Raw genomic sequence first — 45,162 nt, forward strand, 5'->3', positions numbered from 1 at the left:
CCGGTTCCGGGCGCCGTTTCCGTTTCCCGTTCCGGCGCGGTTTCCGGTGCCCGTTCCGGCGTCGTTTCCGGTTCCGGCTCCGGCGCCGTCTCCGGTTCCGGCTCCGGGTCGGACTCGGCGCGCTCGGGTTCGGGCTCGGGCCCCGCCGGCTGCTCCGTCCCCGTGGGCTCGGGCCCCTTCTCGTCCGGGTCGCCGGAACCCGAGGACACGCTCATCATCGGCGGCCGCGCCGGAGGGGGCGGCGGTACGTACACGTCCTCCTCCGCCCCGGGCGCCGGGGGCGCGTCGGCCGCCGGGGACGCGTCGGTCGCCGGGTGGCGGTCGGGGACCGTGGGTTCCCCGGGGACCGGCGGCGTACCGGGCGCCGCAAGGGTGCCCGGGTCGGTGTCCGCGCCGGACCCCGCGCCCCTGTCGGGCGACGGGGCGGGACCGGACGCCGACGAGTTGTCAGGCGCCGGGAACGAACCGGCCGCGGCCCAGAAGTCGCGCCCGAACCGCGGGCCCGACCCCGGGTTCCGGCCGTCGGCCGGTGACGCGCCGGGGACCGACGGTACGCCGCCATGGGGCGGAGCCGCGCTGGGCGCGGAGGCCGGAGCGGGCCCCTCTTCCGGACCGAGGCGCGGTGCCCGGGGCGCGCCCGGCTCCGAGACCCCGTCAGCCGACGGAAGCGAGCCGCCGGACACCGGAGAGGGACCGCTCACGCCCGACGGCCCAGGCCCTGGCCGCGGACCCGGACTCGGGTCCGCGCCGGGCGGCGACGGCCTGCCCGGCACCGGGCGGTCGCCGGGCGCCGCCGGTCCGCCGGGGGACGGCGGCATGTCTCCGGACAGGCGCGGGCCGGTCGGCGGAGCCGTACCGCCTGCCGGGCGCGGGGCGGGAAGTCGGCCTGCACCGGGTCGCGGGCCGGTGCCGGGGGCCGCTGGGGTTCCGGGCGTCGGGCGGGGGGCGGGGCCGTGGCCCGGCGTCGGTGCTGGGCCCCTGCCCGAGGTCGGGTGGCCGCCGGGGGCCGGGCGGCCTCCGGGTGCCGGGCGGCTGCCGAGGTCCGGGCGGCTACCGGGTGCCGGGCGGCCGCCGGGCTGCGGGGGTGTGCCACGGCTCGGGCGCGTGCCGGGCGCTGAGCCCGCGGCGGCGGCCGAGCCCGTTGCCCCGGTCGGGGCGGTCGGACGGGGTGCGGGGGCAGCGGCGGCCGAGCCCGACACGGCGGCCGGGCGGGCGCCGGGGAGCGGGGGCGCGCCCGCGGCCGGGCGGGCGCCGGGGGGCGAGGGCGCGCCGGCGGCCGGGCGGGGGCCGGGGAGCGGGGGCGCGCCGGCGGGGGTCGGGTGGGCGCCTGTGGTGGGGTGGGTGGCCGGGCGTGGGGCAGTGCTCGGTGTCGGGCCGGGGGCCGCTGTCGGGCGGGGGGCGGAGGCCGGGCGGGGGGTGAAGCGGAGGGTTCGGACGCCGTGCCGCGCCGCGATCGCGCGCAGTTCGCGGCCGCCGTCCGTGTTCGTGCCGTGCACGTACAGCCGCGCCCGGCCGCGTACATCGGCCCCCAGGCTCTCGAGGAGCCGGTTGAGTTCGGGCCACAGCGACGGGTCCAGCGCCTCGCCGGGGCGGCCGACCTCGATGGCCGGGCCCTCGGCGTCCACCTCACGGGTCGAGGTGGCGGGCGCCTGGCCGTCGCGTTCGGTGATCCACAGGCCCGCCCGGGTCACCGTGATCTGCCAGCGGTCGGAGAGCCGGACGATGCCGTGCTCGACGTTGCCGGGGCCCGGCAGCGGCGGGGTCCAGCGCAGCAGGCGCGGGCTCGGGGCGGGTTCGCCCTTCGTCGAGGGCGCGCACACCACGGCGTCCACGAAGGGCCGCCACCGCGGGGTGCCGTCGGCGCCGACGAGTACGGCGCGGGCCGCGCCGCGCTGCGCGGGGCCGCCGGGGGCGAGCAGCGGCAGGCCCGTGTAGACCACGATCTCGGTGTCGAGCAGGTCGGCGGCCGACTGCCCCGTGCGCAGGATGTCGCGGGGGCTGCCGGGCGCGAGCCGGATCCTGGACCACAGCGCCTGGGGCAGGGCCGACAGCACCTCGCCGACGTCGGAGGCCGAGACGTCGCTGCCCTCCGGGACACCGACCAGCACGGTGGGGCCCCGGGGGTCGACGGGCACCGAGTAGCACAGGTCGCCGCGCTGGGGGGCGGTCGCATGCGGGGAGCGGGCCAGCAGCCCCGCCGGGATCTGTTCGATGACACAGCCGCTGTCGGTGCGGGCGGGCACCTGCTCGACCCCGGGCTGCCAGGCGGGGGCGGGCTGACGGGTGCCCAGGGCGACCGGTTGGACACCCGGGGAGAAGCTCCACCAGCCCTTGCGGGGTGGCGGGTCGGGCTGGACGAAGAGCCATCCGCCGGGGACGATCTGGACGTCGCCGTCCGGGGCGATCACCTCCAGCTCCCACGCGTCGGCGACCCGCCGGGCCACGGACGGGTGGTCCGGCCGCTCCTCCCCCGCGCCGGACATGACGAGCCGTACGGTGCCGGTGCCCGCCTCGCGCAGTGAGTCGAACACCTCCCCCAGGCGCTGCCAGAACTCCTCCACCTGGGGGCCGGACGCGGGCGTGGCGCCGGTCACGACGGTGGCGATGCCCGTCTCGGGGCCCAGCAGCTCGACCAGTTCGTCCACTTGCGTCTGGCTGATCGTGGTGTCCTGGGCGGAGCGCAGGAGTATCAGAGCGCCGTACTCCTCGGCGAGCATCACCTCGTCCGGCTCCGCCCCGAGGGCGTCGGCCCCCGGGGCATCCAGCGAGGCGGGGGCGGCCGCGGTGGGCCGCCGGTCACCGCGTCCCGCCTTGCCCCGGCCGCCGAACCAGCGCGGCCGGCCACCGCCGGAACGGGTCACGTCGTCTCTCCTTCGCGCTCCGGCTCGGCCGGGGCGGCACACCGGCGGGGGGTCTCGCTCATGCCGTTGTCACCTGGTCGTCGTCCCATGGGGTTGAAGTGCCCGGTGCTGCCGGGGGCTTGGAGTATACGAAGTGGATATGGCAAACATGTGTCCCAGTCCAGCTATGGGCGGCAGAACTAGATGTTCCACTCGTGATCGCCACCGGCACGACACGGTTGGGTCTCGAGTGTGGCGATGACGACGTTCTTCATGGTGGAGAAGAGGGTGTCGGCCGTCACCGGGTTGCCATCCGATGGCGTGTTCTCCAAGGACGCTCCCGGCGCCGGGCGGAGGCGGACGCCTCGGTCACCGGCTTTCGCCCGTCCGGGCGTCCGGTGCGGTGTCCACGCGGGTCACCATCGTCGGCCACTCGACCCCGGCCTCCCCCGACTCCCCGGCCTCCCCGGACTCCCCCGCCGCGGGCTCCTCCGCGGGAGCCTCGGCCGCGGCGTTCATGATGTCCGCCAGGCCGTCCGTGGTCATCACCATGCTGACCGGGGCGGAGCTGTTGATGCACAGGCTGTGCCCCTCCGGAAGCCGCTCCAGAAGCGCGGGCACCCGCACCCGCTCGAACCCCAGCCGCCCGGCCGCGTGCAGATAGCGGGGCGAGGTGTAGATGGGGACCACCGCCCCGCCGTCCGGCGCCGACGCGCTCACCGGTTCGCCGTTCGCCGTCACCAGCACCGCCACCTCCGCCTTGGCCAGCGCGGCGGTGACGGCCTCCGCCGGACCGTAGCCGGTGGTGGCGAGCTGGATGGCGGCGTCCACGTCGTCCTCGGGCTCCGGCCAGCCGAGCGCTTCCGGGGAGGGCTGGTAGCTCTCGTTGTCCTGCCACTCCACGATCTCGCCGTCGTCGTCGGAGCGCCACTGGCCCACCACCGCCCAGTCCGGCGGCGGGCCTTCGCCCTGCCACGCGGGGTCGGTCAGGTACAGCCAGTGGTTCGGCGCCAGTTTGGCGGCCTTGACGAACTCCTCCGGCGGCTCCGGAACTTCCGTGTCGTCGGCCTCCCCTGACACCGTGCCGTCGGGGGACGTCCCGGGTTCCGGGGAATCGGCGGCCGGCTCGAACTCCGCGGAACCGGCCGGCCGCTCGGCCGGTTCGGATGGGGTGACCGCGGCGGAAGCGCCGTTGTCGCTCATGCTGTCCTCGCTTACTGGGCCGATGGTGCTCAACTACTGGGAATGCTCGGCATGGTCGGTGATGTGGGCGCGCCCGACCGGGCGTCCCCGCGGGGGGCGCCCGGTGTGCCCGCCCCGTCTCCCGAGGCGCGTGGCGCCCCATGGAGATTACGCCCGCCCTCAGCCATGCCACGTGCCGGGGCGGGTGCCCACGGGCGCGCCACCGGGCAAGGGCGCGCCACCGGGCAAGGGCGCGCCGCTGAGCACGGGTGGCACCGGGAGCGGGGCGTTCGTGGGGGTGGCGGGTTCGACCGGTTCCCTGAGGACCCAGCTCGCCGCCGTCGGCTTCGGCTCCAGCGGTGAGGGGGACAGGGACAGGACCGGGTACTGCGCCCCGCTGGGGCGGGCGATCCCCGTGGTGCCGCTGGTGACCGTGGTGGGGCGGCCCAGCCGCTCGGTCAGCATGTCCGCGAGGCGGGTGTCGTAGAGGCCGGGGATGTCCAGCACCAGGACGCCGTTGAGGCGCCGGTCCACGAGTTTGGGATGGTAGGCCATCAGCTCCACGAATTCCTCGAACGGCACCCGGAAGACCGGTTTCTTGCCGCGGAAGCGCAGGCGCAGGGCGTCCGGGTCCGACGGGTCGTAGGACGCCCGCACCACGAAGGGCACGGCCCGCTCGTAGCCGGCGTCGTCCTGGCCGGTCCACGGGGCGTCCTCGAGGCCGTCGGGCGTCTGGATCCTGGAGGTGTCCAGTCGGGCGATCCTCGTCCCGGTGGACCAGTCGTTCCCGGCGTTCTCCCCGTTCAGCAGCGGGTCCTTCAGCCGGCAGGCCCAGGAGAAGGGCTCGGCCCCCTCCAGGTGGAACGCGGCCAGCACATGGAAATCGGCGGCGTCGCGGCCACGCGCGTACGCCTTGGCGACCAGCCGCCACAGCTCCTCCCGGCGCGCGGCGTCCACCGGGTCGGTCGCCTCCAGGTGGAGGGCCTTCCGGGCGAGCCCGTCGACGTCGAGACCGGGGCGATAGAGCAGTTCATGGGCCTTGACCTGGGCCCAGAACGCCCGGGAGCGATGGCCGTCCTCCACGTCGGCGGCGCCGACCCCCAGCATCGGCCCGACGACGCCGTCCCAGGCCGCTGCCGACAGGGCGCCCTTCCAGGAACTGGCCGCGTCCACGGCCGGCGACAGCGTCACGAAGTCGCTCAGGCGCGTGCCGTCGGCCGCGTTCGCCGCTTCCAGGAGCACCGCGCGGTAGTCCGCCCGGCGCGGCTCCGTCTGACCGGCGGGGAGCTTCGCCGCGACGATCCGGTGGAACAGCTCCATCGTGAACGGGCCCGAGGCGTCGAACCGCCCGTCGGCGTGCCACATCCGGTCCAGCGCGGCGGCCCCGCGCAGCAGCCTGGCGTACTCGGGATCCTTCTTGACGCGCACGGCGTCGTCCACCTCGTTGCCCAGCGCCAGCTTCAGCGCTCGCACCAGCCGCAGCGTCCGGTGCCGCTGCGGTCCGGACACCCTTCCGTCCGGGCCGCCGAAACCGATCGCCCGCGCCCGGCGCTTCAGCTCGGCGGCCCGCGGCTCGGGGAAGAACTTCGCACGCTCGGACCGCCGCCCCTGGGGATCGGTGAGCATCGCGCGCAAGTAGACGCGGCGGTTCCGCGGCCCGTCCTGCGTGAGCCCCGCTATCCGGACGGTGCAGCGCACCTTGCGCCGCAGCCCGTTGGCGTAGTGCTGACCGACGGGCACGTTCTCCAGCGGGTCGGCGACGAACGGCCCGGGGAAACCCGTACCGGCGTTGTCGCCGAGGGGTATCCGGGTGTTCCTGGGCGAACCCGCCCAGCAGATCTCCAGGTCCGCCCAGTAATCCGCGGGGATGACGGACAGGCTGTTCCGCCGTGCGCGGGCCCATCGCTGCGTCCCGGGACCGTCCAGCATCCGCGTGCTGCCGTCCCACATCGGGACCGCGATGCCCCCCGCATATCCGTGGCCGCCCTGGTAGACCGCCGGGGCGGCCTCGTCCGGGTCCGCCGGCGTGAAGCTTGTGGAGCATTCGCCCGTGGCGGGGTTGAAGTGGACGAACGACGTCACCTCGTCGAGGCGGCGGAAGATCGCCTCACGGAAGCCGGCCAGTTCGGCGGGGGTGAACATGACGCGTCCGAACTGCTTCCTGGTCCGGTTGCTGACCATGGGCCAGGTCTGCACGTCATGGTGCCAGGCGGGCACGTCGTCGGGGGAACCGGGGTCCAGGTCGGGAGGATTGGGCACCCAGTCGCCCTCGGGATCCCCCTTGTGATGGACCACCTGGAGCTTCGCCGGCTTCCCCTGCTCGACAACGAGCCCCACATCGCCGCTGTGCGCGTACACCAGGCGGCCGGTGCGGAACGCGAGCCGGCGCGCCAGGAACAGCAGGCCGCGACCCGCATACGGGACGGCCAGCACGATCGGCACGTCCTTCGGCAGCTTCGACAGCCGCGGGTCGTGCGCCATCAGTTCGGCGAACTCGTCGATCCCCAGGTCCCGGGTGGTGCGGTCCGGCCACGGCACCACGATCTTGCGCGGGTCCCCCGCCGCGGCCACGACATAGGCGGGTTCGTCCCAGTCCCACGGCTGGTCGTCCAGCCACTCGGCGGTGGCCGTGCCCTGTTTGTCCTTCTCGACCAGATCGACGGCGGAGGTGTCCAGCTCCGCGGCGCCCGAGCCCGTCCAGTTCACGCCCGCGGGTTCCCCCGTGTCAGCGTCGGTGAACCGGTGGCGGTCGTCCAGTACGCCGCGCCGCTGGGCGTGGAACGCGCCCAGCGCCGCCAGGCCGGTCGCCCGGCCCGCCTTGTCCGCCTCCAGCACCAGGTCGAACAGCTCGTCCCGGACGCCCTGGTCGACGACCGTGCCCGGGGGCAGGTGGAGGATTTGCCTGGCGAGTGCGGACACGTCCATCGTTCCGTGGCGCATGCCCTTTTCCCGGCGGCGCAGCCGGTCCAGGGTCTCCGCCGCGTCCGCGCGGGGTTCGGTGGTGATCCGGATCAGCGTGGGCCGGGGGAACTGGGCGACCCTCTTGTTGGGGGGGACTTCGGGGAGGCCGTACTTCCGCAGCTCGAAGCCGTCCGGGCCCAGGCGCGACTGATCCGCCGACAGGTCCCGCTGGAGGGTGGCCAGCGCGACGGCCAGCTCCTGCGTCAGGTGCGCGTACACGGCCTGGGCGCGCCGCGCACCGCGCTCCCGGGCCATCTCCTGCCGGGCCGGCAGCTCGGCGTTGGACCGTACGTCGTTGCCGAAGCCGACGATGAGGACTTCCGGCAGGGGCGCCCCGGCCCGGTGGTTCCGCAACCCGGCCAGGGCGAGGCGACGGGCCAGCTTGCGCACGTTCGCCCTGTCCGCGTCGGACAGCGCGGTCGATCCCCGCACGAACCGCACCCCGGCCGTCGGCGGCAGCGCGGTACGGGAAACAGGCTTCGAGACCGGTGCTGAGCGGTCGGAATCCGAATCGGAGTCGGAGTCGGAGTCGGAATCGGAGTCGCTGTCCTCGGTTTCGGACGAGCGGCCGTCGTCCGAGAACAGGCTGTCCTCCGAGTCGGAGGACTCGGACGCCGAGTCGTCCGGGGCGTCCGGCATGTCGTCGTCGGAGTCCGACTCCGCCGATGTCTCGAAGTCCAGCAGGTCGGCGTCCCACGCCTGCCCGTCCAACGACGCCGAGGCCGCCGACACCACCGGCCGGGGAGGCGGAGCGGGCGCGGCGGCCTCGGTCCACCGGGGCCGCAGACCCAGCTCCCGCCGCAGCGTGTCGGCCAGTTCCCCGGCCGACCGGGCGTTCGGCCCGTGGGCGAGCAGGTGCTCGGCGACGTTCCGTACCGCCTCGCGGAACGCGTCCCTGGCGTAGCGGACGTCCGCCTGGGCCGCGTGCGGCGGAAGGGGCAGCACCAGGAAGGCGGCGAGCTCCCAGGCCCGAGCGGCATCCAGGCCCGACCCCTCCGGGACCCCGGGGCTGCCCTGCGCCCCGGTGCCGTCCTGTGGTCGCGCGCCGTCCTGCGGGGCCGTGTTGTCCGCCGAGGTGGGGTTGTCCGCCGGGGTGGGGTTGTCCGCCGGGGCCGCGTTCTCGCGCGCCGCGGTGGCCTTCGCGAACTCCGCGTACGCCGATCGCCACAGCCGCCGCGACACCTCGGCCGCGAGCGTGTCGAGCCCGTCCGGCCCCGGGCCGGGCCGGTGCAGCAGCAGCCGCACCTGGTCCGGCGGGGTCAGACGCCCTGCCTGGAGCCGGTCGCCGCCCATGACGGCTTCCAGCTCCAGAGCGGGCGTCAGCCCGCCACCGGCGGCCCGCAGTTCGGCGACGGTGACGTACTCGTCCGGGTCCAGGCGCGGCGCGCCCTGGCTCAGGTCCTCGGCCGTCACCTGGCCGGCGAGCCACCCCCGCAGGTCCTCGCCCAGGGCCGGAGCCGGGACCGTGGCGGTCTCCCGGGGCGTGGTGGCGGCGGTCAGCTCGGCCGGCGGGACGCCGAGGCCGTACAGCCGGGCCACGGCGTCCTCCAGCCGCGCCAGGGCATCCTCCAGCCGCCCGGCGGTGCCCGTGGTGGTGTCCGTGCCGGCGTCCGTGGCGGCCTCCGCCACCTCGGCGAGAGATGCCAGCGCCCGGGTGTGCTCGTCCCAGGCGAGCGCGACGGTGTCGGCGTCCCTGCGGCCGTCGTCCGGGAGCGGCGTGGCGGTGGCGTCGTCGGCGTCCCCGGGCGGCGCGGCCGGAGTGTCGGCGGGCTCCACGGCGTGCGACGCCGCGCGACCGATCCCGTAGGTGGCCACGGGGCCGCCCGCGGGCGGCAACGCCCAGGTGGGCCACAAGGTCGGCGGCGTGAGATCGCCCGGCCTGATGAGGTCCCAGTCGGACGGCTGGGGCCGGCGCCCCGACGCGTCCGGCGCCAGGTAAAGGGTGTACGTCCTGGACCCGGGCCGGCGGTGGATCCCGGTCCGGCCGGAGGTGGCCCAGACTCCGCGGCCCGAGTTCCGGGCGGCCTCCCCGGCGAGCGTCCCGGCGAGGGGCGCCCCGGCCGGGGGCCGGGCGCCGTCCGCCACCAGGAGGATGTCGGCCTTCCAGGGCGCGCCGTGCAGCATGGCGTCGCGGAAAACCAGTTCGCCGAACTCCTGCCGCGGCACCGGCGCGCCCAGGAAGCCGCCGTCGAAGACGTACTGGAACGGGGCCGGGCTTCCCGGTGCGTACCAGGGGGCCGGGGCCGTGCCGACCTCGACGAGCGAGCCGTCGGGCGCGTAGTCCATGAGGGTGATGACACTGGCGTCGAAGTCGCCGTCCAGTCCGGCTGAGCCGTGGCTCAGGTCCCGGCCGTTGATCGCGCCCGCGGTGTTCCTCCCGAGCGTACGGTCCGACAGGGCGCCCGCGCTCTCCAGGTGGTAGGCGGCCAGCTCGGGCATCGAGAAACGGCCCACGGCCAGCGCCTTGCGCGCCAGCGCGACCGCCTCGTCGAACCGCGCCGGGTCGGGGCGGTCGAGGTGCAGCAGGCCGGCGGCGAACTCCGCGCCGTCGAAGACGGTGTCCAGCAGCTCCAGCAGCCTGACCTCGGTCCACAGCAGCCAGGACAGCTCCGCCTCGCCCACCGGCTGCCCGGCCCGGAGGCCCAGGACCTCCCGGGCCATGGCCTCGGCGGCCGGGGTGCCCGCCGCGGGCAGCCGATTCAGCGCGGTGGTCAGGTGCGGCACCGCGGCGAAGCTGCCGAGCGGGCGCCCGGGCCCGGCCTGCCACGCGGCGTCGGCCCAGGCCAGCACCTCCTGGATGTGCTCGGCGCCACCGGGCCGCGTGCCGGGCCGGCCCGGCGGGAACCGGCGCACCACCCGGTACAGCAGGTCCAGGGTGAACTCACGGATGCCGTCGCGGTCGAGGTCCGGATCGCGCTCGCGCATGCGGTCCAGCGCGCCGAGGCCCCTGAGCAGGTCCGGATAGTCCGGCCGGAGGTCCACGTCCGGGTCGTCGAACGCCTCGCGCAGCGCGCGCACCAGCCGCAGCGCCCGGTAGCGCGTCGCCTCGGACGCGGGGCCGGGGCCGTGGTGCAGCCCGGCCGTCCGGGCCCGCTCGTCGAGCGCGGTGTCCTCCGGCTCCGGCGGGAACTTCACCAGACGGTCGCCCTCCCCGCGGGCGTTGGTGAACAGGGCTACGGCCAGGGTGCCGTCCGCGAGCGTCGGCGTGGCAACGCGGTAGAGGGGGCCGTACGCCGTCTCCCCGGTCTCGTTGGCCACGTCCTGTCCGACGGCCACCACCGCGAGCGGGTCGGGGACGAACGGCAGCGGGCCGTCGTGCACTCCCTGTCCGACGACGCCGCCGACGCCCGGCCGCGCGGCGGAGAAGCAGATCAGCAGCGCCTGCGGGCGGTGCGAGGACACTTGGGCCAGGGAGAACCAGCGGACCACGGCGCGGGCGTGGTCACGGCCGCTCATCTCACGGAGCCCGTCCCGCGTGACCCAGAAGACGGTGCCCGGGACGCCGTGCAGGCCCTGGAAGGTCGTGCCGGGCGGCCAGGGCACGTCCCGCTTCTCGCCGTACGCACGGAGCTGGGCGTTGTAGGTCACCAACGAGGTCGCCGTCGGCACCCGCGCGGCGCCCAGCAGCCGAGTCCGGCCCCCGTCGTCGTCGGCGCCGAGGTCGGCCGAGACGAAGCCCGTCACCCAGCCGTCGACGTCGGGGAGGGGGAAGGTGTCCGCGTCCCGCACCCAGTCGTCCGTCCCCAGGTCCGGGGCCACCGGCCCGGGATAGGCCATGAAGAAGTCGCCCCGGGGCCGCCCCTCCTCGTCCACCAGGCCCAGCACCCGGTGACCCGCGCGGCCCGGAAGGTCCATGACGGCCGGGAAGCCGCTGGTGGCCACCACATTGCGGTTGTGCCGGGTGGCGAACGTCCGGGGCCGGGCGGCGATCCGGCCGAGGCCGGGAATCACCAGGGCCACCATGACGTCCCACGGGAGGGCGGTCAGGACCGGGTCGAGCGCCATCAGCTCGTTGAACACCTCGAACGGCACATGGCGCACGAATCCCGCGCGGCCCCGCACCAGAATCCGGTCCTCACCCGAAGCGGCGAGGAAATAGGGGTCGGGGCGGCCCGGCCCGGAGGCCCACAGCGCCGGCCGGACGTCGCCGACGGTGCTCCCCCCGTCCCGGCGGACCATCACCGCGGTGGTGCTCGGATCGAGGCCGGCGGGGATCGGGCTCCCGGTCCAGTTGATCCCGAGCGGACGGCCCCGGGTGTCGGTGACGCGGAAGCGGTCGTCGAACACGCCCCGGTCCACGAGGTACAGCGCGCTCAGGCCCGTCAGGCTCGTCACGTTCCGGGCCTCGGGCGAGGACGCCAGCCGGATCAGCTCGGCGCGCCGGTCGCCGGTCACCCGCTCCTCGGGGCTGAGCAGCAGTACGCGGCGGGCGAGCCGGTCCATGTCCAGCGGGCCGCGGCGCAGCTCGGGGTCGGCCGACCGGAGTTGGTTGAGCCGGGTCCGGGCGGCCGGTTCACCGGGCGTGAGCCAGACCGTGCGGCCGGGCGAGGAGGGGCTGCCGACGGCGCGGTTGGGCTGCTGCCACCGGCCTCGGGGCCGTCCCCGGGAGCCCGCCCACGGTCCGGTCCGGTGGGTTCCGGGCCGGTACCGGTTCACCCTGCCCGGTCCGGGCCGGTGCGCCTGTCGGGGCGCGGTCCCGCCGGCCCCGGGGCGCCCGCTGTAGGTGGGGCCGGGGCCGGTGGCCGGATCGCCGGTGGAGGAGCCGGGGCCGGTGGACGGTCCGGCGGTGGTGCGGCCGGCGGGGGCCGTGGTGGAGGCGAACCGGGGGGCCGCGGTGCTGCCCTCGTAGTGGTCCCCTCCCATGGGGCGCCCGCCCGCGTCGACCACTCTGCTGTGGAAGAGCTCGATCTCCCATGCGGCGCTCGCGGGACCGATGCCGCGCCGCATGCCGCGCAGGCCCGGCCGCCCGTCGGCCCGGCTGTGGGACGAGGCGATGTCGATCCGTACGTCGAAGGCGTGGGCCAGCAAGTGGGGGAAGATGTCGCCGATGTCGGAGTTCCAGCTGTTGTCCCAGTCCAGGACGGCCGCGCGCAGGCCGGACAGCTCCTTGTCGTCCAGCGGGGTGTGCCGGAGGACCAGGTCGCCCATCTCCCCGCGCAGTTGCCCCCTGCTCGGGAACCGGCTCTGGTCCGGTACGGGGACGCCCAGCTCGGTCAGCCGGGTCACCAGCGCGACCTCGTCCATCCGCTCCACGGCCGCGGCCAGTCCGCCGGGCACCGAGTTGCGGTACTGGTGGACGATCTCGACCGGCAGCCGTCCCCGGCTCGCGGTCAGGCGGTCCGCGACGAACCGTCGCATGGTGTCGAGGACATGGCGGTCCGAGGCGCCGGGCGCGGCGGCGCGCGCCAGGTCGGCCCGGACCCGGGCGGGGTCCGACAGCCAGGCGTACGCATCCCGGTCGGCGGTGGACCGGCCGTCCGCGGCCAGGCCGGGCAGGGCGTCGCGGACGAGCAGCGGGCCGCTCGCCAGGAACGCGTGCAGCAGGCAGAAGCCGTCCCCGGGCACCGGCAGCGGCCGCCCCCGGGCCCAGCCCGGGGTGCCGCCCACCGGCGACGTCATGATGGGCTTCCGGGGCGGCGCCTTTGGCTCCTCCCGCTCCGGTGGCGTCGTCCCCTCCGGCGGTGTCTCCTCGGGCGGCGTCGGGCCCTTGGGCGTCGTCCCGTCCGGCGGTGTCTCCTTCAGCAGCGTCCCGTCCGGCGGTGCCCCCTCCGGTGCCAACCCCTTCAGCAACCGCGGCGGGGCCTCGGGCATCGTGGCCGGCGGCACCCTGCGCGGCCGCTTGGCGGAGGGCGGCGCCGCTCCGAGCGGACGAGCGTGCCGCTTGGCCCCGGCCCGCGGACGGGGCCGCTTGCGGCCGGTCGCCGGGCGGGGGGTGATCCCGGTGGTGGTCGTGACGCCGGCGCTCGGGCCGGCGGAGACGAAGTCGGCGGCGGTGCGCTGCCGCCCGTGCCGGTCGGGGCCCAGGGCGATGGTGGTCCGGCCGTCCTCGTCGGTGTAGAAGTCCGCCATGCCGTAGGCGGTGTGCACCTTCACGCCCGTGCTCCGCGTGACCGCGTCCAGCAGCTTTTCGACGGCGGGTCCCGCCGTGGCGGGGTCGGTGCGCGGGAGCAGCAGGACGATCTCGCCGCCCGCGCGGCGTTCGGGGTCGATGTGGAGCAGGTGGGCGATGTCCTCCGCGGGGACCCGCCCGGACAGCAGCCCCTCGCCCAGCGGGCCGTTGAGCCGGACCACCCAGGGCGCCGGGCCCTCCGGCCGGTCCCAGGGCGCCGTTTCGGTGGTGTCGAAGGTGAGCCCGCCGTCGGGCCCGGCCCCGACCAGGGTGACCTGGCTCAGGTCCAGGTCCAGGGCGGGGAGGGGCTGGTCGCCGTCGCGGCCCATCGCCGTGCCGTCGAAGCGGCGGATGACCCGCTCCGGCGTGAACAGGCCCCCGGTCGCCAGGTGGAACGTGGCCAGTCGCGCGCTCCGGCTCGCGTCGATCCCGACGTCGGTGGCCCGTTCCAGCAGCCGCACCAGCTCCCGGCGCCGGGCCGGGTCGGGGGCGTCCAGGTGCAGGACGCGGGCGGCGAGGGCGTCCACGTCGTATCCGAAGTCCCGGACGACGGTGGCCCCGCGCTCCGCCAGGCCGAACCCGGCCAGCACCGCGAGGCTGGGCGCGGCGGCCATCTCGGGGGCCAGCGCGATGCCCAGCAGTTCGTCCCGGTGCGCGTCGGTCACGGGCGTGTCCGGGTCCAGCATCAGCACATGGCGGGCGAGCGCGTCCATGTCCAGCGGGCCTTCGCCGAGTTCGGGGACCTCCGCCCGCAGCGTGTCCAGCAGGTCCAGGGCCCTCCGCAGGTCGCTGGGGCGGACCAGCGACCGGCCCTCGGCGTCGGACCGGCTGCGGGTGCCGGCCGGGGGCGTGTCCAGGCCGAACGGCAGGCCGTCGTTGACCAGCCGCCGCCCCCGGCCGGTGGGCGGGGGCTTCGGCTCGCCCTTGCCGCCGGGCGGTCCGGCCGGGGGCACGTCGACCACCGGCGGGGGCGGCGCGGGCCGGGAGGGCGGCGGCGGGGCCAGCCGGGCGGGCGGGGACGGGGGCGGGGCCGGCTTGCTGGTGCTGAAGTTCCAGGGGCCACGCGGGTTACGGGCGCCGCGGGGCAACGCCGCGAGGTAGTCGCCGCCGCGCTCGTACAGGACGATGGCGTTGTCCACGTCGGCGGACGCCGTGCCGAAGGTGTCGATCGTGCCGTTCTCGTGCACGTAGGTCACGTGCAGGTTCATGTGCTTCGCCACCAACTCGGCGGCGAGCAGGGCCGTCCCCGGGCTCCAGCGGCGGGAGCTCCGCAGGTGGGCGCGGATCAAGCCGTCCCGCACCCAGTCGGGCGGCGTCGGCCAGGACTCGGGCAGCCGGCCGCCGCCGCGCCGGAACTCCCGGCGCCGCACGGGGTCCAGCGGGCGGAACCCGGCCTCGTACAGCTCGTCCTCGGTGAACGTGGCCCGGGGGTCGAGCCGGGCCGTCCGCGGCAGCGGCACCGTGTCCATCAGCTCGGTCAGGTCGTCGATCACCTCGAACTCGCGGCCGCCCGTGGGGGCCGCCCCCAGGGCGACGGCGATTGCCTGGTAGAACAGGTTCCCCTCCCCGGCCAGGGGCGTGACCAGGTCGTAGGTGTAGCCGTCGGGGTCGGTCAGGGTATGGACGTCGGTGGCCGCGTCGAACTTGGGCTGCTCCGCGTAGGTCTCGTCGTCCAGGCCCTCCCACGTCCACGGGCGGGTGGCGTGGGCGGTCAGCAGGGAGTCGTCCACCGGGGGCTGGGGCTTCGGCGGCGGGGGCGGGCCCTCGGCCACGGCGGCCGCTTCCACGGCGCGGAAGTGCCGGTCGGCCACGTACAGCACGACGCGCTCGGCCCCGGGAGGCAGCGGGCGGTCGGGGTTGGGCGAGAAGTCCTGGTAGGTGCCGTCCTCGCGGACGACGCGCACGCCCACCCCGTACGTCCGGGCGGCGAGCGCGGGGAGCAGGTCGGCGGCGCTGTGGTCCCAGCCGGTGTCGTTCGCGGCGTTCGCGGCGCGCCGCAGCTGGGCGGCGGCGAGACCACGGCGCTGGGCGGGGCTCAGCGGCTGGTAGCGCCGCTCGGGACCGGGGCGGTCGCCGGCCGAGTGCGGGATCACGCCGAGGGCGTCGAACTCCCGGCGCTGCGGTGTGTCGGTGCCCAGGTCCAGGGCCGCGGTGTCCAGTTCGGCGGCGGTGAAGGTGTCCGTCTCGTCCGGGGAGAAGTACGCCAGCAGCGGCGAGTCGTCCGGCAGCCCCTCCACCGCGTCCGCGAGTACGTTCCGCAGCCCGGCGGCGTCGAGCGGGGCGCCGTCGCCACCGGTGCGGGCTGCGGGCAGCGCGCGCTGGAAGGCGCGGTAGAAGGAGTTGCCCTGGGGGACGTCCAGCAGCCGGTGGGTGGTCCCCTCCGGGGACTTCAGCGCGGGCGCGCCGTCACGGAGGGCGGTCACCTCGGTGTACTTCGGCGGCGTGCCGGAGGTCTCGGGCTCCTCCCGGAACATCGTGTCCGGGGTGTCATGCCGCCGGTCCGTCCCCGTGTCGGACCCGTCCGACCTGTCGGTGCCGGTGTCGTCCCCGGTGCTCCCCGGGTCGGAGGTGTCCGGCGCCGGGGCCTTGCTCTCGGGCAGGTCCTCGGGCAGGTCCTCGGACAGTTCCTCGGTCAGGTCCTCGGGCGTCTCCTCGGCGATGGGGGCCAGCCCCGACGGCGGCTTCGGCGCCGGCTTCGGCTTCGGCGCCGACTTCGGCGCCGACTTCGGCTCCGCCGACGGCTCCTCCGTGATGGAGTCCAGCTTCGGCGCCCGCGCCAGCTTCGGCTTGGCGGAGTGCCTGGCCGGGTTCTCGGTCCGCTCGGTCTTCCCCGGCTCCCAGTCCGTCACCTTGGGCTCGGGCAGCCCGGCGCGGGTCGGGACCGCGTCCTCCTCGCCGCTGGGCGGGTCCTCGGGCAGCCGGTGCCAGCGGGTGAGCCGGTCGGTCTGGGCACGCAGGTGGTGCAGGGCGTCCGCCGCGTTCTCGGCCTTGCGCTCCTGGCTCCGCACCGCCGTGATACGCGCCTCCACGGCGCGCTCGGCCGCCCGGAACGCCTGGGCCGCCGCGTGGGCCGCGTCCCGCGCGCCTGCCACGCGCTCGTCGGCCGCGGCCGTCCGGCGCTCGAAGGCCCGCCGCGCCTCCGCCTCCATCCGGTCCCGCTCCCTGCGCCGGATGGAGCCGACCAGGCCCTCCGCCTCGGACAGCGCCAGCCGGGCGCTTTCCAGCCGGGCCTCGGCGGCGGCGCGCAGCGCGGGCGTGGCGTCGTCCGTCAGGTCGGTCAGCAGGGCGTCCCGGAGGGTCTGCCGCGCCCCCTCGGCCAGTTCCGTCGCCGACCGCAGCTCGTCGCCCACCGGGGCCGGGAAGTCCCCGGGGTCCTGGGTGAGCGCGGCGTCGGCAGCGGCCGTCGCCGCCACGAGGTCCTGCCGCGCCGCCGCGTACTCCGTCCCGGCCGCGGCCTGGGCCTCCCGGTGCTGCCGGCGGGCCACCGAGCGGGCCACCCGGGCGGCCTCGACGGCCTCCCGCAGATCGGGGAGGTCGCGGCGCAGCTCCCAGTACTTGGCGTCCTCGTCGGCCCATGTCTTGGCCGCGTCCTTGACCTTGTCCCATGCCTTGGCGACGGTCTCGGGGAAGTTGTCGTCGGTGATCAGCCCGAGCTGGCGGGCGACGTCCTCGCGCACCCAGGCCAGCACATGGGTCTGCGACTCGACGGTCTGCGGGCCCGGCTTGACGCCGCCGAGCGAGCCCAGCAGGTGCTCGCGGACCCAGTTGCTGGACGGCAGGTCCTTGAACTGCCGGTGGACGTCGGCCACGCTCAGCCAGGCGGTGGGGATGGCGAACGCGAACACCCGGCCCGTGTTGGGCTTGACGGTCACCTGGCGGGCCTGATCGCCCGCGATCACCCGGCCGTCGCTGTCGGAGGTGTCGGCGCCGGTGCCGGAGGCGCCCGGGTTCGCCGAGCCGGTGGTGTCCGACTTCAGGGCGGGCGCGGCGCCGAGGACGGTGTTGTGGTCGCCGCCCTGGGAGGCGGTCGCGTTGTCGCTCTGGGTGATCCGGGTGGCGGACTCCATCCGGGCGCCGTCGGCCACCGCCATCAACCGCGCACCGGCGAAGTCGGGCCGGGAGAACACCCGCAGCCATCCCTCGGAGCGGTCGGCGAGGGCGTTCTCGACCAGGCCGGCGGTCTCGTAACCCCCGTTGCCCGAGGCGTGTTCGAAGAACGCGGACAGCGCCCCGGAGCCGAGGGAGTCCTCCAGCACCTGCGCGGAGCCGGTCCCCTCGGCGGTCAGCGGGGTGATCCGCGCGGTGCGCAGGACGCGCTCCAGCTCCTCCCCGGTGAGCCGGCCCGAGGTGGTGGCGAGCCGGTTGTCGTACGCCTTGGCCAGCGCGATGGTGCCGGCCGCGAGGATGTTCTCGGCGCCGATGACGTTGCGGACGTGGAAGCCGTTCTTGGGCGGGACGAACGGGCCCTGCGTCCCGTCGGGCAGGGTGATGGCGCGCCAGGAATCGAGAACACCGGTGATATCGCTGCTCTTCTCCAGCGGGGAGTCTTTCCCGGTGAGCACGTTCACCGCGGTCGGCTCGTCGCCGATCTCCGGCGGGGCCAGCCGGTCCGGTCCCTCCGCCGGGGCGGAGCCCCGGGCGGTGTCCGGCCGCATCAGGCTGAGCGGGACGATCTCGCGCTGGATGCCGACGTCACCGCTGTGCTCGATCCGCCGGGTCTCCGGGTGCCTGGGCCCGTCGCCCCGCTTCCGGCCCATCTCCATGGTGATGCGCAGCCGGTAGCGGGTGGCGTACTCGGCGTGCGGTTCGCTGGTGTACGAGGACCACACCCGGCCCCGGACGCGGGTGTCGGTCGCGGAGACGTTCTGCCGGTTGGAGCCGGTCTCGGCCATCGACGGGCCCGCCGTCGGCACATCGGTATCGCCGGTGTGGACGCCCTCGTTGACCTGTGTTCCGGCGTCGCTGCCCCGGCCGCTGGAGAAGCCGTCGCTGTAGGTCTCCACCGCCCACCGGTGGTCCTCCAGCTCGGTGCGCGGCCACAACTGGACGAAACGCGGCTCCCCCACGGGTTCGAGCTGCGCCCGGATGCGTACGTTCCGCCCGCCGATCCGGATCTGCTTCCAGCCGGGGCCGCCGATCCTCGCGGTCACCGCCGAGCCCGTGCCCATCATCTCCCGGCGCAGCGCGCGGGTGACCCGGGCCGAGGTCAGCCGGTGGATGGCCTCCCGGCTCTCGTCGTCGATGGCCAGGTCGTCCAGTTGCCGCTCGAACTCCTCCACCACCTTGGAGGTGTCCACGGAGTCGACCGGGTACGTGGCGAACGGCGCCTTGCGGAACCACCGCGGCTGGAGCCAGTCGCGGCGGGTGTACGTCGGGCCGCCGCCGAGGTCGTCGCCCCGGATGAGGCCGAGCCGGTGGGCGGCCCGCTCGGGCAGGTGGCCCAGCCAGCCGCCCTTGACGACCTGCCGCTCCCCGGCCCAGTCACGCAGCCTGCGCACCACCGCGCCCAGCGGCGAGAGCACGCCGGAGGAGCGCATCTCGGCGGCCACCTCGTGCTCGGCGTCGCCGGTGGCGAGCACCTGGTGGCCCTGGTCGACCCGGTTGATGTCCGAGGTGACCGTGCGGATGACGGTTCCGCTGGCGCCCCGGGTGCGCCACCACGGCCGCCAGACCATGCCGTAGTTGCCGGTGACGGCCGAACCCTGCTGGTGGGAGTGGCCGTAGACGGCGGTCAGACCGGCCGACTGGGTGAAGGACTTGCTCTGCGCCCCCGACATCCTGTTGCTGCCGCCGACCGTCATCTCGGTCTCCATCGGCTGCGGCCGGGTCAGCGCGCGCAGGTTGGTGACCCGCATCCGGTGCACGACGGTGGCCAGCCAGTCGATGTAGGGCCCCTTGCCGAACAGGCCCGTGGTGCGCGATCCGGTCGCGCTCGCGTTCTGGTCGACGTTGGCCGTCAGGAACTGCGGCTGCTCCGGGCGTACGGCGGCGTCGTGCGCGGGGGCGCCGACCCGGGTCAGCTGCCACTTGTTGTGGGACGCCTTGGCCAGGACCCGGTCGACGATTCCCGGGGAGGTCCTGTCGGCCACCACCGAGAGGGTCTGGTGGGGCACCCCTTCGAGCGGCCCGGGTTGCCGGCCGTCCTCGGTGGAGGCGTCGAGCAGCTTCCTGGCCTCATCGCGGGTCATCGGGGTGCGGGTGACCGGGTTCGGGTCCAGGTACGGGTTGTCGGCGCCCGGCGCGTGCGGGTCGGTCTTCGGGGAGTGCTCGGACGGGATGCTCAGCAGCACCTTGCCCCGGACGGCCGGGACCTCGGCGTCGCCGCCGATGATGTCCCCCCGGCTCTTGGGGCCGCGGACGAAGAAGGAGGTGCCGAGAATGCCGAAGCTGACCAGGCCGCGCAGCAGGCTCCGGGGCCGCCAGTAGCCGCCGGTGCTCACGGTGAGGGACAGGTCGTAGGAGTACAGGTTGCCCGGCTTGGTGCTGATCGACATCTGGTCGAACGTGGCGGTCGCGCCGTAGTTGGACTCGTCGCGCGTCTGCCAGCCGGCCTGGTAGCCGAGCTGCCCGGTCAGGGCGTGGCTGGGGAACCCGATGTCGTCGACGGCGGTGTCCCGCACCGACGCCAGCGCCTCGAAGCCGAACTCGGCTCCCTGCACCCCGTACTGGCTCTCGCCCAGGGTCGTGGCGCCGGGCGCGCTGTGGCGCAGGATGGTGTCCGTGGGCGACACATAGGTGCGGTTGGTCAGCTCCGCGTCGATCCAGATGTGGTAATAGCCGCGGGTGAACCGGCCGGGGTTCACCAGGCCGATCCGGATGCCGGTCCGGCTCATCGCCTCCAGGTTGCCGGCCATGCTGTGGTGCGAGAGCGCGTTGATGACGGTCAGCGTGTTGTGCAGCACCATCTGGTAGTGCGCGTGGTTGCGCCACCTCTTGTCGCCCGGGTCGCCGAGCTCCTCGAGTGTGGCGACCATCGTCGGGTACCTGCGGGAGACGGCGGTCAGCACCTGCCGGGTGAACGAGTCGAGCCGGTTGCGCTCGGCGAAGGTGACCTGCGGGCCCGCCTCGGTGGCCGGGCCGGGCTCGATCGCGGGCACGGTGCCGGCCCCGGTGCCGGTCCCGGTCCCGCTGTCGGTTTCGGCGGCGGGCGGGGGCGTGGTCCCGGAGGAGGTGTCCTCGCCCTCGGTGGCCGCCGCGAACCTGCGGCTGTAGCGGCCGTTGGCGTAGAGGAACTGCACCGGCCGGGCCATGCCGAGGGTCGGCGGGTGGTTCTCGGTGAGGTAGGCGGGGGCGTACGGCTCGGTGGCGCCGAAGGTGTTCTCGTCCTCCATGCCGGCCAGGCGGCGCGCCTCGGTGCGCGTCATCCGGTCCAGGCTCCAGGTCGTGAACGGCGTCGCGTGCGCGTCCCCGGTCTTGCGGATCCAGACGGTCTTCTCGACCCGGTAGAGGTCGGTGGTGACGTTCTTGGCCCGGCCGACCGAGCGGACGGCGCCCGAGCCGCCGGTCATCGCCGAGCGGCCCCGGGTGTGCCCGATGCGCGCGCTGGGGCCGAGCTGGATCCGGGGCTTGACCCGGTTCATCCAGCCGGAGATGACGTTCTGGAGGCCGAACGTCGGCAGATTGAACGTGGGCCCGAGGACGAGGGAGAAGTCCTTGGCGATCGCCTTGGTCTGCTTCCGGGTGTTCTGCACCGTCAGGAAGGCCGAATCCCGCAACTCCGCCTTGTCCGTCTCCGAGGCCAGCACGGCCCGCCCCGGGACCACTCGCTCGATGACGAAAGCGCCCAGCGGGGTGCGTTTCTTGTCGTCGGCGAACAGCGGCTTGCCCGGAACCGAGCCCCGGGCCATTCGCCCGGCGAGCTGGTGGAAGTTCCGGGAGGAGATGAACCGGTCCAGCTCCCGGTAGGCCGAGGAGTCCGGTTCGGCGCCGATCCGGTCCACCGCCCAGTCGCGGATCTGCGCGACGGGCCCGAAGTCCTCGGTGATGACGAGCCGGTAGTCGGACTCGGGCCCCAGCTCCAGCGTCCTCGGGGTGCGGCGGAGCGTGGGGTCCTTGGTCACGGCCTCCGGCAGCCGCGCCCCCAGCCCGTGGCGCACACCGAACGCGAACTCCACGTCCGGGGCCGCCGCGGTGGCCGGCTTCGCCCGCCAGCGGCTGCCCAGGATCCCCCGCTTGGCCGGGCGCGGCGGTTCGGCGTCGGTGATGCGCACCTCGACGTACGCGTCGTCCAGGTACGGGTGCGAGGTGTCCCACCCGCGGGTCTCCCCCACGTTCAGGACCTGGTCCTGCATGGAGTAGTTGACCTCGCGGATGCGGCCCAGCCGGAGGCCGAGCCGGCCGAACGCGGAGAAGACCGCCGACTGCGGCCCCAGCGGCACCGTCGGGGCGAGCTGGCGGGTCTGGCCGACCGTCTTCGAACCGCCGACGCTGGCCTGCGCGCGGGACGCGTTGTCGACCTTGATGGGGGAGGTGCCGTCGGTGAACTTGGTCCACTCACCGTAGTTGCGGACCCTGATGTGTATCCTGCGCAGCCGCCCCGACTCCGCGCGGTACACGAACTCGCGGCCCTCCCCGAGGAAGGTCTGCGGGCGCTCGCGCATCGCGCGCTTCATCCGCTGGAAGACGGACTCGTCGATACCGCCGCCGCGCACCCGGTGGCGCCGCGCCGGTTCCTCGCCCGAGGCCGTCTCCGCGCCCTCCGCCTCCATCTCGGCGTCGATGTGCTCCACGATCCGCTCCCAGCCGCGGAGGTAGACATCGCTCTGTCCGAAGGCGATGGGCATGGCGGTGTCGTCGGACTCGTCGCCGGGGAACGCCAGGAAGCCGTCGACATAGCCCGGCATCCGGGTGTCGTCGGTGAACTTGCTGGGCCGGTGCACCTGCGGCGGCGGCAGCATGGCACTGTCGACGCGCGGCCGGCGGCGCTTCTCCAGCTCCTCGTCGATCTGCCGCCCGGCCGGCCACGGCCGGGGGTTCTGGCCGGGCGGCGGGGTGGGCCCGAGCGTCGAGGGCGGCGACGGCGGGGGCGGGGGCGGTGAGGGCGGCCGGACCTCGGTGAGGGCGGTGGTGAGGTCGGGCAGCGGATCGTCGAGGCCCGGCATCCGGCCGCCGAGGCCGGGCAGCGGGTCGTCCAGCCCGGGCACCGGGGCGTCCAGCTCCAGGGTCGGGGCGGGTGCGCGGCGGTCGCCGCGCGAGGAGCCGGGGGTGTCGGCGTCGAGCGGCGGGGGCGGCACCGGCCCCGGCATGCTCACCGAGTCCAGCGCGCGGGGAGCGGACACCCGGATGTCCCCGGCTGTGGGGGTGGCCCCGGTGGCGGGCGAGGGGTGCAGGGAGAACACCGGGTGCGCCGCCCCGCCGGCCGTGTGCTCCCCCACGGGGAACTCGGTGGAGTAGATCTCCCGGCCGATGCGCTGGGCCAGGTCCTGCGCCAGGCCGGGGGCGAGCCGGTCCAGTTCGGAGACGGCCAGGAAGACGGGGACGGCCTGGTCGAGGGTCAGCAGCTCCGGGTCGCCCGCCACCAGTTCGAGGAACTCCGCGGCCGGCACCCGCCGGGTCACCCCGGCGTACGACACGAAGAGGTGGCCCGGGTCGTTGCGGTCCGGCTCGGCGCGGACCACGTACGGGTGCGGCCGGTCGCTCCCGTCCGCGGTCTTCCCGTGCCATGGCGCGTCCACCGTGCCGCCGGGGGTGTGGACCTTCGACAGGTCCACGGCGGTGTCCCCCCGCGGCGTGGCCAGCAGATGGCGCCCGGTCGCCGGGCCGCCGGCCGTGACCGGGGGCATGGCCGTGGCGGCGGACAGGGCCTGTTCGGTCTCCAGGTGGTAGGCGCCCACCTGGGCCGGGTCGGCCCCGTCGCGGCCGACCCCGTACGCCGCGGCCGTCAGGTCCCGCGCCTGGTCCCGCCGCGCGTCGTCCACCTCGGACGGGTCCAGGTGCAGCACCCCCGCGGTGTACGCGTCCAGGCCGGCGGCGTCGAGCGCGCCCAGCGCCTCGTGCGCCTTGACCCGCGCCCAGAACATCCGCGAGCGTTCGTCCTCGCCCACCTCGTCCGGGCCGGAGAGCCGGAGGACGTCCGCGATCTCCCGCGTCACGTCCGGGCCGCCCAGCCAGGCGACGGCCCGGTCCACGGCCGGCGGCAGCGTCACGAAGTCGCCCAGTGACGTGCCGGGGCCGCTGCCGAGGGCCTGGGCGAGCACCGCGCGGTAGTCCGCTCGGCTCGGCCCGGCCTGCCCCAGGGAGAGCTTCGCGGCGGCGACCCGCTGGAAGAACTCCAGGGTGAACGGGCCCGCCTGCCGGAAACGCGGATCCTCCCGCCACATCCGCTCCAGCGCAGCCGCCCCGCGCAGCAGCTCCGCGTAGCCGGGGTCCTGCTCGATCCGGACGTCGTCGTCGACCTCGTTCCCGAGCGTCAGCTTCAGCGCCCGCACCAGCTCCAGCGTCCGCTGCCGCTCCTCCTCGGACACCGGCCCGGGACCGCTGTGCAGCCCGATGGCGCGCGCCCGGCGGTCCAACTCGTCGGTCTCCGGCTCCGGGAAGAACTCCGCGTACGACCCCCAGCGCCCCTGCGGGTCGGTCACCAGGCCATGGACGTACTCGCCGTTGTGGAAAAAGACGCCTGAGCTGACGGTCGTGGCGCTCGTCTTGTGCCGCATCTCGTTCGCGTAGTGCTGGCCCTGGGCGACGTTCCTGAGCGGGTTGGGCACGAACGCGCCGGCGTTGTCGTAGCCGCGACGGGACGGGACAGCGCTGTCCTTCGGGGAACCCGCCTGGCACATCACCAGGCCGAGCCAGTCCTCCTTGTCCTTCAGGAGGCCGGTGAAACTCCTGCGCTTCTTGAGCCACTTGGCGCCCGCGTCGCCCCAGGCCGTGTGCTTTTCCCCGTCGTGCAGGGCGAAGGACGTGTAGCCCGCCCCGCCGTGAGCGGCGAAGAACGCCTTCAGCTTCCCCCGGGCGGCCGGTTCCAGGGGGAACGTCTTGGAGAGGGTTCCGGTGGCGAAGTTGGCGTGCACGTACTTCGTCACCTGGTCGAGGTGGCGGAAGTCCTCCTCGCGTACAGCCAGATGGTCGGGCGGGTAGGAGGCGCGGCCGATCTGCAGGCCCGTCAGCTCACTGCCCACGGGCGAGGACAGCACGTCCTCGTGCCAGTCCTCGTCGCTCCCGTCGTCCGTGTCGGCCGTGTCGTCCGCGTCGGGCAGCATGCCGGGCGGAACGGGGAACCAGGAGCCCACCGGGCGCTCGGAGGCGGTGAAGACCGCGACGGCCAGCCGGCCGTCCGGCGTGGTCATCAGCCGCGCGTCGCCGCTGTGCGCCCATACGGTGCGGCCCGTCCGCTCCGCCAGCAGCCGCGCCAGGTACTGCTCTCCGTCGCCCGCGTACGGCATGGCCAGCACGATGGGCGCGTCCGCGGGGAGGCCCGCCAGCTCCTGGTCCTTCAGAACCTCCGCCACGAACCGCTCGGCGCTCACGGTCCGCGTCGTGCTGCCCAGCGCCGGGATCGTCACCCGGTCGCCGTCCATGGTGGCCGCCAGCAGGTACGGCGTGGGGCCGCCCAGCCACCTGGGGGCCTTCGAGTCGAGGATCCGGGGGGTGTCGCCCGGCCGCTCCTCCAGGAGGCCGATGGTGTCCGCGTACAGCTCGCCGTCGGGCAGGCCCGTCCAGTTCAGGCCCGGGACCCGGGTGCCGCCCGTGGTGAAGCGGTGGTCCGCGTAGCGTTCCGCGTCCTTCTCGGCGCGGTACGCCGCCACCTCCGCCAGGCTGCCCGCCCGGCCGTCCCGCATCGCCGCGTCGGTCACCGTGTACAGGTCCGCGCGAAGTGCGCCGGTGACCGGGGTGGCGTCGGCCAGGCCCAGGACGCGCCTGGCCAGGGCGGCCGGCCGGAACGGGCCGTCCCGCAGACCGGGTTCGGCCTGCCGCAGCTCGTCCAGGCGCAGTGCCGTCGCCGAGTGCCGGTCGGCGGTGATGCCGATCGTCACCGAGGCGGAGCCCGGATCCGGTGACGTGGTGCCGTCGGTCGTCACGTGGAGGGTGAAGCCGCGTGCGGACAGGTCCGCTCCGGCCGCGCCGAGCGCGCTCAGCGCCCGGTCGAGGTGGCGCCGGAATACCGCGGCCACCGCGTCGGCCCGCGAGCGGGCGAGCTGCCCGTCCGCTCCGCTGTCGTGTCCGGTGATGCGGATCGGGGTCTCGGCCAGCTTCGCCCGCTTGTTCCGCAGGCCGGTCTCGGCCACCCGGGCCGCCAGCCGCTCGATCTCCACCTCCTGGTCGGTGGACACCTCGGCGGACTGCCCGTCGAACGCCACCGGCGTGGACCGCGGCAGCACGGACGGCCCGGGGGAAGAGGCGGCGGGCGGGGCGGCCGGTGCGGCGGGCGGGGCGGCCGGTGCGGCGGGCGGCTCGCCGACGGGCACGGTGTGCACCTGGTCCGAGTCGATCCGGGCGGCCAGCTCCGCGATCCGGCCCGCGGACAGGCGCGGGCCCGGCGCCGGCGCCGCCGCGGACGGGGCCGCCGACGGCTGCGCGGGCCGGGCGGCCGACGCCCGCGCCAGGACGGATCGGAGCGCCGGGGGCAGCGCCGGCATCGGCGCCCAGGGCGACGGCATGATCCGGCCGGCGCTGCGGGGCAGCGGGGCCGGCACCGGGCGCGGGGTGTCGACCAGCGGGTTCGGGGCGATGGGTTCGGTCTCGCGGAAGTCCGCGGCCGTGGGGGCCGGGCCGTTCGGAGACGGGATCAGGGCGATCACGGGCGCCTGGGAGCCGGGAGGCGTGATCCGGTCCACGGGCAGGGGGGTCGAGTGGACCGGATGGCCGATCCGCTGGGCGAGCCGTTGCGCCAGGCCGGGGAAGTGCCGGTCGAGCTGCGAGATCTCCAGGAGGACGGCGGTGTTATGTGGCGTGACGAGCAGGTGACGGTCGCGGGCCAGCAGCTCGACGAACTCGGCCTCCGACACGCTCTCGTCCGAGCCGTTGAGGAACAGCGCGAGGCGACCCGGGTTGTTCCAGTCCACCGAGGCCCGCACCACGTACGGGTCCGGCTGGCCGGGCCCCGCCCACGGCGCGTCCTCGAGACCGCCGGGCGTCCAGACCTTCGACAGGTCCAGGTCCGCGGTCTTCGGCGCGTCCACGAAGTGGCGTCCGGACGCCAGTTGCGGCGGGTCCCCCGGCTTGCCGGGGGTGGACACGGCGGTGGCGTCCGACAGAGCACCCAGGCTCTCCAGGTAGCCCGCCCTCACCGTGACGAGGTCGCCCCCGTCGCGCCCGATCGCGTACAGCGCGGCCATCAGCCACCGGGTGGCATCGCGCAGGTCGTCGTCGGGCGTCACGCCGAAGACCTGGGCGGTGATGCGGTCGATGTCCATGCCGGGAGCGGCCAGGGCCTCGTACATCTTGACCCGGGCCCAGAACACCCGGGACAGCTCGGCGGTTCCCACCTGCTGCGGGTCGTCCAGGGCCAGGGCGGCGGCGGTGGCCACGGCCGGGTCCACACTGCTCCACCAGGCGGCCGCCTCGTCCAGCGCCCCCGTCAGCCTCGGGGCGAAGGCGGTCAGGGGCGTACCGTCGGGCGCGGCCGCCGCGGCGGTGAGCACCGCGCGGTAGTCGTCGTGGCGGGCCTCGGTCTGCCCCTGGGGGAGCCGGGCGGCGACGATCCGCTGGAGGAGGTCCAGCGTGAAGGGGCCCGCGTCATCGGACCGCGGGTCGTCCCGCCACATCCGGTCCAGCGCGGCGGCCCCGCGCAGCAGTTCCGCGTACTCCGCGTCCTGCTCCACCTGGACGCGGTCGTCGATGTCGTTCCCCAGCGTCAGCTTCAGCGCCCGCACCAGACGCAGCGTCCGCTGCCCGGCCTCCTCGGGCACCTCCCCCGGGCCCGTGTGGTATCCGGCCACGCGGGCGCGGCGGTCCAACTCGGCGGTGTCGGGCTCGGGGTAGAACGTGACGATCGCGCCGAGCCGCCCCTGCGGGTCGGTATAGACCGTGATGACGTATTCGCCGTCGTGGAACAGGACGCCGATCGGCCCGAAGGTGGCGCTGACCTTGTGCCGGGTCTCGTTCGCCGTGTGCTGTGCGACGGAGATGTCGGCGAGCGGATCGGGGACGAAGGCGGTGGACAGTGCGTGCAGCGCCCCGGGGAAGACGGTGTCCGGGTTCCCGATGCTTGGAACGGCACGGTCCACGGGAGAGCCGCTCCAGCACGACTCCATGTGGATCCAGTCGTCCTCGTCGAGGTTCTGCACGCTCTTGCGGTGCGCGAGGTACCGGGGCCCCTCGGCGCCGTAGGCGTAGTGGGTCGTGCCGTCCGCGAGCTGGAACGCCATCCAGCCCAACTTGCCGTGTCCGTCCCAGGTGTACCTCCTGCCCAGGTACGGCAGCGGGATCTTCCCGGACACGACCTCGCCCGTGACGCCGTTGACATGGACGTAGTGCGTCATCGTGCCCAAGTGACGCTGATCGTCCTCCGTGCCCAGCCGCACGACCTCATCGTCCGGCAGGCCGGAGCGGCCGGCCTGCCGCTTCGACCGCACGTCCATGATGGTCCGCGTCAGCACCTTGCGGTACCACTCCGGGAGGCCGGGGCCGCGGTCGGGCGCCATACCGGGCGGGCTGGGGATCCAGTCGCCCTGGTGACGGCCGCTCTCGTGGTACACGCCGAGGGACATCAGGCCCTGCTCGCTGCCGGCGAGCACACGGCCGGAGTGTGCCCACACCGTTCTTCCGGTCCGCTCGGCCAACAGCCTCGGCAGATCAAGCCCCTGGGCGCCGGCGAAGGGGACGGCCAGCACGATGGGGTGGTCCTTCGGCAGGCCCTCCCGCTCCAGGTCGCGCGCGACCAGCTCGATGAACTCCCCGGCGGTCAGGTCGCGGGTCGTGCCGTCCGGCCACGGCACGACGACCTTCTCGTGGGTGCCCTCGGCCGCCACGACATAGGGCCTCGGCCCGCCGAGCCACTCGGCGTCGGGGGTGTCGACCACGGCGAAGCTGCCGTCCGGAAGCCGCTCGATGATGTCGAACGAGTCGGTCATCACCTCGGCGACCTTCTCGTCGGCCCAGTTGAGGCCCGGGACACGGGTGCCGCCCACCGTCAGGTAGCGGTCCCGGTTCGGGGCAATCACGCCTTGCTGGAAGACGTGGTACGCGCCCAGCGCCGCCAGGCTGGTCGCCCAGCCGTCCGCGGCGGCGTCGGTGATCAGCGCGTGCAGCCGCTTGCGCACGTTCGCGTCCACCGGGGCGTCCGGGGGGAGATGGAGGATGCGGCGGGCGATGACGTCGCCGTCCAGCGGGTCGTTCACCAGGTCCGGGTCGGCGAGGCGGAGTTCGTTCAGCGTCGCGGCCGGGTCGGCCGGCTCGATCGTCACCTGACGGCGCGCCGCCGCCACGTCCGCGTCCGGAGTGGTGCCGGTCTCCCCCACGTCCGAACCGCGCCCGCGCCAGACGATGTGGAAGTCGTCCGCCGTGATCCGGCTGTCCACGGGGACGTTCGCCTGGAAGCGTTCCAGCGCGCGGTTCAGGTCGTCCGTGAACCGCTTGTACACGGCGGCCGCGCGCCGCCGTGCCTCGGAGTCCGCGTCCTGCGCCGTGCCCTCGCCGTAGCCGAGGATGGTCGCGCCGGGCTTGGCGATGCCCCGGCCGTGGTGGTCGAGACCGATCCTGGCCACCTGGTCGGCCAGGTCCCTCAGCGCCGTGCCGGCGTCCTCGGACAGCGTGGCCGATCCGGGGGCGAAGGGCACCCGCGTGAGGGGCACGGGGCCGGGCGCGGCGGCCGGGGGTGTGACCGGGGCGACGTGCACCGGCGGCGGGGTCGCCGGCCGGAGCCCGGGCATCGGCGCCCCGGTCGCCGCCCGGACCACCGAAGCGGGCTGCGGCCGGGGCTTGGCGACCGGTACGCCGTCGGGGGCGGCGGACGACTCGGTGTCGGAGTCGGGCTCGGTGTCGGAATCGGTGTCGGGCTCGGCGTCGGCGTCGAACTCGGCGTCGAACCCGGTGTCGGAATCGGTGTCGGAATCGGCGTCGGTGTCGAACTCGGCGTCGAACTCGGTGTCGGAATCGGCGTCGGGCTCGGCGTCGGCGTCGAACTCGGCGTCGAACCCGGTGTCGGAATCGGTGTCGGAATCGGCGTCGGTGTCGAACTCGGCGTCGAACTCGGTGTCGGAATCGGCGTCGGGCTCGGCGTCGGCGTCGAACTCGGCGTCGAACCCGGTGTCGGAATCGGTGTCGGAATCGGCGTCGGTGTCGAACTCGGCGTCGAACTCGGAATCGAAGAGGCCCGGCACGGTGTCCGGCTCGGAGGTCGTGAACGGCCCCGTCGGCTCGGTCAGTTCGATCGTCGTCTGCCGCAGCACCTCCGGGTCCGCGTCACCGGACGCCACGCCCTCGCCACGGCTGCGGGCGGTGAACCGGAAGTGCGCCGCGGTGAGCCGGTCGGCCTCCGGCACCCCCCGCTGAAGCCCGGCCAGCACCTCGTCCAAGGAGTCCTCGAACCACGCGAGAACCGTCTCGGCCCGCTCCTGCCCCATCTCCCGCGCGCGCACCGCCGGACCCTCGCCGAAGCCGGTGACCACACCCGACGGCAACGGCCGCCCCGCCCGCCAGTCCGCCAGCGCCGAAGACGCCACCTCACGCGCCAGGTCCTCGATGTCCGCCACATCGTCCTCGGACACCATGGTCGACCCCGCATCGAACCGCACCGTGAACGCACGCCCCGCCGGAGCCGGCACCGCCTCCGACGCCGCCAGGGGAGGCGGGGCCGGCACGGGGCGGGACGTGTCGGTCGGGTTCTGCGGGTCGACCGGCTTCGTGGAGGTCCATTCCACGGCCGCCGAGGACGCACCGGCCTGGGCCGGTGGGTTCAGGGTCAGCACCGGGCGCTGCGCGCCCTGGGGCACCGTCTGGCTCGGGACGGCCGAGGTGGTCCAGATCTCCCGGCCGAAGTGCTGGGCCATGTCCCGCGCCAGCCCGGGGAAGTGGCGGTCGAACTCGGCGATGTCCAGCAGGAGCGGAACCGTCAGGTCCCTGCCGAGCAGGGAGCGGTCGCGGTCCAGCAGCTCGGTGAACTGCCGGGGGGTCAGGCTCCTGGTGACGGTTCCGAAGGACACGAGCAGGCGGTCCGGGACCTTCGGGTCCACCATGGCCCGCACCACATAGGGCTCCGGCCTGGCCGTGTTCGTCCTCGTGTCCTTCCCCGCCCACGGCGCGGCCCGCACCCCGGACGGCGTCCGGACCTGCGACAGATCCGGGAAGGCGTCCTTCGGTCCGGGCCGGTAGTCGCGTCCGGACACCTCGTTCGGGGTGCCGGGCGCGTGCAGGGCCGTCGGATCGGCCACGGCGCCGAGGGTCTCGAGGTGGTACGCGTACACCACGGCGGGATCGGACCCGTCGAGCCCGATCGCGTACGCCGTGGTCATCAGCTCCCGGGTGAAGTCGCGCCCCGCGTCGTCCACCTGGCCGGCGGAGGGCAGGTCGTACAGCTGGGCGGTCAGCTCGTCGAGGTTCACGGACGTGTCCAGCGCCTCGTACGTCTTGACCCGCGCCCAGAACATCCGGGACCACTCGGCCTCGTAGGGCGTGGTGGAGCCGTCCATGCGCAGGGCCTTGGTGGCCACCTCGGACAGGTCCACCGTGGCTTTCCACTCGGCCGCCCGGACCACCGACGACGGCAGTGTCACGAAGTCGCTCAGCTTCGTACCGTCGGGGGTGGCGGCCGCCGCCTTCAGCACGTCCCGGTAGTCGGCCTGACGCGCCTGCGCCTGCCCCGCGGGAAGCCGCGCCTCGACGATCCGCCGGAAGAGGTCCAGCGTGAACGGACCCGTGCCGCGGAGCTGCGGCTCCTTCATCCGCATCCGGTCCAGCGCGGCGGCACCGCGCAGCAGCTCCGCGTACTCCGGGTCCTGCCCCACCTGGACGCCGTCGTCGACGTCGTTCCCCAGCGTCAGCTTCAGCGCCCGCACGAGGCGCAGCGTGTGCTCCCGCGCCCAGGGCGGGGGCTGGGGGCCGGTGTAGTACCCGGCCTCGCGCACCCGGCGGTCCAGCTCGGCGGCGTCGGGCTCGGGGTAGAACTGCTGGAACCATTGCCGCCGCCCCTGGCGATCGGTGGCCAGGATCCGGAAGGGCATGTTCTGGTACACCCCCACCCCGTCCAGGCGGATGAGGGCGTTCGTCTTGTGCCGGGTCTCGTTCGCGACGTGCTGCCCCATGGGGACGTCCGCGAGCGGATCGGGGACGAAGGGGCCGGGGTAGGAGCGGCCCAAGGCTCCGAAGCCGGACGGCACGGCGCGGTCCGCGGGCGAACCGGCCCAGCAGATCAGCAACTCGTTCCAGTCGTCCTCGCCGAGCACCTGAATGCTCTTGCGGCCCGCGAGGTACCGGGCCCCCTCGGCACCGTAAGCACGGTACGTGGTGCCGTCCTCCAGCGGGAACACCAAGTAACCCGGGCCACCGTGCATCACCCAGTGCTGCCGCTTCGCGTCCCGCTTGCCCGGCCGTACCAGGCGAAGCGGCTTCGAGTAGCGGCCGGTGGCCGGATTCCAGTGAGCGAACGCCTTGATCGCGTCGAGTGCGTCGTGGAGCCTTTCTCGACGGTCACGGACGACCTCGTCGGGGCGCAGCGCCTCACGACCCGTCCGCTGCCCCGTGATGCGGCTCATGAGGGTCCGGGTGATCACCTTGCGCCACCAGGCCGGGGCGTTCCGGTCCCGGTCCGGTGCCATTCCGGGTGGGCTGGGGATCCAGTCGCCCTGGATCGCGTCGGCCCTGAGCAGGACCCCAATGTGGGGGCCGTCCGCCGTGGCGAGACCGCTGTGCGACCACACCATCCGGCCCGTCCGGTCGGCCAGCAGCCGTGGCAGGTCGAGCCCCCGGTCACCGGCGTGCGGAACGGCCAGCACGATCGGCGCGCCGAGGGGCAGCCCGGACAGCTCCGGATCGTTCGCGATCAGTTCCACGAACTCGTCGACGGTCAGGTCCTGGGTGGTGTCGTCCGGCAGCGTCACCCGCACCATGTCGTGCCGGCCCGAGGCCACCACGACGAACGGCGTCGGGCCGCCCTTCCACGGGGCGTCCTTCGTGCCGATCACCTGGAGGGCGCCGTTGCCGTCACTCCGCAGGATCTCGATCGTGTCCGTGTCGTCCAGGTCGAGGACCTTGTCCTTGCCCCAGTTGACGCCCGGCACCCGGGTGCCACCCACCTTGAGGTAGCGGTCCCGGTTTCCGTCGAGCACACCCTGCTGGTCCAGGTGGTACGCGCCCAGGGCCCCCAGGCCGGTCCCCCAGCCGTCCCGGCTCGCGTCGATGACCAGGTCGTACAGCTCCTGGCGTACGGCATCGTCCACCGTGGCGCTGGCGGGCAGGTGCAGGAGGCGACGGGCCATGACATCGACGTCCAGCGGGGCGTGCCGGAGGTCGGCGTCGGTCCTCCGCGCGGCGTCCAGCACCGTCAGCGGGTCGACGAATTCCAGCGTCACCTGCCGACGCGCGTCCGGGGCGGGGGGCGTGACGGACGGTTCGAGGTCCTGACCGCGGGAGCGCCCGACGATGTCGAAGTCGTCCGCCTGAAGACGACGGGTGCCCTGGGCGACGCCGGTCTGGAGTCGGGTGAGCGCGGTGTCCAGGGCGGCCAGGAACTCGTTGTGCACGGCGCCCGTGCGCTGCTCGCCCTCCTCCAGCGCCTCATCAGCCGCGTCCGGGCCCGTTCCCTCGCCGTACCCGCTGATGGTCACCGCGGGGATCGGCCGGCCCCGGCGCCAGTTGTGCCACGCGGACCTGGCCAGGGCGTCGGCCGCGGACGCGATGGCGGACCCGGCCTGGACGGACAGCTCCGTGGAGCCCGCCGCGAACGGCAGCCGCACGGCCTTGGGCGGCGCGAGGGGGGCGGTGGCGCCCGGACCGGCCACCGGCGCGGTGTGCACGGGCAGCGACAACGAGGACCCTCCGGGCGGCCCCGGCACCGATGCCCCGGACGACGACAAGGTCCGCGGCCGCGGACTCGCGGCGTCCGGCACGGGAGCCGCGGACGCCTCCCCCGTGGTGTGATCGCTCACCGCTCGCCGCGCCTTGTCGGCGCGGGGAGCCGGGGGGCGCACCGGGGCGGGGGCGGGCTCCGGGTTCTGCGGATCGACGGGGTACGTGGGGTGCGGCTCCCCGATCACCCAGATCCACCGGCCGAGGCGCTGGGCCAGGACCCGGGTCAGGCCGGGGGCGTGGGCGACGAGTCCCTGGATGTCCAGCAGGACCGGAGTCGTCAGGTCCTCCGCCAACAGGTCTTCGTCACGGGCCAGCAGCTCGGCGAACTCCTGGGGCGACAGGCTCCTGGTGAGGGGGCGGCCGGTGACGGACTTGAAGGTGACGAGCACCCGGCCCGGGGCGTTCGGGTCGATCGTGGCGTGCACCGAGTACGGAACGGGCTTCTCCTCGCCCGTCCGGTACTTCCCGGCCCACGGGGCGTCCTCCGGACCCGACGGGGTCTGGATCTTCGACAGGTCCGGGGCCGTCCCGTTCAGGGACCCCAGGAAGTCCCGTCCGATCACCTCGTCCGGATCGCCGGGCGGGGACAGGGCGGTGGTCTTCGACACCGCGCCGTTCCTGTCGAGGAGGTAGGCGACCATCACGTCCGCGTCGGCTCCGTCGAGCCCGCCGGCGAACGCCCTCGTGACGAGGTCCTGGGTGAACTCGCGCTGCCGGTCGGTCACCTGGGCGGACAGGGGGAGGTCGTACAGGTGGGCTGTGATCCTTTCGAGGTCGGAGCCGCCCCACGCCTCCTCCATCTTGACCCGCGCCCAGAACATCCGGGACAACTCGCGCCTGCCCACGTCGCCGGGGCCGCCCAGGCGCAGGGCCCGGACGGCCGCGTCGACGACGTCCGCGGTGTCGAGCCAGTGTGCCGCGTCGTCCAGCGACGAGGGCAGCGTCACGAACGTGGCCGCCGTCGTACCGGCGGGGGCGGCGGCCGCCCGCTTGAGCACGTTCCGGTAGTCGTCCTGGCGCGCGGGTGTGCCCGCGGGAAGCGTCGCCGCGACGACCCGCTCGAAGAAGTCCAGCGTGACCGGGCCCGCGTCTGTGAACCGCGGGTCGAGGCGCCACATCCGGTCCAGCGCGGCGGCACCGCGCAGCAGCTCCGCGTACTCCGGGTCCTGGTCGATCCGCAGGTCGTCGTCGATCTCCTTGCCCAGGGTCAGCCGCAGCGCCCGCACCAGCCGCAGCGTCGCCGCCCCGGCCGCCGCGGGGGCCGGTCCCGGGCCCGTGTGGTACCCGATCTCGCGTGCCCGGCGGTCCAGCTCCTCGGCGTCGGGCTCGGGGAAGTACTGCTCGTACGAACCCCGCCGCCCCCGGGCGTCGGAGGACAGGGCCCGGATGTATTCACCCAGGTAGACCTCCGTGGCGTCGGTGAGGATGCTGGCATTGACCTTCTTCCGGGTCTCGTTCGCGACGTGCTGCCCCATGGCGACGTCCGCGAGCGGGTCGGGCACGAAGGAGCCGGGGAAGCTGTCGCCGAGGTTGACACGGCCGCCGTCCACGCCACGGTCCTGGGGCGAACCGGCGTAGCAGACCACCAGATCGATCCAGTCGTCCTTGCCGAGCTCCTGCACGCTCCTGCGGCGCGCGATGTACCGCGCCCCCTCCTTGCCCCAGGCCCAGTGCTTGGTGCCGTCCTCCAGGGGGAGGCTGATGTAGCCGGGCCCGCCGTGCGAGTCGAAGATGTACCGCCTGGTACCCGGCTTGCCCGGGCGCGGCAGCGGAAGCAGACCGCCGACGAACCTCCCCACAGCGGAGTTGAAGTGGGCGTAGTGCTTCATCGCGGCGAGATGACGCTGTTCCTCCTCCATCCCCTTCTCGGCGACCTCCTCCGGACGGATCGCGGTGCGCCCGAAGCTCAGGCCCGTGAGCCCCACGAGGGTCCTGTTGACCACCTTGCGCCACCAGCTCGGATCGTCCGCCCTCGCGTCGGGCGCCGTGCCGGGCAGGCTGGGGATCCAGTCGCCCTGGATGCGGCCGTCCCGGTGGATCACGCCGATGCCGTACGTCTGCGGCCCGGTCTCGTAGAGCGTGGGATGTCCGCTGTGCGCCCACACCGTCTTGCCCGTGCGGTCCGCCAGCTTCCGCGGCAGGTCCAGCCCCCGGTCCCCGCCCTGGGGGATGACCAGCACGATCGGGATGTTCGCAGGCGCTTTGGTCCGTTCCAGGTCGGCCGCGACCAGTTCGACGAACTCGTCGGGGGTCAGGTCGCGTGCCGTCCCGTCCGGCCACCTCGCCGTCACGCGGTCGTGGCCGCCCTCGGCCACCACGGTGTACGGGAACCAGCCCGGTCCCCACGGGGCTGGGGCCCTGCCGACCTTGTCGAACCCGCCACCGGGACGTTCCCGCAGGATGTCGACCCCGCTGACGGCCAGTCCGACGACCTCTGCCGCCGCGCTCCAGTTGAGGCCCGCGACGCGCTGGCCGTTCACCGTGAAGTGACGGGCCCGCTGCCTGGAGATCAATCCCTTCACGAAGGCGTGGTACGCGCCCAGCGCCCCCAGGCTGTTCGCCCAGCCGTCCTGGTACGCGTCGTGGACCAGCCCGCCGAACCGTTTGCGTACGCCCAGGTCCACGGCGGCGCCGTCGGGGCGGTGCAGGACGCGGCGGATCAGACCGTCCATGTCCGGCGGCGCGTTCCGCAGGTCGGGATCGGCCTTGCGCAGGTCGTTCAGCAGCGTCATGGGCGAGACGACCTCGACCGTCACCCGGCGGCGCAGCGCTTCCGCGTCGCCGCCCGCGGGCTGCCCGACGTCCCCGTCGGAACCGCGGTAGTCGATGGTGAAGTCATTGGCCGTGAGCTGCTTATCGGCGGGGAGCTTGTGTTGGCGGCGGCTCAGCTCGATGTCCAGGATCGCCAGGAACTCCACGTACGCGTTGGTGGCGCGGGCTTCTCCTTCGGCCTGCGCCTCCGCGTCCGTTCCCTCGCCGTACCCGGTCAGGATCACGAAGGGCAGCGGGAGGTCGTGTTTGCGGTTGCGCAGCCCGTCCCGGGCCACCCGTTCGGCCAGTTCCTCCAGTGACTCCTGGGCGGTCTCGGACAGGTCGGTGTCCGCCGGCTCGAAGGACACCTCCGTCAGCCGGGGGGCGTGGGACCAGAACTTGTCGGCCGAGCTCCCCACCGGCGCGGTGTGCACCGGCAGGGTGACCTGACCCACTCCGGGCATCGCCTGTCCGGACGATGCCCGCGCCCCCGGCCGGATGGGGGCCTGCGGTTTCGGCTGCGGCTCCGGCTCGGCCGACGGCACCTCGTCGAGCCCGAAGGCCGAGGCGAAGAGGGAGTCGGTGTCGGTGTCCGTGTCGCGGTCGGTGTCCGTGTCGCGGTCCGTGTCCGTGTCCGTGTCGAAAACGAAGTCGGCGTCGAGTACGGGCTGCGTGGTGTCCGGCCGCGGAAGGGCGGCCTCGCCACCGGCCGCTGGGGGCACCGCCGCCCCGGCCGGATGCTTGCCGGTGAAGCCCTTGGCCGTCGGCGCCTCCGCGATGTGCGACAAGGGCTTCGGTGTGAGGACCGGGTGCCGCTGCGGCCCGGGCTGGGACAGCCCGATGGGGTACGCATCGGTGTCCGACGGAATCCCCGCGGGTTCGGTCGCCTCGGTGGAGGGGGGCGGGCTCTGCGTGATGACCGATATGGGGGCATGCCCCGTGGTCAGCGTCGGAGGCTCGGTACGTCCCCAGTCGTCCGCGGCACTCGACTGCGCCGGGTCCGCCGTCACCACGATCACGTGCTGCTTCGCCGCGCTGTCGGCCACCACCGTGGCGGGGTGGGCGGGCGTCAGCACCGTCCTGGCGGCCCCCTCCCGGGCGGCCAGGGCCTCCGCCATCCTGGTGCCCCCGGGACCCTGGCTCGGTCCGATCAGGGCGATGGGAACGGTGAGCGGGGTGGTACGCAGGGCCTGTTCGACAAGCGCGACGACCTCCTCGTACGGCACCTTTCGGGTGGTGCCGCCGCGCCAGGGGATCTCGACGTGGTCCTGATCGCCGTCGACCATCAGCACGAACTTCGGGCCCTGGGTGGTGCGGCTCTCGCCGCTCCCGGTCGTACCGTCGGGCGACACCCGGTAGACGTCCGGGTTCAGCGGGCCGCTGAGGGGCTTGCCCGTCAGGTTGAGGCCCGTCGTCTGTCCGGCGGGCGAGATGACGGCCGTGGCCGGGGACAACAGCCCGCTCCGCCTGAGGTGGTGCGCGGCCAGGGCGACCGGGTCGTACACGTCGACGCCGATCAGCGCGGCCCCCGCCATCAGCCACAGGGCCATCTGCCGCATCGCGTCCGGGTTGGACGGCGCGCCCTCCACGTGCAGGATCCTGGCCGCCAGGGCATCCGGGTCCGGGTGGTTCATGAGCGCCGGCCCCGCCTTGGCGAGCGCCCAGAACACCAGCGACCGGGAGGGCTGTCCCGGAGCGGGGAGGGCCTTCAGCCCCATGGCGCCGAGGCTCTGCGGGGGGAGCAGCCCCATCATGGCCGCGGTCTGGTCGAGGACGGTGAGCGGGACGAAGTCGCGCAGGGCGACCGGGCCGGGCGCGCCCTGGAGACGGCCACGCGCGTCGTCCAATACCTGCCGGACGGCGCTGCGCAGTTCGGTGGAGTCGGCGAAGGCGGCCGGCCTCGGCTTCGGTGTCCCCCGCTGTTCGAGGTGGGCCCGCACCACGAAGTCCAGCAGGTCCAGGCTGAACGGACCCGCCTCCGCCAGCCCCGGATCGTCGCGGCGCATGACCTCCAGCGCCCCGATCCCGCGCAGGAGCTTCTGGTACTCCCCCGACGGGTCGTCCCTGCCGTTCTCGACCTCGTGGCCGAACACCTCGCGCAGGGCCCGTACCAGCAGCAGGGTGTTGTCCCGGTCGGCCTCCGGCACCGGGGCGGAGTCCGGTATGCCGAAGGCCACCCGCGCGAGCCGGTCCAGCACCTCCGGCTCGGGCTCCGCCCGCAGCTCCGACCACGCCCCCTGCTCGCCCCGGACCGAGGCAAAGATGCCGATGAAGCCCTGTGTCACCGAGAAGCCGTGCACCCGGTTGGGGACGATCAGCGGGTGGTCTTCTCCGAGCTCGTTGGCCGCCTTCTGCGCCTGGGAGATGGTCGTCAACGGGTTGGGCACGAAAGGCGTCTCGACGCCATCGTGTACGGCGACGGGAAGGCTGCCGTCGTAGGCCGCGTTGGCCCAGCACGAATGGGCCACGATCGGAGTGCCCTTGGGGAGCGCTTGCACACTCGGGCGGCGCTTCAAGTAGCCGCCGACCTGGTCACCGGCGGCGGCCTTCCCCTCGCCGTGCCCATCGTCGGCCGTCGCGTCCACCGCGAAGAAGAAGCCCGGGAGACCGTGCAGGATGAAGTGATAGGCGTTCCGCCCGTACCACGGCGTCTTCTCCGCAGGGCCGAGCGCCTGCTTGGTGACCGGGTCGTAGTGGGCGAACTGCAGGTTCTGGAGGTTGCCGAAGTTCGCCTCTCGCTCGACCACATCGGCGTCGGTCAAGACGGCCCGGCCACCCGGCCGGTTGGTCCCCGGCGTGGTGAGGGTGACGCTCTTGACGTCCCGGTCCATCAGCCTCGAACCGTCGGCCAGAACGATGAACCCGTTCCCCGCCCTGGCCCACGCGCCGTCCGGACCCAGGTCGTCGGGGCTGATGGAGATCCATCTGCCCCGCGGTATCCCCTGCGCCCGCTGGTCCGCCGAGGGGACGTTGTACCGCTTGGTGTTCGGGTTGTAGATCAGCAGGGGTGTGCCGCTGTGCACCAGCAGCCCCCGGCCGATGCCGGCGGAGATGCCCCGGGGCATCTCCAGCCCGCCGTCACCCGCGTGCGGCACCACCAGCATCACCACGGCCTGAGGGCCCCGCTTGGCCAGCTCCTCGTCCATGGCGAGCAGTTCGGTGACCTCGTCGCCCGGCACCCGACGGGTCGAACCGTCCGGCCACGACACCACGATGTGGTCCGGCCCGCCGTCCGCGTCCACGAGGTACGGACGGTTGCTGCCGGACTGGTCGGGGCCGGGCGTGGCGGGCGGCGGTGTCTGCCGGTCCCTGAAGGTGCGGCCCACCACCGAACCGTCGTCGGGGGAGAACAGCAGGGTCCGCCCGGACAGCACATCGCCCCGCCGGACGAGGTGGAACGCGCCGAGAGCCGCGAGGCTCTTGTCCCGCCCATCGGCCATCGCCTCGTCCACCAGCGCGTACAGCTCGTCGCGCACCGCCGCGTCCACGGGCGCGGCCGGGTCCAGGTGCAGGATCTTCCGCGCCAGCGGAACCGGGTCGAACGGGCCGTCCTCCAGCTCCGGGTCCGTGCGGCGCAGTTCGTCCAGCCGCCGCACCGCGGCCGTCCCGGACGGCAGCTCGAAGTCGACCACCACCTGCCGGGCGTCGCCCTCCCCGGAAACCTCCCCCGGCTTCCGGCCGGACGCCGCGACGGTGAACGTGCCCGCCGCGCCCGGCCGCCCCAGCCCGGCGCGGTACGCCTCCGCGACGGCCGCGGCCCGCCGCCCGGCGGCCCCGGACCCGGACGCCTGGCCGCTGTCGTCGTAGCCGGTCACCACCAGGCGCGGCCCCGGAAGACCCGCGAGGGCGTTGCGCTCCCCCACCTCGATGGCGCGCCCGACGAGCTCCCGGATCCGGGCCCGCTGGTTGTTGCTGGGCTTCTCCGCGCCCTCCGCGAAATTGATCCGGGCCGACACCGGCAGCACCGACTCGACAGGGCCCCAACGGCGCTCCGCGCCACCCTGGTCCGACAGCGAGAGGGAGGCCATCCCGGCGGTGGCGGTGGCGGAAGTGCCGGGGGCGGTGGCGGGGGCTTTCCCGGCGGGGGTCGTGGCCTGATCGCCCTTCGGCCCCGGCGCCTTCTTTTTCTTCCCGGCGGTGGTGACGAAGGTGTCCCCGTGCGGCACGGCCCACACCCCGGCCTCGGTGCGCGCGGGTCCGCTGGGCGCCGGGGCGGCCCCGGGGCGCGTCGAGGCGGCGGCGGGCCGGGAAGGGGTGGGCGCCGGGTCGGTCGGGAGGTCGGTGGACGTGGTGGCGGTCGGCGTCGGCGGGAGCGGGTCGGTGGCGGTGCCCTGGGTCCGCGACTCGACGGGCGCCGTCGCGCCACCGTGGACGAGGGGGGCGTGGCCGAGGCTCTTCCGGAGGGTGTCGGCGAGCGCGACGCCCGACGGCGCGTCCGGCCCGTGCCTCAGCAGGTGGTCGGCCACCTGCCGCACCGCGTCGCGGTACGCGGGCTCGGCGTGGCGGGAGTCCGCCAGGACGGGGGCCGACACCAGCGGCAGCACCAGGGCTACGGCCTTGTCCCAGGCCCGGTCGACATCGGCCGCGTCCGGCGGCGGAGGCGCGGCCTGCGGTGTGGCGGCCTGCGGTGTCGCGGTCTGCGAGGTCGTGTGCTGCGGGGCCGCCGCCGGGCGGGGGTCGCCGCTCAGCGCCGCGGCTTTGAAGTCCGCGTACGCCCCGTCCCACACGCGCAGCGAGGCGTTGGCCGCCACCGCGTCGACCGCCGCCGGCCAGGGGCTGGGCTGTGCCATCAGCAGGCGTACCTGGTCGACCGGGTCCAGCGCGCTGACGGGGATCCGTCCGCCAGGCCGCGTCGCCGCCGCTTCGCGCTCGGGGTCCGGGGTGACGCCCGCGTCACGCAGGGCGGCCGGCGTGACGGCGGCCTCCGGGCCGTGCAACCGGAGCAGGTCCTCCGTCAGGCCGTCCGGCAGGTCCTCCGCCGTGACCTGGTTCGCGATCCACTCGCGCTGGGCGTCGTCGCGCTGGGGCCGGGGCGGGGTGTGGCCGGGCTCGTTCGGGCCCGCGGCGTGCGGGTGAACCCCGAGGTCACGCAACCGGGCTGAGGCGTCCAGCAGTTGGCCGTGCGCCTGCTGGGCGCGGGCCTGGGCGTCTGCGAAAGCGACGGAGTCGTCCACGCCGGTGCCGGCCCCGGGCTCCACGCCGTCGCCGAACTCGTGGACGGCGCGGACGGCGTCCGCGTACGTGGTGAGCGCGTCCGCGTAGGAGCCGCGCGCCCGGACGATGTCGTCCTGGCGCTGGGCACCCGGGCTGCCGCTTCCGGGAGTGCGCGGGGCGTCGCCGAGGTGCGGCGCGTCCTTGTCGTCGGAGTGGGGTGCCGCGACGTCGCCCGGCGCCGTGTCGGTGCGCGGCCCGGCCTGCGTGTCCTGCTGCCCCGGCCCCTGCTCGGGGCGGAACTGTCCAGCAGGGGTCTGCTGCGGGAGGGGGTGCGCGGCCGGGGTTTTCGTCGGCGTCCCGTTCGGGGACCCGGTGTTGTTCTGCGGGGTGTCCGCGATGTCGTTCGTGAAGTTCTCGGTGAAATTCTCGGTGCGGTTCCCGGTGAAGTTCTCGACGGGGTCGAGATCGCCGTAGTCCGTGGATTCGCTGTACGGCCGCGAGACCGTCGGGACGTTCGGCGGCGGAGTGTTCAGCGCGGCGGGGCTGTTCAGAGCGGCGGGGCTGTTCAGGGCGCCCGGGCCGGTGACGGCGCTCGGGTTGTTCAGCAGGTTCGGCGGCGGAGTGTTCAGCGCGGCTGGATTGTTCAGCGCGGCGGGGCTGTTCAGGGCGCCCGGGCCGGTGACGGCGCTCGGGTTGTTCAGCAGGTTCGGCGTCTTCAGCGCGTCCGGGCCGGGGGGCGTGGCCACGGGGCCGGGCGTGTCCAGCACGGACGCGATGTTCCGGAACTCCGGGGACGTGTTGAGGGAGGTCGGGTCCTTGAGGAAGTCCGGGCTCTTCGTATAGCCGCCCACAGTGCCCGGAATGATCAGGCTGCTCGGCGACGTGATCGAGGAGGGGTTCGGGATCGAGGAGGGGTTCGGGGTGACCGAGTCCGGCCTGTCACCGAAGGTGCTGCTGTCGTAGGACGTGACCGACGAGGTGTCCGAGAAGATCGAGTCCCCGTCGGAGCCGGACGACTCGTACGACGTGACGGACCCGGTGTCCGAGCTGTCGTAGTCGATCCGATCAACCGGGAGCGGGGGCGTGTTGCCGGCTCCGGGGACGGGGTTGTGCGGGGCGGTGGGGACCGAGGAGCCCACGGTCGCGGGAGGGGTGGCGGGAGGTGTGGGCGGGGGCGTGGGTGTCGGCGTGGGCGTGGGGTTGTTCGGACCGGCATCCGAGGTGACCTTGGAATTGTTGCCGGCGCCTCCGCCGAGGCGCTCGATCAGGATGTTCTCGGTGTTCTGCTGGAACTTGGTGAAGATGTTCCCGTCGGGGAACACCTTGGTGTGCAGGGACTGGCCACTCTGTGCCGCGGGCCCCATCGTAAATATTTCGGACACACCGCTGAGACCGGAGCCGACGAGGTCCATCCAGTCCCATTTGCCCAGCACGATCGCTACGGCTATGGTCTCGCCGAACCCCTCGGTCGCGAACGCCGTGGGGATGTCGAACGCAGCGTTGTTCGCGTTGTTCTTGGTGAAGATGTTCTTGAAGTTGAAGTCGATATCGAACTTGCCGAAGATATTCTTGCCGAAATCGTTCTTGAAGACGTTCGACAGGACGTTCTTGAGGTTGAACGCCGCGGATCCGAAATGGCCGATGAAGAATCCGGCCAGCCCGCCGACCGCGGCGTTGATTCCGACATCCTTCCAGTCGATCCCCCCGGGGCCCTGGTCGGGGGGATTGATGGCCATGGCCGCCAGCTGCACGGCGAGGCTCTGAATCGCCTCCTCGATCGCCTCGGACAGCGACGGGAAGAACTCGATGTACCGCAGGAGGCGGTCCACCGTCATCAGGATCGCCAGCCTGGCCCTCATCCGGGCCAGGATCATCTCCGAAGCCGAGGCGCCACCGGTGAAGAAGGACATCGCCGCCAGGAGCGCCAGTTCCAGGATCAGCGCCATGATCTCGGCGATGATCTCCAGGTGGGCCTTCTGAATGCTCAGGGACAGCTTGGCCTGGTTGGCGGCGTACTGGTCCAGCTGCCGCTCGAACTGCTGGAGGACGTCGCCGCCGTTCCTGTTCACCACCTGGGACAACGCCCGCTCATAGGCATCGGCCACGTTCGGCGGGAGGGAGTTCCTGACCTCGTCGATCGAGTCCAGCATCTGCTGGCGCAGGTCGATGATCGAGGTACCGAGTTCCAGATAGAGGTCACGGCTGACCCAGGCCTTGCCCGCCTTGCCCTGAACCGGCTTGGTACCGATCAGGGCGAAGAGCATGCCTTCGACCTCTTTTGGATACTCGATATCGTACATCTAGCGCTTTCCGGAACCGCCGTTGCCGTATTTCTCGCTGTTCCCCTGGGCGTCCTTGATCCTGTCCTGGACCACCGCGTGGGTCTCCCCGACGCTGCGCAGGCTCTCCAGCACGGCCGACTGCAATCCGGTCAGGAACTTCTCCAGACCGGTGAGAACCATGCGGCAGCTCTCATTCTGCTGCCGGTACGGCGGGTCGGACTTGTCGTGGAACTCGTCGTCCTCTCCGTTCCAGCCCTCGACCCCCCGCTCCAAGGACTCGAACCGGGTCAACGCCTCCTTCGGCATTCCCGCTACCTGTCCGATCCGCCGGACGCCCCGCTCCAGGCCGTCAGCGTCCACCCAGTAGCTGTTGTATTCGACCACTGACCCTCACCTTCCCCGCACATCAATCGGTGTCTTCGTCGATCTCGTCGAGCAGCCGGTTCCGGTGGGAACGGCCGGAACCGGCCTGACCGCCGCCGTCGAGCGCCGATCCGAAGACCCGGTTCCAGTCGAGGTCGATGCCCCGGCGAATCGATCCTTCAGGGCCCGGCTGGGTGAAGGGAGCGAACGTGTCCATCACCCGGCGGGCCATCTGCGCACGTCCCTGCCGAACGGCCTCCATGATCGAGGAGGCCAGTTGAGGGCCCGTCATGTTCTGATGCTTGTTGTCGAGGAACTTCAGCCCCGTCAACTCGCCCTGAGCACCGACGGTCGCCTCCACCACGCGATCGCTCGAGCGCACCGTCGCGGAAGCCTGACGGAGCTCCGCCTCCGCCCGCGCGACAGCGGCCTGAGTGGCCTGGAGCTCGGCCATGGCCTGGGCGATGCGTTCCTGCATCGGTTCGCTCAACGGACACTCCTGCGTAGGGATAGATGTTGATCATTGTGCAATGTCGGCCGGCGAAAGGGAACGTCGCGCCCGTCAGCGTCCGATCACAGCCGGTGAGCCGCCCTCGTCGGTGCCCCAGACGTCCTCCTCCTCCGGCTCCCAGACCTCGCGCGCGCGGTCGCTGCTCTCGGTCTCCGTCTGTCCGGGCGCGCCGGCACCGCCCATCGGCGGCAGGAACGGATTGCCGCCGCTGGTGCTGATGGCCTGTCGGTCCTCGTACACGCCGCCCCTGCCGCGCGGGACGGGGGCACTGCGGCGGTTGCTGACCACATCGCCGTTGTCGATCACATTGCGGACGCGTTCGGTGGCTCCGCCCTCGCCGCCCTTGCTTCCCATGCCGCCCATGCCGCCCATGCCACCCATGGGCATGCCGCCCATCGGCATACCTCCCATGGGGCCGCCCGCCATCGAGCCGGGCATCGGGCCGCTGTTCAGCCGGGAGCCACTACCCGCGTCCGTCCCGCTGCCGGACTGGCCGGGGTTGTGCAGCGACGGCTCCTGGTACGGCTTGTCGTCGTACAGCTCCTCCTCGTAGGAGTGGCCGCCGTAGTCGTAGGAGGGCGGGTTCAGCGAGTGTCCGCCGCCCAGGTGGGAGCTGCTTCCGGGGCCGTGGTACTGGTAGTCCGGGCGCGCGTTGTCGGGGTCGTTCAGATAGCCCGTGGTCGTCGTGCCGTCCGGGCCGGTGATCGAGGTGGCGCCGGTGTCCGGGTCCACCCGGGAGGTGCTGCCGTCGGGGTACTCGGTGACCACCTGGCCGTGCCGGTCCAGATGGGTGTTGCTGCCGTCGGGGTTGTGCAGGACATCGTCCGCGTTGAGCGGTCCGGAGTACGAGTGGCCGTCCGGCTTGGTGACGGTCGACATCTGGGTGTGCGGGTCGATCACGGACTTGCTGCCGTCCGGGAAGTCCGTGACGAGGCGGCCCTGGGAATCCAGGTGCGACTGGCTGCCGCCGGGGTTGGTCAGCGAGTCGTCGCCGTTGACCGGGCCGTGGATTTCCGGCGAGAGATGCCTGAAGTCGCCGTTGTTGAGCTGGGTCGGATCGCCGTG

At 73.9% G+C, this 45,162-nt stretch carries 6 protein-coding genes and 1 pseudogene; all 7 read right to left on the reverse strand.

The genetic code is table 11. From position 1 onward, the window contains the following. Positions 1-2,861: hypothetical protein (locus BBH68_RS41660; RefSeq protein ID WP_065967924.1), on the reverse strand; the 2,861-nt coding region annotated here is incomplete at its 3' end. 179 nt (positions 2,862-3,040) lie between these two features. Next, the gene (locus BBH68_RS44140) at positions 3,041-3,172 is read right to left on the reverse strand and encodes a hypothetical protein (protein WP_281182511.1); all 132 of its coding nucleotides are present in this window, start codon (positions 3,170-3,172) and stop codon (positions 3,041-3,043) included. A gap of 37 nt (positions 3,173-3,209) precedes the next feature. Next, the gene (locus tag BBH68_RS35585) at positions 3,210-3,920 is read right to left on the reverse strand and encodes a type VII secretion system-associated protein (protein ID WP_245738463.1); all 711 of its coding nucleotides are present in this window, start codon (positions 3,918-3,920) and stop codon (positions 3,210-3,212) included. A gap of 282 nt (positions 3,921-4,202) precedes the next feature. Then, positions 4,203-43,241: a lonely Cys domain-containing protein gene (locus tag BBH68_RS35590; protein ID WP_065967925.1), complete on the reverse strand. Its 39,039-nt coding sequence runs from the start codon at positions 43,239-43,241 to the stop codon at positions 4,203-4,205. Beyond that, positions 43,242-43,607: a hypothetical protein gene (locus tag BBH68_RS35595; protein ID WP_065967926.1), complete on the reverse strand. Its 366-nt coding sequence runs from the start codon at positions 43,605-43,607 to the stop codon at positions 43,242-43,244. A gap of 22 nt (positions 43,608-43,629) precedes the next feature. Beyond that, positions 43,630-44,076 carry a YbaB/EbfC family nucleoid-associated protein gene (locus BBH68_RS35600; RefSeq protein ID WP_079151418.1) on the reverse strand — a complete coding sequence of 149 codons (447 nt, stop codon included), beginning with the start codon at positions 44,074-44,076 and terminating at the stop codon, positions 43,630-43,632. Between the two features lie 72 nt (positions 44,077-44,148). Continuing rightward, positions 44,149-45,162, reverse strand: a pseudogene (locus tag BBH68_RS42415) (AAWKG family protein); the annotation flags it as partial.

It is taken from the genome of Streptomyces sparsogenes (assembly GCF_001704635.1).
GTDB classification, from domain to species: Bacteria; Actinomycetota; Actinomycetes; order Streptomycetales; family Streptomycetaceae; genus Streptomyces; species Streptomyces sparsogenes.

Coding starts and splice junctions, on each gene's coding strand:
- BBH68_RS35590 (WP_065967925.1), bottom strand. CDS start 43,241: ATGTACGATATCGAGTATCCAAAAGAGGTCGAAGGCATGCTCTTCGCC.